Below are 56,436 nucleotides of genomic sequence, written 5' to 3'. Positions count from 1 at the left end.
CTTCGGCGGTTGGACCGTGGCGATGACCGCAATCCGAACATACCCCATCCTCATGGTCATGATGGTGGTGATCATGGTCATGATGATGGTGGCCATGCGCGTGATCGTGGGGGGTTTTTTCGCTGCGGTGTCGTTTCGCAAAGCTGCGAAGGGCCCGAAAAACCAGCCACAGGCCAATCACGGCGATGGCTCCGTAACTGATGGGTGCCATGACCTGCTCGGTGGTGCCCACAAGGCTCTCGCGGGACATTTGAAATACAAGCACCCCAGCATAGACCAGAACGATTGCAGTCACCGCCTGCCCCAAACTGGATAGCACGCTGATCGCGGATAGACGCAGAAACGCCACACGGCGACCCAAGCCGTACCCGCCGATCAGCACTTTGCCATGCCCCGGGCCGATAGCGTGAAAGAACCCATAGGCGAAGCAGACTGTCAGCAGCGTTGCGACGGCTTCGGGCTGTTCGGCCCTTGCTGCGCGCAATGATCGCGCGATCTGGTTCTGAAACTCCCGCTGCTCGCCAGCGGCCCAAGCGGCCAAGTGGTCAAAACCACCGCTACCCCAAAACCACAGCAGCAAAGCAATGGCGATGAATACAGGAACGATCAGGTATTTGGACATGTAACAAAAATTTCGGTCGCAAAGTTTTCCCCGACAAGCGGGATATCATTTTCTTCTAGATCGTAATCGGCATCCAGAGTCAGCAGAAACGCCTGCATCTGCGCAAGTTGCCCGTCGATATCGGGATCGACCCGCTTTATCTCGCAGTCTTGAGAACCCTTTACAGTCACCGGACGTGTCACTTCGTAGGCAGTGTAATAACTCTCATCAAAAGCTTTAGCCGTCAAAGCAGAGGCCGGTATAGTTCCGCCTTCGACCGCGCGCAGATGCGACGACACGATACGCCCATCCTCAGTAGTTGCGCTGGGTTCCAGCGGACCAGACAGCGTCACGGGTTCGCCTTCCGACCAGACGACCAGATCGCCATTATACCCCTCGACCCACTGCGCATCGAAACCCGCCAGAAATTGCTCTTCACTTTCAGTAAGAACACCATCTGCGTCCTGATCCAGCTTCATGTCTTCCAAGACCAGAAGCGAGTAGAACTCATCATATGCCCATGTCACACGGACATGAGTCAGTTGACCATTTTCATCCACGATGAACTCTAGCCCGGTGTCGATAAAGACATGCGGGTGAGCCATAACCGGGATCGGCAGGCAGCAGGTTAGTAAGGTCGCAATCCAACGCATGGGCAAAAGATAGGGTGTACGTCCACCACCGGCAATGCGTTTTCCTCTGAACCTGCAGAAACCGGCCCGTAGATCAGGAGGGAGGAAACAGAACTAGCGTCTGCAGTGCCGTGCCAACTGGTCCTTGCGTGTCATAAAGAACGGACTGCGACATACCGATGCCAGATGGCTGCCAGTGACACACCGAGTCCGATGCCAACCAATCCGACTCTGGCTCTCGGTGAATTTGTACGGTCAGATCAGTATTCATGAAGCCCATCTCGGTTGTCGGTGCATTCCATGAGATACCGTTGCCGCAATCCGCCAACGGGCATAGCGCTTGGATTGGCGACTGGGCTTCATCCTCTAGCAAAGCGGGGGTACGCATCCAGACGGTTTTCGGCCCAGCGCCCTGACTACCCCCTTTAGGGTACAAGATATCCGAATGGTTGGCGAAACCAGGAAGGTCGTGACGTGTTTCCCCGATGGGGAAAGGACCAGCCACAGCATCATCCAGCCGTGGTGGAGGCATTTCGATGTTCGGAACGGGCCCGAGATTTCGACGAACCATGTGCATGGTCGTCGCCGTGGCACACAAGGTATCGTCCAGATCGTGAACCGTAACCCGCGTTGTCGCCAGCGTTTTCGTGTGACGAGTCGTTTCTGCGGCCACACGCAAGCCTGCCAATGGCAGAGGGCGCAGCAGATCTACCGTGAGCCGTGTCAGCATTTTTTCAGGACCAACTTCGGTTTCGGCTGCACGCACGATCAGCCCACTCACCGGCCCTGCGTGGCAGTGATCGGCTGACCAAGGACCGCGCGCTGGATCGTTAGCAACAAACGCTCCGTCGTCACGCAGGTGAAAATACGCCGGTCGGTTCGGAGCAGGCTCCAGAGCCATGTTCACACCTTCTCCTGTGTATGCTTCTTTAGCTCGGCCCGCGCCACCTGACGGCGGTGCACGGCATCAGGACCATCTGCAAGTCGCAGAGTCCTTACATGGGTCCAGGCAGAGGCCAACGGTGTATCCTGGCTCACACCCTGGGCGCCGAACATCTGCGCGGCCTCATCGATCACTTTTAGTGCAACCCGAGGTGCAATCACCTTGATCTGGCTAATCCAAGGGGCAGCTGCGCGTGCATCCCCCTGATCCATGTACCAGGCCGCTTTCAGGCAAAGCAGGCGGGCCATTTCTATCTCCATCCGGCATTCAGCGATGATGTCGTAGTTTGCCCCTAGTTGCGCCAGCTTCTTACCAAACGCCTCACGCTGAAGGGACCGTTTGCACATCTGCTCCAAAGCGATTTCGGCCTGACCAATGGCGCGCATACAATGGTGGATACGCCCGGGCCCAAGACGACCCTGAGCAATCTCGAAACCGCGTCCCTCACCCAACAGAATGTTTTCGGCAGGCACCCGAACGTCCGTGAAACGTATATGCATATGGCCGTGCGGTGCATCGTCGTGCCCGTACACTTCCATCGGGCGCAGAACCTCGATGCCCGGGGCATCGGCCGGAACGACAATCATTGACTGACGTTTGTGTTTAGGCTGCTCGTCTCCCGCAGTACGCACCATCACGATGTAAACCTTGCAGCGCGGATCACCTGCGCCAGAAGACCACCATTTTTCACCGTTCAGAACATAGTGATCCCCGTCCCGCTCACAGGACATGGCGACATTCGTTGCATCAGATGAGGCCACATCCGGCTCGGTCATCAGGTAAGCCGACCGAATCTCACCCTCAAGCAAGGGTTTCAGCCAGTCGTCCTTCATCTGCTCGGTGCCGTAGCGCTCGAACACTTCCATGTTGCCCGTATCTGGAGCCGAACAATTGAACACTTCAGCGCCCAAAGGGGTTTTGCCCATCTCTTCCGCAAAGTAGGCATATTCGACCGTGCTCAATCCCGGTCCCTTTTCGCTATCGGTCAGCCAAAAATTCCACAACCCCGCCGCTTTGGCCTTGGCTTTCAGACCTTCAAGGATTTCAGCCTGCCGCGCCGTGTACTGCCAACGGTCGCCTTTGTTTATTTCGGCCTGGTATTCTTGTTCCAACGGCATGATGTCGTTGCGGATCATCTCCACCACCCGGTCCAGCAAAGCACGGCTTTGATCTCGCAAGCCAAATGACATGTTCATGGGTTTTCCTCCTCGAACCCGGCGACCGGGCTTTACCTTTGAGCCGAGAATGACTTAGCTGCGATGACGATGTCCAGTTAGGTGACGGAACGTCAATACAATCAAAATGAAACACAGGAGGCGCAGATGGCGTTGTTGATCGAAACCGGGCTGAGCGATTGGATCAGTGACGATGACATCGCCCGAGAGGTGCGGCGGCTTTATCCGAACCTAGATGTCCGGACTCCGGCGACACTCGGGGATGCCGGCGACATCAAGATGGTCGCCGTTGTTGGTCTTAGCGATGATCATCCGAAACGCCTGCCCAACCTTCAACTGGTGCAAAAACTGGGGGCCGGAGTGGAAACGATCGTCAGCAATCCGAACCTGCCAGAACATGTTCGTATAGCCCGTCTGAAACCCGACGCGCCTGCACAGGGCATAGCTGAGTGGTTTGTGGCCTATGTTCTGCACCACCAAAGGCACATGGCGTTTCATGAGGCGTCTCAACGCCGCGCGGAATGGGTGCCCAAGGCACCAATCTATTCTCCTGAAACCATCGTTGGTGTTCTTGGGCTTGGGCACATCGGTGCGCGCAGTGCCAAGATGCTGCGCGCGGTTGGCTTTCAGGTAAAGGGTTGGAGCCGTTCACCCAAGCAAATTGACGGTGTTACCTGTATGCACGGTGATGCCGCTCTGCCAGAGCTATTGGGACAGTGCGACCATGTTTGTGCGATCCTGCCATCGACACCGCAGACCATCGGTTTGTTCGACGCAAATATGCTGGCAGCCATGAAACCCGGCAGTCGCCTGCTGAACGCAGGGCGCGGAGATTTGATCGACGAATCCGCTTTGATCGCAGCTTTGGACAAGGGTATTCCCGGCCATGCGGTTCTGGATGTGACATCAACAGAACCGCTGCCGTCCGACAGCCCACTCTGGGCGCATCCCGGCGTTACGATAACGCCCCACGTGTCGGGTTGGCACTTGGGCGAGGCCCTTGCGGACGTAGGCGAGAATTTTCAACGGCTGAGTACAGGCGCACCCTTGTTGCACGAAGTCGACCGGGCGCGCGGGTACTAGAGACGGATTACGGAGTCAGGATCCAATTCCCGCCAGCGTCACGGCATCTGCGGGTCCTGACTTCGCGCGTTCCCTCGGCATCAGCAGGCTGAATGAAATGCTGTAAGTGCACACAATTGTCACGGACGTCGCGAACGCGGATGGTGCCTTTGGAGCCGGTTGCCTCGTTCGCCCACGCACGTTCTGTACCTACCTGCGGCACACCACCTGCCAGCATTGCGTCCGCGGTCGCATTTACCACATTAAAATCCTCGGGGCTTAGTCCCATTTCTGAGATGATTCGAGACAAAGGTTTCGCCTGTACGCTTGCGGCCATTCCCAATACGGCTACTGCCACTAGTGTTGAAGAAATCCAGGCTTTCATGATCGCCTTACCTCGCTGAAATAGATTTGCATTCAAGATTATACTGGCAAAGGACAAGGGCCAAGCCCTGTCAAACGACCTTCAAATTATCCCGAACAAACCTATTGGAACTCTGCCGCTAGGACAGATCTTACAATCCGCTCATAGTGCCCAAATCACTAAACAGAGGCACCCACATGGCAAATTCCACCTATTACGCGCCCACAGGCGGACATCCCGGTCAGGACCAACTTTTAACTGATCGCGCCATGTTTACAGACGCTTATGCAGTGATCCCCAAAGGTACGATGCGCGACATCGTCACCAGCTTTCTGCCGTTTTGGGAAAAAACCCGCCTTTGGGTACTGTCCCGTCCGCTCAGCGGATTTGCCGAAACCTTCTCGCAATACATCATGGAGGTTCAGCCCGGCGGCGGCAGCGACCAACCTGAAACCGATCCACTGGCACAAGGTGTTTTGTTCGTTGTCGAAGGTGCAGTGACGCTGACACTGAGTGGTAAAGTCCATGAGTTAGATACCGGGGGGTATGCCTACATACCGGCGGGCTCTGACTGGACCCTGCACAATCGCTCAGAAGAAACAGCTCGTTTCCACTGGGTCCGCAAAGCGTACGAGGCCATCCCGGGCCTGCCAGCCCCGGATCCAATCATCACGAACGAACGTGATGTTGCCCCTGTTGAGATGCCCGGCACCGAAGGACGCTGGTCCACAACACGTTTCGCCGATCCTAATGACCTGCGTCACGACATGCATGTGAACATCGTCAATTTCGAACCAGGTGGCGTGATCCCTTTTGCTGAGACCCACGTCATGGAGCACGGTCTTTATGTGCTGGAAGGCAAGGCTGTCTACCGTCTAAATCAGGATTGGGTCGAGGTAGAAGCCGGGGATTACATGTGGCTGCGCGCTTTTTGCCCTCAGGCCTGTTACGCGGGCGGACCCGGGCGGTTTCGCTATCTGCTCTACAAAGATGTGAACCGGCACATGCCCCTGACTTTATCCAAACGCTGAGCCCAAAACGGCTTTTTCCTGCTCAGGGGTTCACAGAACCGCATGAATCTGGTGAAATAACATCGGTTTTTTAGCACTGGAGATTGTTCAATGGTACTGCGTGGATCGATGCTGGCACTGGCAGCTGTAGTTGGCCTGACGGCTTTTGAGGCGACACCCGTTGCCGCGAGAGAGGAAACCAAGTCGGTTTTTGTCATGAGCCGTACTTGGGCCGTAACGCAGGTTTCTGACTCTCCGGTCGTGTATCGCGCCACGCGTGACAACAACAATCTCAACCCCTTTGGGCCTCCGCCGCGCCTGCGGACCATTCAGGCTATGGCGGCCATCCAGCAGGCCACTGGGTGCAAGCCGATCAGAGCTAGCATGTACCAGAACATTTCAGGCCAATTCTTCTCGCAGGTCAGCTGCAACTGATCTCAGGTCGAAACGACCATTGAGGTCTGAACAACGCGCTGCCATAGCTTGCGCATGAAACTTGCGATCAACGGATTCGGCCGCATAGGCCGCACGATCCTGCGGCAGCTTCTGGCTTTGCCGCTGGGTGAGGATATTGAGCTGGTGCTGATCAACGACATCGCACCGCTGGACACTTGCGCCTATCTTTTCAAGTACGACAGTACCTTTGGCCCTTACCCCGGTACGGTTGATACCGGGGACGGTACCCTTGTTGTAAACGATCACGCCATCCCTGTGACACACAGCCCAGACCTTTCTCGTGTGGATCTAACAGGTGTTGATGTCCTGATGGATTGCACAGGCGTCGCACGTACGTCAGACGTCGCCGGTCAGGGTCTCACCGCCGGAGCAGGCAAGGTCTTGATCTCAGGCCCCTCACCCGCCACCGAAGTGACCATCGTCCTTGGAGCCAACGAAGCCCAACTGGGAAATGCTCGGATCGTTTCAAACGCATCCTGCACCACGAATGGGCTTGCGCCATTGGTCAAGGTTCTGGATGGCATCGGGGGCATAGCTTCGGCCCATATGACCACCATTCACTGCTACACCAACAGCCAGCCGATGGTCGACGCACCGCGCGGTGATCTCGCTCGATCCCGCGCAGGGGCCTTGTCTATGGTTCCGACAACAACCAGCGCCACACACTTGATTGATGAGGTCATGCCGCACCTTGCAGGGCGCATTTCGGGCGCGGCTGTACGTGTTCCTACAGCCAGCGTCTCAGCGGTTGATCTGATCGTAACGCTGGATCGCGCCATGTCTGCATCAGACTTTGAAGGAGAACTTCGCAACGCCGTCAAAGCGTCGCCTGTGCTGGGTTGGACAGACCAACCTCTTGTTTCTTCCGATTTGAGAACCCGCCCGGAATCTTTGGTTATTGCAGGTCCTGAAATGCGCGTGGTCGGGGATCACCAGTTTCGGGTCTTTGGATGGTACGATAATGAATGGGGTTTCTCTGCCCGTATGATCGACGTTGCCCGTCTAATGGCGCAACCCTAAAGCCACGCACCCGCAGCGGGCGGGCTCGCCCGCGCGCTGCTTGGCCCAACTGGTGCCGAGCATCTTTGATGCGACAAAACCAAGCGGGAGAACCGGTATCAGCCGGATACCACCTCATAGGGGTCGCCGAACCAGAATTCCTCTAGGTTGGCGCCCTCACCGATCCTATCGACAACCGCAAAGAGGCCCGGACCGTGTAACGGCGTCAGCACTCCGTGCCATGTACCTCTGCGGTAATTCACTGCCTGACCCGGCGCAGTCACAAAAGCCTGCGGCTCACCCGGTTGCCCATCTACGTCCGGCGCCACTACCACCAAAAATGACTGGTGGGTCATCGGGATAAAGGCCTGACTGCCGTCCGGGTGCCTTTCGACCATATCCAACCGATAGGGCAAGGCACGTGGGTTTGCATTGAACAAACTGATCCCCGCGCGGCCGTCAGAAAAATCCAGTCCCGCGCGGTCGTGGTATCGCCCACACTGCCCCTGATTGATAATCTTGTCCGCTTCACCAGCGACTTCGATCACATCCCCAAAAGGAGCAAATGCGTCTGCGCTGAGCGGTAAGGCGACTATCTTGCGGGTCATGAGGGCAGTACATCCCCAAGGCGGAATTCGGCGATACGCTCAACCTGTCGGCATGCCTCAGCGAATTCTATGTCGCGGTCCTGCTCGATCCGGCGTTGAAAGGCCTGCTGGATGGACGCCTTGTCGTGATCGCGTACTGCGATGATGAACGGAAACCCGAACTTCTCGGTGTAACGTTGGTTCAGATCGGTGAATGAAGCGCGCTCGTCATCCGTCAAAGCATCCAAACCGGCCGAGGCTTGCTCGGACGTGCTTTCCTGCGTCAGACGCTTTGCTTGTGCCAGCTTACCTGCCAAATCGGGGTGCGCGGTCAGTACGCCAAGACGTTCTTTTTCCGTGGCTGACCGGAAAATACGCGTCAAAGCGTTATGCAATCCGCCGGCTGTATCGTGTGCTGGACCAAGCTCCAGATCATAAGCCCGCTCAGCGATCCATGCGGAATGCTCAAAGATTCCGCCATAAGCAGTGACAAAAGCCTCGCGGTCCATCTGTGAGGGCTTCGGGTGCTGTACGGGTGGATGTTGCGCCGCCCAGTGTTCAGCGATCTGTAACCGGGTCGCGAACCAGACGTCCGAAAACCCGCGCGCGTAGTCCAGGAAGCGCTTGAGCGCCATGACCCGTCCCGGGCGTCCGATCAGGCGGCAATGTAGACCGATCGACAGCATCTTTGGCGCGCCAGCTTCACCTTCGGCATACAGTGCGTCAAAGCTGTCCTTTAGGTAGCTGTAAAACTGATCGCCAGAGTTGAAGCCCTGTGGCGTCGCAAAACGCATGTCGTTGCAGTCCAGCGTATACGGCACAATCAATTGGTCCCGCCCATCGACCTGCATCCAATAGGGCAGATCGTCGGAATAGGTGTCGGCCACATAGGCGAAACCGCCCTCCTCGGCCACCAGCCTGACGGTGTTTTCGGAACAGCGCCCAGTGTACCAGCCCTTTGGTCGCTCACCCACCACTTCGGCATGCAGACGAATGGCTTCGGCGATTTGAGCGCGCTCATCCTCTGCGGCCATGTCCTTGTGTTCGACCCATTTCAAGCCGTGGCTCGCAATTTCCCATCCAGCGGACTTCATCGCCGCTACCTGATCCGGCGAACGGGCCAGAGCAGTAGCCACGCCGTAAACTGTAATCGGAAGGTCCTGCATCAACCGATGCAAACGCCAGAACCCAGCCCGCGATCCATACTCATAGATCGACTCCATGTTCCAATGGCGCTGACCTGGCCATTGCGCAGCCCCAACGATTTCAGACAGGAACGCCTCAGACGCGGCATCCCCGTGAAGTACGCAATTTTCACCGCCTTCTTCGTAGTTCAGCACGATCTGGACGGCTAGCTTGGCACCGCCTGGCCATTTGGCATCCGGCGGATTTGCTCCGTATCCAATCATGTCGCGCGGGTAACGAGGTGGCTGCATGGTGTCTTCCAGTCTGAGTTTTTTGACAGGTTTATCCTAGAAATGTGCTGATGATTATCAAATCAATCCGAACGCTGTTTCCGGTTCTTTCGGCATTTCCACTGTTTTGAACTTTGCGCCAGACTGTGACAAACCAAATTTGGCACATCAAAAGGAGAAACCGGTGGCAGGCTATCTGACAACTCATGTTCTGGACACGGCGCGCGGTTGCCCCGCAGAAGGTCTAAAGATTGCACTCTACCGGGTGTCCGGAAACTCTCACCAAAAGCTGGCCGAGATGGAAACCAACGCCGACGGGCGCACCAACAGCCCGATCCTGCCGCAGGACGAATTCGAAACCGGATCCTACGAGCTGGTCTTTTTTGCCGGAGATTATCTGCGCGCGACCGGTCAGGATGGGGATGAACCTTTGTTTCTGGATCAAGTTCCGATCCGTTTCGGCATGTCCGACCCCGAGGCCCATTACCACGTGCCCCTACTGCTGTCGCCATACGGTTATTCAACATACCGCGGCAGCTGACGCGTCAGGTTTCGGCCTGTCGCACCACTTTGCCCATCCGCTCAATCATGAAATCCATGAACAGGCGCGCCTTTGGGTCTTGATGGCGGCGGTGCGTATACAGGCAGGCCATCTGAACGGATACCGGCGGCGTTTCCTGCGCCACCGGCACCAGACGGCCCGATTTCAAATGCTCAGCCACCTCAAACACCGGTTTCATGGCAATGCCCTGCCCCGAAAGCGCCCAATCTGTCAGCACGTCGCCGTCATCACATTCAAAGCGCCCAGACACGGCGAAACGTTTCGGGCCATCAGAAGTTTCCAACATCCACTGAAACTCGGTCGCGCCAGGAAAACGCAGATTGAGACATTCGTGTTTGTCCGCAATCAGGTCCGCACCCTTTTGCGGCATCCCTTTGCGCTTAACGTAATCCGGTGCCGCGCAGAGTACGCGTTGGCAATCTGCGATTTTTCGAATGCGCAAGGTGCTGTCCTCTGGCTGACCGATGAAAAACGCCAGATCCAACCCTTCGGTCGTCAGGTCCACTGACCGGTCCGTCAGTCGTAATCGCACATCAATTTCAGGATATTCTGACAGAAAATCAGGCACATGCGGGGCAAGCAACCGCCGCCCAACGCCCAATGGAGCCGCGACAAACAGCGAACCACGCGGTGCTTCGGTCAGATGCACAACCTGCGCTTCGGCTTCATCCACCGCGTCCAGAACTGCAACAGCACCCGGATAAAACGCGCGGCCTTGCTCGGTCGGAGTGAGGTTCCTTGTGGTCCGCTGAAACAGGCGGACGCTCAGATGATCTTCCAGCTGCGAAATGCGCGCCGAAGTCACCGCAGGCGAAATCCTCAGGTCGCGCCCAGCAGCGGACATGCTGCCCAAGTCATAAACCCTGACGAAGGTTCGTATGTTGTCGAGGTAGGACATCTTTTCGTTTTTTTTGATACAGTTTGACAATATACGGGAATACCGAAGAAAAGCCCGTTTGCCTAGTGTGGCGGCAACCTATCGGAGAAAGCTCTCATGTTCGAATTCGCCGTGTTCTGGGATTGGATGGCTTTTGCCGTGCGCTGGCTGCACGTCATCACTGCGATCGCCTGGATCGGATCATCATTTTATTTCATTGCGCTGGACCTCGGCCTGAACCGCGACATCCCCGGCCCGGCGGATGGCGAGGAATGGCAAGTGCACGGCGGTGGTTTCTACCACATCCAGAAATATCTGGTTGCGCCGGAACGGATGCCGGATCACCTGACGTGGTTCAAATGGGAAAGCTATGCGACCTGGCTCAGCGGCGCGGGCCTATTGATGATCATCTATTGGGTCGGCGGCGAGCTTTACCTTATCGACGCAGAAAAAGCCGATCTGGCGCTGTGGCAGGGCATTCTGATTTCGGCTGCGTCGCTGACCGTTGGCTGGCTGGTCTATGACTTCCTCTGCAAATCCGGTCTGGGCGAGCGCCCGACCCTGCTGATGGTCCTGTTGTTTGTCCTACTGGTAGCAATGGGCTGGGGCTATAACCAGATTTTCACCGGCCGCGCGATGATGCTGCATCTGGGTGCTTTCACCGCAACGATCATGACAGCAAACGTGTTCTTCATCATCATGCCGAACCAGCGGATCGTAGTGGACGACCTCAAGAACGGCCGCACACCGGACCCGAAGTACGGCAAGATCGCCAAGCTGCGGTCTACCCACAACAACTATCTGACTCTGCCCGTCGTGTTCCTGATGCTGTCGAACCACTACCCGCTGGCTTTCGCCACAGAGTACAACTGGATCATTGCAGCACTCGTTTTCCTGATGGGCGTTACGATCCGGCATTACTTCAACACCCGCCACGCACGCGCAGGAAACCCCACTTGGACGTGGCTCGCGACGGCTCTGCTGTTTATTGCCATCATGTGGCTGTCCACGGCCCCGATGTACAAACCAGTAGAAGAGGCAGAGGCCCTGCCGCTGACGCCTTATGAACAGAAATTCGCGTCAGCAGACGGCTTCGAAGAAGCGCATGACATTGTCATGGGGCGTTGCTCGATGTGCCACGCGCGCGAGCCGGTTTGGGAGGGTATCCTATGGGCACCCAAGGGTGTCTTGCTTGAAACCGAGGGTGACATTGCCCGAAACGCCAAGCAAATCTATCTGCAGGCGGGCGTCAGCCACGCCATGCCGCCAGCCAATGTGACATACATGGAACCCGAAGATCGCGACGCGATCATCCGTTGGTTCCGCAACGCCGGGTCCTGAAACAGGGGCCAGTCGGGCACACAGTCGGTTAATTCGACACCTCTTTCGATAATCCCTTTCCCTGTATCGCATGTGATGCTCTAAAGTGAATGTAATCAGCCGTCGCAATCCAAAAGATGGCGAAATCGATTTCGACTTGGGGCAGTTGGAGCCACTCGATGCAGGGAAGCAGGCCACAGGCCTTTGTTAAATACTGCCTTCTCGGCGTGTTTGTTACCGTTTTGCCAACGTCGCTGGCTGCGTTGGAAACCACCTTGTCAGTACCCGGAGCGCCCGAGGCGCTGGTCGATCGCATTGAAGAAACCTCGTCGGTCACAACTGCCGACGAACGAGGGTTGGACACATCCCTTGAAGTCCTGTCCGCCGCCCTTTCCGATTACCGCACCATCGTTCAAATTCTCTATGACGAGGGGTATTTCAGCCCGGTTGTCAGCATCAAGCTCGACGGTCAGGAAGCCGCTGACATGAGTTCGCTCAGCGTTCCTGCAAAGATCAATCGTGCGGTCATCACCGTCAACACCGGCCCGACTTTTACCTTTGGTACGGCCATTGTTGAACCTGTTGCCCCGCAGACCGTACTGCCCGAGGAATTCGCTCCGGGTAAACTGGCCACAACAGGAGCGATACAGCAGGCCGCTTCAGCCGGAGTTCAGGGTTGGCGCGATGCCGGTCACGCAAAGGCCGGGGTCGCAGGTCAAAAGGTCATCGCCCGCCACCCACAAAGAAAGTTGGACGCCGAAGTCGATCTGGCTCCTGGTCCGCGTCTGACTTTTGGCAAAATGATCATCTCAGGTGATACAGAAGTACGCCACAGATCGATCGAAAAAATCGCAGGCTTCCCTTCCGGCGAGGTGTATTCGCCTGAGAAAATTCAAAAGGTCGGAACAAGGCTGCGTCGCACGGGCACCTTCAACGTGGTGGCCATCGAAGAAAGAGACACACCTAATCCAGACGGAACTCTGGATTTTGACGCATATTTCGAAGACTTGCCGAAACGCCGTCTGACTTTTGGGGTAGAGCTCGCTTCAAATGCGGGCTTGGATGTGACTGCGACCTGGACACATCGAAATGTGTTCCGCCGCGCAGAGAGATTGCGGTTCGAGGCCGCACTGCGCAACATCGGTGGGACCGAGGATCTCGACGGTCGTATTGGCTTGCGTTTGGATCAACCAGATCGGCTTGGCCCGGATGACAACACGTTCTGGAGCGCCTTGCTGGAGAGGCGCAACACTGAAAACTACAACGTGACAGTTGCGTCACTGGCCTACGGTGCAAGACGCACTTTCTCAGACCGGCTTTATGCAGAAGCTTCGGCCGGATTTCAGTGGTCTGATGCCGACGATGCTTACGGCAGTGGTCGCAAGTTCCGCTATTTTATCATCCCCTTCCGATCAGAATGGGATCAGCGTGACAGCAAGGTTAGCGCAACGCGCGGTTTTTATCTGGATTCGCAAGCCATGCCCTTTGCCGGGCTGTCTGGCACACAAAACGGCATTCGGCTGTTTTTCGATGGGCGCGTGTATACCAGTTTGAATACCGGAGGACGGCTTGTGCTCGCAGGGCGTGCCCAGTTGGGGTCTGTGATCGGACCGTCTGCCAGCGGCGTGACGCCTGACTTCCTATTCTTCTCAGGCGGCGCTGGAACCGTACGCGGGCAACCGTATGAAAGCCTCGGCATCCCGGTCAACGGCGGCGTCGCGGGGGGCAAGTCCTTCCTTGGGCTGTCCGGCGAGGTCCGAGGAAAAGTGACCGACACAATTTCACTTGTCGGGTTTTATGATTTCGGTACCGTAGATACGTCATCCTTTATCGGCAGTGACGCGGAGTTCCACTCGGGCGCCGGACTTGGCATCAGGTACGATCTGGGCGGCTTTGGCCCCCTGCGCGTTGATCTAGCCCTACCGGTTCAAGGTGAAACAGGCAGCGGTCTGCAATTCTATATCGGGATCGGACAGGCATTTTGATACGGCGCATTTCATATCCCGTTCTTACCACAGCGGTGATTTTGACCGCCCCACCCGTTTTCGGGCAGGAGGACGGCGATGGAAGTATGCTGGAAAGGTTTCTGCAGGACACTCTGTCAGGCGACGATCAGAACGTTACCGTCACAGGCCTGCAGGGTGCGCTTAGCGCACGCGCCACGATCGAAGAGATTACAATCTCGGATGACGAAGGGGTGTGGCTGACCATCAAAGACGCCGTGCTGGACTGGAATCGCCTTGCCCTGATCCGCGGCAGATTTTCGGTCAATTCCCTGACCGCTCAGGAAATCGACATTGCCCGTGCGCCTGGTACGACCACCAAAGAGGCACCGCCAGCTTCGGTTGAAACGCAACCATTCCAACTGCCTGAATTGCCGGTTTCTATCGAGATTGGCGAGATCAGGATAGACGAGCTGTCACTCGGCGAACCTCTGATCGGGGTCCCCGCCGACCTGTCGGTAAACGGAAACTTATCGCTTGCCGACGGCACACTGGACACCAATCTCGACGTGACCCGCTTGGACCGGTCTGGTGACAAAATCACTTTGGAAGCCGGGTTCCAAAACTCATCGCGCGAGATCAACCTGAACCTGCAGGTCAATGAAGCCGAAGGTGGATTGATTTCGACGGCCTTGAAAATCCCGGATAGCCCTCCGCTCGGCCTTTCGGCGCAGGGTTCGGGGCCGTTGACGGATTTCACGGCAGACATCGTACTCAGCAGCGACAAGCAACCCCGCGTGACCGGGAAGGTGAGTTTACAAGCTGCCGAAAGTGGCGCGGCCGACGGGATCGTCTTTACGGCTGATCTGGGCGGCGACCTGACGCCGTTTATGGCCGAAGATTTGGATCCCTTCTTTGGCCCCCAAACCACCCTTCTTGTGAATGGCCAGACCAAGCCCAAAGGCGCTCTGGATATTTCCGAACTCGAGCTGTCAACGCAGGCTTTGAACGTAAAAGGTGAGTTGCAGCTGGCCGAAGGTGGATCCCTGCAACTGGCCGCACTGCAAGGGCGTATCACACCGCCCGAGGGACAAGCCGTAGTTCTGCCGGTTGCAGGTGGTGAAACCTCAATTGCGGCAGCGCAGATTTCTGCCCTGTTCGATCAAAAGAACGGCAATCTTTGGGATCTGAGCCTTACAGCGAACGATTTCCAGTCCCCGCAAGCCAATTTGGACAGGGCTCGGATCACGGCGCAGGGAACGCTGGAACAAGGTGATACGGTCACTGTACAAGGCGACCTTCAGACTATCGTCGACGGAATCGACCTGAACGATCCGGCTTTGAACACTGCTTTGGGGCAGCGCGTAACTTTGGATGGTCAGTTTGACTATGGCAGCGATCAATCGCTGAACCTTTCCGGGTTCGAGCTCGTGGGAACCGACTATACACTTTCATTAGATGCTTTAATCGCCGGTTTGAACAGCGGCCTGACGGTTGATGGCTCGGCCACGTTAGAGGCATCTGATCTTTCACGCTTTTCTGAGTTGGCCAAGATGGACCTGGGCGGAACAGCCAAGGCCCGGGTGGAGGGCAAAGGCTCTCCGCTGGAAGGCAGTTTTGACGGCAAACTGGTGGTTGAAGGATACGACCTTGTCACCGGGCGCGACGACATCGACCCTGTGATCAAAGGCGAAACAATCATTACCCTAGACGGGAGCCGAGGGTCTGACGGGATCAACATTCGCGAATTCGATCTGAACAGTGAAGCTGCTCAGGCTAAAGCCAATGGTGAAGTCACTACGCCCGACGGTAATTTTACCATTGCTGGGCAAGCCAGCGTCAACGCACCGGACCTGTCGGTGTTTTCAGGTTTGGCCAAGCGCGACCTTGGTGGCGCGGTACAGGCGGAATTGAAGGGAACAGGGACGGTCCAGACGTTGGAGTTCGATGGAACCGCCAGCGTGATTGGACAAGACATCAAAACCGGAATGTCTGACATAGATCCCCTGCTGACAGGCAAAACGTCTATAACATGGGACGGCGCGCGCACGGCCGACCAAATCGACATCCGCAAAGCAACAGTGAACGGAACCGCGCTGACTGCACAGGTGGCAGCAACAGTGACTGACCCGACCGGAGACCTTTCCGTCGATGGCAATGCCAGCTTGAATGCGCCCAACCTTTCGCTGTTTTCGGGCCTCGCCGGTCGGGACTTGAACGGATCAATTTCAGCTAATGTACAAGGCAACGGTGACCTCGCTAGCCGTATGTTCGACGTTCAGGGCGACGTGGATGCCTCGGATATTCAGACCGGCATCGACATGGTCGACAAGCTGATCCAAGGGCGCACAACCTTGACCGTAGATGCCGAAAACGGCGACGAAGGTTTGGATGTGCGGAACTTTAAACTGAAAGGAACCGCTCTTACGGCGAACGCTTCGGGAAAAGTGAACCGCGGCGCGGGCGGATTGAACTACTCCGTCCGTCTGGACGACATGGGCCGGATCATCAATACTCTCTCGGGGCCACTGACCCTGGACGGCAACGTAGCACCGACCTCGTCGGGGGTAGAGGGTACCGCCAACCTGCGTGGTCCGGACAGCTCTTACGCGTCACTAAAGGGCCAAGTCGATACGGATGGCTCAGCCGACTTGGACTTTGACGCCAAACTTAACCGGATCGAACGCTTTGCTCCCGAGTTTCCCGGAACTGTGGCAGCCACGGGGAATGCCAAACGCAGCAATGGTGTTTGGACGATTGACGCCAAGGCCAACGGACCCGCCCAAATCAGCGGTGACGTGGCGGGTACGTTCGACGAGTCCACTGGTGAGGCCGACCTGAAAGCAACCGGTGGGGTCAATATCGGCATCGCGAACCTGTTTATCTCGCCCAATCAGATCGAAGGTACTGCTCGCTATAACCTGACCCTAAAGGGGAAACCTGCCCTCGAGTCCCTTAACGGTTCGATCACCACGTCGGGCACATCGATGGCGCTTCCAGACATTGGTCAAACGATCACCGGGATCAGTGGGTCCGTCGAGCTGGCGCAGAGCCGAGCAACAATCTCGATGAACGGTGGTATGCGCGCAGGCGGTAGCTTTACCGTCGCAGGACCTGTGGACCTGACACCGCCATTCAACGCAAACATCACCACTACACTCAACAGCCTGGTCCTGACTGACAAGTTGTTGTTCGAGACCATTCTGAACGGCCAGATCGCCATGACCGGCGCGCTGGCAGGCAACAGTTCGATTGCGGGTCAGATCACTTTTGACGAAACCAATATCAACCTCGCTGCTGCTGCTGGCGCAGTTGGCGCCGCACCGATCCCTGATATCCAGCATATCGGTGAAAGCCCAGCTGGCTACCTGACGCGTGAACGGGCGCGCTTGGTTGTGGAAGAAGACGCCGGCCAGAGTGACTCTCGTATTGCTCTGGACATTAGCTTGCTTGCACCCAAGGCCGTCTTTGTACGTGGGCGGGGTGTGAACGCCGAGCTGGGCGGACGGTTATTCATCGGCGGCACCACCACTTCGGTTGTTCCATCCGGCCAAATCGAACTGATCCGCGGTAACTTTGACATTCTGGGCCGCAGGCTTGCGCTGACCAAGGGCATCGTCACCCTTCAAGGAGACCTGACGCCGTATATCGAGTTCGAGTCGTCCTCCAGCACATCGGATGGGACGGCAACTATTGAAATTGCCGGGCCGTTGGATGCCCCCGAGGTTAACGTCTTTTCAGATCCGGAACGCCCCGCCGAGGAAGCATTGGCCATGCTTTTGTTCGGCAACCGTTTCTCTGAACTCTCGCCGTTTGTCATCGCGCAAATGGCCGCGTCCCTGGCGCAGCTCAGCGGTGCAGGAGGAGATGCAACCAAAGGCCTCAGGGAGTCGACCGGCGTTGACACACTGGATATCGGCGCCACCGAGGGCGGAGCAGGTCGGCTAGGTGCAGGCGCCTATCTAAGCGACAATCTGTATACCGATTTCACGGTAAATACCGAGGGCGACACTGAGGTGAACTTGAATCTGGACGTCACCGATAGTTTCACCGTTCGCGGCACTGTCGACGGTCGCGGTGAGACTGGTATGGGTGTCTTTTTCGAGCGCGATTACTAAGACGTATTATTTCCGGCGGATGCCAATTGGTTGCCCAACCTGCCTCGCAACACCCAGACCTGCGTGATCTTTAACCATACGGGCCAGTCTTAGCGCCGCCCATTCCGGATAGGCTTCGGACCGACCTGAGGTATGGCGGACGTTCATAAACAGCGCTTCCTGAGTGGCGCATAACTGATCGTCTTTCTCTGACAGCATCTGCGCGAAATAGTGGCCGCGTTTTTGATCTGCGTCCAACATCTGAAAGCGGAAATAGAACCGCTCGTCCGGCTGCACTTCACGCAGAAAGTTCATATGAGACTGCAAGATGTACGGCCCTTGCCCTAACGCTTTGACCTGCATCTCACCCAGCCCCAGATGATCGACCATCAACTTTTCCAGCGCCATATCAAAAGCTACGCCGTAGAAACCCACATTCATATGCCCATTGTAGTCAACCCACTCTGGCAGCACGGAAAAACCCCGGATTTCAACTGGTGCGTCATACGGGCCATCATGACCACTCAGAGGATCAAACATTGGTTTCATCCTCTTCAAAAATCGCAACGGCGCGGACAAAGCCCGCGGATGCGCCTTTGATCTTGAAGGGGAAGCACGAGATTTCGAATCCGCTGGGTGGCAAATCTTCCAGGTTGGTCAACTTTTCTATATGGCAATATCCGATATCAATTGATGCACGGTGCCCTTCCCAAATGATCGATGGGTCTTTCGTGTCAGCATATTCCTGAGCTGTAAGGGGAAACGGGGCATCCCAGCTCCAGGCATCTGTGCCGGTCACACGTACACCGCGCTCGGTCAGATACAAGGTCGCCTCGCGCCCCATACCGCACCCTTTCATTAGATAGTCAGGTTGCCCGTAACGCGTACCTGCGGCGGTGTTTACGATCACAATATCCAGAGGCTGCAGGTCGTGGCCGATACGTTTAAGCTCAGCAGCCACATCAGCTGCGGTTACGACATAACCATCTTCAAAATGTCGAAAGTCCAGCTTAACGCCGGGGTTCATGCACCATTCCAGCGGAACCTCATCAATGGTGATCGCCCGTTCGCCTTTGTTCATCGTCGAGTGGTGGTGATAAGGCGCATCCAGATGGGTTCCGTTGTGCGTCGCGATCTTGAGCCGCTCAATGGCCCAGCCTTCTCCACCAGGAAGGTCTTCCTTTTGCAGCCCGGGGAAAAAATCCATGACCTGTCCGGCGGTCTGGTCGTGCGTGAAATACTCAATCTCAGGCAGCATGATCGGCGGGTCCGAAATAATCCCGGTTTCCAGCGGGACGGACAAATCGACGAAACGGCGCACCATGGGCATCTCCTCCATCAAGGACGGAGACAAGGTTGGCCGCAAGTAAACCGCTGTCAAGGAAAGAAAAAGGCGGCCCTGAGGCCGCCCTTCAAGCTTTGTGAGTGTTTGACTTATTCCGCCGCGATGGCGTCTTCGATCTTTTCGACACGAATGGCCGAGAACTTGAACTCGGGGATTTTACCGTATGGGTCGATGGCCGAGTTGGTCAGGATGTTCGCCGCCGCCTCAACATAGGCAAACGGGATGAACACCATGTCTTCGGCAATCGCACGATCGGCGCGAACCATAATCTCGATCGAGCCACGACGGGTGGTCAGACGGATCATCTCGCCCGGCTCAATGCCCATCAGCTTGAGCGTGCGCGGGTTCATCGAGCAGTTGGCCTCGGGCTCAACCGCATCCAGAACGTTGGACCGCCGGGTCATCGAGCCAGTGTGCCAATGCTCCAGCTGACGGCCGGTAGTGGCGATCATCGGATATTCATCATCCGGTGCTTCATCCGGCGGAATGACACTGGCCGGGGTGAACCGAGCCCGACCGTCCGCACGCGGGAAGCCGTCGCCGAACACAATCGCCTGACCCGGGTCTGTCTCGGACAGCGACGGATAGGTGATGGTCTCGGTCTCCAGACGCTCCCACGTGATGTTGTTGAGCGAGTTCATCGTCAACTTCATCTCGGCAAAGACTTGGGACACATCGGTGTAATCCCAGTTCAGACCGATCCGCTGCGCCAGCTCGACGGTGATCTTCCAATCCTCACGCGCCTCACCCGGAGGTGTCACGGCCGGACGCACACGCTGTACCTGACGGTTGGTGTTCGACACGGTGCCGTTCTTCTCATAGAGCGCCGAGGCAGGTAGAATGATGTCAGCATAGTTCGCCGTTTCGGTCAGGAAGATGTCCTGCACGATCATCAGCTCGAGCTTTGCCAGAGCGTCGCGTGCGTGGCCAACATCGGGGTCGGACATGGCAGGGTTTTCACCCTGAATATACATCCCCTTGATGTTACCTGCGTACGCCTGATCGATGATCTCGGTCACCGTCAAACCCTTCTCGTTCGAGAAGTCGCGTTCGTCATTCCAAACGTTGTTGAATTTGGCGCGAATGTCATCATCCGTCACGGTCTGATAGTCAGGCAGGAACATCGGGATCAGACCCGCGTCGGATGCACCTTGCACGTTGTTCTGACCCCGAAGCGGGTGCAGACCCGCGCCGGGTTTACCAACGTTTCCGGTCATCAGAGCCAGCGAGATCAGGCAGCGCGAGTTATCGGTGCCGTGGATGTGCTGGCTGACGCCCATACCCCAGAAGATCAGACCGGCCTTGGCTTGCGCAAAGGTGCGTGCGACACGGCGTAGCTGATCCGGCTCGATGCCGCAGATCGGCGACATCGCCTCAGGCGTGAACTGTCGCAGGTGCTCTTTCTCAGCTTCCCAGTTCTCGGTCCAGCGGTGGATATACTGACTGTCGTACAGCTCTTCTTCGACGATCACATTCATGATCGCGTTGAGCATCGAGACATCCGCACCCGGACGGAACTGCAGCATTTCATCCGCAAACTTGCGCATGCCAACGCCGCGCGGATCCATTACGATCAGCTTGCCGCCACGCTTAGCGAACTGCTTGAAGTAGGTCGCCGCAACCGGGTGGTTCTCGATCGGGTTCGACCCGATGATGATCGCTACATCCGCGTTTTCAATCTCGTTGAAGGTCGCTGTCACAGCGCCCGATCCGACGTTCTCGATCAGAGCAGCAACGGACGACGCGTGGCACAAACGGGTGCAATGGTCGACGTTGTTGTGACGGAAGCCCTGACGGATGAACTTCTGGAACAGGTACGCTTCTTCGTTGGTGCATTTGGCCGAACCAAAGCCCGCAACGCTGCGCGGGTCTTCTTCGCGCAGGGCCATCAACTTGGTCGCGGCCAGATCCATCGCCTCTTCCCACGTCGCTTCGCGGAAGTGGGTGTCCAGATTTCCTGGATCAACGTTCAGGCCTTTGGCCGGAGCGTCCTCACGACGGATCAGAGGTTTGGTCAGACGGTGCGGATGGTGGATGTAGTCAAAACCAAAGCGACCTTTGACGCACAGACGACCTTCGTTTGCGGGGCCGTTGATGCCCTCGACGTATTTGACCTTGCCGTCCTTAACCTTCAGCGAGACTTTGCAGCCCACACCGCAGAACGGGCAGACGCTTTCGGTTTCGCTGTCGTAGTCCTTGCTGTCACCCTTCTGCTGGTCATCCAGCACGGTCGCAGGCATCAGCGCGCCAGTTGGGCAAGCCTGAACACATTCACCACAGGCCACACAGGTTGAATCGCCCATCGGGTCGTTCTGGTCGAACACCACCTGCGCGGTATGACCACGACCGGCCATGCCGATCACGTCATTCACCTGCACTTCGCGGCAGGCACGGACGCAGAGGTTGCAGTTGATGCAGGCGTCCAGATTGACGCGCATCGCAACGTGGCTGTCATCCAACAGCGGGATCTTCTCGGCCTCTTTCGCCGGGAAGCGGCTGTCGCTGACATCGTTCAGCTTAGCCATATCCCAGAAGTGGCTCGACGTGTCGTGCGCCTCTTCGGGCTGGTCGGCAACCAGCAGCTCCATGACCATGGCGCGCGATTTCTCGGCACGGTCACTGTCGGTCTTGACGACCATACCGTCGGCTGCGGGGCGGATGCACGAAGCGACCAGAGTACGCTCGCCTTCCACCTCAACCATACAGGCGCGGCAGTTGCCGTCTGGGCGGTAACCCGGCTGCGGCTTGTGGCACAGGTGAGGGATGGTGAACCCCTGCCCCTTCGCGGCTTCCCAGATGGTCCAGCCTTCGGGCACGGTGACATCTTCGCCGTTCAGGTTGAAGGTGACGGTCTTGTTTGGGCTTGCATCAAGCATGGCTCTGTCTCCCCTCAGATTTCGTCAGCGAAGTGTTTCATGACAAGGCGGATCGGGTTCGGAGCTGCCTGCCCCAGACCGCAGATCGATGCGTCGCCCATGACCTGGCACAGATCTTCCAGCAGATCTGTGTCCCACTTCTCGGCCTGCATCAACTTGACCGCCTTTTCGCAGCCAGCCCGGCACGGCGTACATTGGCCGCAGCTTTCATCTTCGAAAAAGCGCAGCATGTTCAGCGCAGCATCGCGGGCCGTGTCCTGATCAGACAGAACCACCACAGCGGCAGAGCCGATGAAAGTGCCATGCGGTTGCAGCGTGTCGAAGTCCAACGGGATGTCATCCATCGACGCTGGCAGCAGACCCGAGGACGGGCCGCCCGGCTGATAGGCTTTAAATGTCTGGCCCTCAGCCATGCCACCAGCCGCTTCGATCACGTCCAGAATGGTCGAACCGGCGGGCAGCAGATAGACGCCCGGCTTCGCGACACGACCCGAGATCGAGTAGCTGCGGAGACCCTTGCGACCGTTCTTTTCAGTGCTGTTGAGGCATTCAGGTCCCTCGCGGCAGACCTTCGTAACCCAATACAGCGTCTCAACATTGTGCACCAAGGTCGGACGGTTGAAGACTCCGACCTGCGCCACGAACGGAGGACGGTGGCGCGGCAGGCCCTTCTTGCCTTCGATCGACTCGATCATCGCGGATTCTTCACCGCAGATGTAGGCGCCAGCACCCCGACGCAGATCGATGTAACCTTCTTCGACGATCCCGGCCTGTTCCAGCGCAGCGATTTCACGGCGCAGAATCTCAAGAACTGCAGGGTATTCGTCGCGCATGTAGATAAAGCAGGTCTCGGCCTCGACCGCCCAAGCGGCAATCAACATGCCTTCGAGGAAAACGTGCGGAGTACGCTCAAGGTAGTAGCGGTCTTTAAACGTACCGGGCTCACCCTCGTCCCCGTTCACGGCCAGATAGCGGGTACCTTCGTTCATTCGAACAAAGCCCCATTTCTTGCCAGAGGGGAAACCAGCGCCACCCAGACCACGCAGGCCCGAGGACAGCACGTCTTCCTGCACCTTTTCCCAATCGCCGCCGTCGCGCAGCTCTTTCAGCTTGGCATAACCGCCATTGGCCTCATAGGCCGCGAAGGCTTCATAGTCAGGCAGGTGCGCATGGGTGTCATCGGCAGCAATTGCCGCCTGAACCTTTTCGGGGGTCGCATGGTCGATATGGTTGTGACCGATTTCCAAAACAGGAGCGGTGTCACAGCGGCCCATGCAGGGGGCGCGAACAACACGAACCTCAGCTGGGTCCAAACCATCTTCCAGCGCCTTTTGCAGCTGCTGGGCGCCGGCCATTTCGCAGGACAGAGAATCACAGACACGGATCGTCAACGCCGGAGGAGGCGTCTCGCCCTCTTTCACCACATCGAAATGGGCATAAAAGGTCGCGGTCTCATAGATTTCGGCCTGACCGATACGCATCTCAACCGCCAGCGCAGCGATGTGGTCAGCGCTGATATGGCCGTGCGTATCCTGAATCAAATGCAGAAATTCGATCAACAAATCGCGGCGACGGGGGCGATCCCCCAACAGACGGGTGATCTCCGCCTGTGCCTCATCTGTGAACTGGCGACCCTTTGGTGTGTGTCGCCCTTTGCCTTTACCTGACTTCCAAACGCCCTTATCCGCGTCGGATGGCTTGGTATCCAAGGGTGCCATGCTTTCCTCCGTTCGAGAGTCGTGTGTCTCTCATCAGAGTAGCATATCGTCAAATCGCCAAATCCAATCGCACGATAACGACACCTTATCACCGCAATGAGGTGACCACTGCCCGCAGGGCCTCAACCGTCGGTAATTCCGGGTCTCTGGTCAGGGTCGCCAAACAAATCGGTTTGCTGACAACAGGATCGACCAGAGGCAGCACCTTTGTGCCCTTCAATTCGCCCAGCGCACGGACAAGGACACGCGGGACAACTGTGGCTGCCAGCCCCTCGCGCGCCATGACCATCGAGGCGGTGAATCCGCTGGTTTCTGCAACAACATTCGGGTGCAGGCCTTGATCCGAGAAAATGCGTTCAAGAATGCGACGATTTTGCATTTGCGGCGCAAGGAGACTCAGCGGGAACTCAGCGACCTTAGCCCAAGGGATCGGCCCGGTTTCCTCGGTCATATGTGTCGGCGCCAGCAACACATATGTTTCTTCATAAAGTGACTGAACATGACGCAAATCGGTGCCGATGCTGTCGCCATAGGTCACGCCCGCATCCAGACTACCTTCATCCAGCCGATGCTGAATAGCCGAGGCAGACATGGTCTCAATCCGGGTTACGATGCGTGGATGCGCTTGCCTTAGGCGTTTTGTAAGCCGTCCGGTAAAAGCAATAGCCGTCGGGATCACGCCCAACATCAGCGTACCAGTGATCTCACCCTTGGCCGCCTGAACCTGCTGCTCCAACGCCTTGGCATCGTCGAGAATCCGGCGCGCCCGCTGGACGATCATCTCGCCTTCTTCGGTCAATCCTTGAAACCGGTTCGCCCGGCGCACGATCGAAACCCCCAGCCGATCCTCAAGGTTGCGGATACGCATTGAAAACGCGGGCTGAGAAATTCCACATTCCTCGGCCGCCTTGGCAAAGTGCCGATGCCGCGCCAAAGCGTTGAGCAGTTGCAGATCGCGGATTTCTATCACTTGGGGCCTCGGGGGTTGGGATGAGGTAGGATAACCCGCTCATCCCGCAGGGAAAGACCCAAAGTGATCAGGTGTTGAACAGGAAGTGCATCACATCGCCATCTTTGACGATATAGCCCTTACCCTCAGCGCGCATCTTGCCAGCTTCTTTGGCGCCTTGTTCGCCGTTGGCGGCGATGTAGTCGTCATAAGCGATAGTCTCAGCGCGGATGAAACCTTTTTCGAAATCACCGTGGATGACGCCTGCAGCCTGCGGCGCGGCGGTGCCGGTACGGATGGTCCAGGCACGGGCTTCTTTCGGTCCTACGGTGAAATAGGTTTCCAGTTTGAGCAGGTCGTAACCAGCGCGGATCAAACGGTCGAGGCCAGGTTCTTCCAAACCCATTTCCTCAAGGAACATCTGGGCTTCGTCGTCTTCCAACAGGCTGATCTCTTCTTCGATCTTGGCGCTGATGATGACGTGGGAATTGCCCTGAGCAGCAGCCATCTCGGCGACCTTGGCCGAATACTCATTGCCTTCGGCTGCTTCTTCCTCAGAAACGTTGCAGACATACAAGACCGGTTTGGTGGTCAGAAGCTGCAGCATCTTCCAAGCTTTCGAATCTTCGTCAGAAACCTCGACCAGACGCGCGGGCTTGCCGTTTTCCAGCATTTCCTGCGCTTCGGCCAGCAGGCGGTCTTGCTGCTGAGCTTCTTTGTCGTTGCCCTTGAGTTTGCGCACCAGATTGGCGCGGCGTTTTTCGATGCTTTCCAGATCGGCCAGCATCAACTCGGTCTCGATTGTGTCAGCGTCGGCAACCGGATCGACGCGGCCATCGACGTGGGTTACGTCGCCATCTTCGAAACAACGCAACACGTGGGCAATGGCGTCGGTCTCGCGGATATTGGCTAGGAACTGGTTGCCCAACCCCTCACCTTTCGAGGCACCCTTTACCAGACCGGCAATGTCCACAAAGGTCATCCGCGTTGGAATGATCTGCTTTGAGCTCGCAATCGCGGCCAGTTTGTCCAGACGATCGTCAGGCACCGCAACATCGCCTACGTTGGGCTCAATCGTGCAGAACGGGAAGTTCGCCGCCTGTGCGGCCGCGGTTTTGGTCAGCGCATTGAAGAGGGTCGACTTACCCACGTTCGGCAAACCCACAATTCCCATTTTAAAGCCCATGACGGTCTCCTGATGCCATTCGAGGGGTGCTTCTATGCAGGTCCGTGTCGATGCGCAAGTCAGACAACAAATCAGACAGAAAGCCGGATTAGCCACATCACGAAAAAGTTCACCGCCCAACCGCTTGCTCTTAGGGAAGCCGTGCCCCTAAGATCGGGACATATTTAGTTGCGAACACACGATTAGTGAATGCCCTACAAAAAACACGTAAGTGCTGCCATTGCGCTGTTTTGCGCGGTGCAAGCTGCGCAAGCCCAAACTTTAGTAATCGGTGCCGGCTTTTCAGATTTCTCCGAAAGCAACGCAGAAGATGAAGCCGTTGTAGCAATCGAATACCAGCATCGCCCTTTTCACCAAGCGACGAGAGTTAGCGCCGCTTGGGGCGGCGCTCTGACAGTTGATACGGCTGGTGATATTCACATCGGCGTTGGTCTGATCGGCTATTACAGCTTTGCCAATCGCTGGTTCGTCGAAGGCAGCGTAATGCCGGGATACTTTGCAGAGGGTGACGAGCTAAACGATCTAGGTGGCGAGTTCCAGATTCGCAGCCTTTTGGGCGTCGGCTACACACTAGAAGGTGGCAACAAGCTTTCCCTGGCGGTCACGCACAAATCCAATGCCAGCACGCACGAAGAGAACCCGGGCGTTAACTCCGTTCTTCTGCGCTATCATTACGGGTTCTGACGCAATCTGCCTTGGTGGGATTGATTTCCGGGCAAAGTTTCTGCACATCAGGTTCAACTCTGAATGCAAGGACTGCAGATGACCCGTATTGATGCCAAGTTCGCCGCCCTGAAAGCCGAAGGGAAAAAGGCCTTTGTTGCTTACATCATGGCAGGCGACCCTGATTTCGACACGTCGCTTGAGATCGTAAAAGGCCTGCCCGCTGCTGGTGTCGATGTAATTGAACTGGGTCTGCCCTTCACCGACCCAATGGCCGATGGCCCAACCATTCAAGCGGCTGGCCAACGCGCGCTGGACGGCGGCATGACCCTGCAACGTACCTTGGATTTGGCCCGCGCCTTCCGCGAGACTGATGACACGACGCCCATCGTATTGATGGGATACTACAACCCAATCTATAGCCGGGGTGTCGAGACCTTTCTGGCCGACGCTCAAGCGGCTGGTATCGACGGCCTCATCGTTGTCGACCTGCCCCCGGAAGAGGACGAAGAACTGTGTTTGCCGGCCCAGGCCGCAGGTCTGAACTTCATCCGGCTGGCGACACCGACTACGGATGACAAACGCTTGCCCCGTGTTCTGCAAAACACGTCTGGCTTTGTGTACTACGTCTCAATCACCGGTATTACGGGTGCTGCCGAAGCGCAGGCGACGAATGTTGGCCCCGAAGTGGCGCGGATCAAGTCCGCGACCGATCTGCCTGTTATCGTCGGTTTTGGCATCAACACACCTGAGAAATCCAAGGCCATCGCCACTGTCGCAGATGGCGCTGTGGTTGGCTCGGCCATCGTCAGCCAAATTGCTGCAGGCAAACCCGTTGCCGAGGTTCTGGACTTCGTGAAATCTCTGGCCGACGGCGCGCATTCCGCCTGATCGTCCTGGACGCTAGCCCAATCTGAAAAAACCGCAGCAAGTTGATGGCTTGCTGCGGTTTTTTGTTGTCTGGACGTGGGTGTTAGGCATGTTAGAAAATTGGCACAAACATCTAACCAATGTAACGAAAGCGCCCACACATGGCTGTTATTACAACGATCGAAGACCTCCGACGCATCTACGAACGTCGCGTGCCACGGATGTTTTACGATTACGCGGAAAGTGGCAGCTGGACTGAGCAGACCTTCCGCGACAACAGCTCGGATTTTTCTGATATCCGCCTGCGGCAACGGGTTGCTGTGGACATGGCTGGACGGTCAACCGCTTCGCAAATGATCGGCGAGGATGTTGCGATGCCAGTCGCGCTGGCCCCAGTCGGATTGACGGGTATGCAGCACGCAGACGGAGAAATGAAGGCCGCAAAAGCAGCCGAAGAATTTGGCGTCCCTTTTACTTTGTCGACGATGTCGATCAACTCGATCGAAGATGTGGCCGAACATACAACCAAGCCGTTCTGGTTCCAGCTTTATACAATGAAAGATCAGGACTATGTCAGTCGCCTGATCCAACGCGCCAAGGATGCCAAGTGCTCGGCCTTGGTGATTACGCTCGACCTGCAGATCCTAGGACAACGGCACAAGGATCTGAAAAACGGTCTATCCGCCCCTCCGAAACTGACAGCGAAGACCATTGCAAACCTTGCGACCAAGTGGTCATGGGGCATCGAGATGCTTGGTGCCAAACGACGTGAGTTCGGCAATATCGTGGGCCACGTAGAAGGAATATCTGACGCGTCCTCATTGGGCGCCTGGACCGCCGAGCAGTTCGACCCAAGCCTCGACTGGGGCAAAGTCGAAAAGCTGATTGAGCAATGGGGTGGTAAGGTCATCCTTAAGGGCATCCTGGACGCCGAAGACGCGAAAATGGCTGCTAAACTCGGCGTCGACGCAATCGTCGTATCGAACCACGGTGGGCGCCAACTGGACGGCGCGCTCAGCTCTATCCGCATGCTGCCGCAAATCATGGATGCCGTCGGCGATGATATCGAGGTTCATTTGGACAGTGGTATCCGATCTGGTCAGGACGTTTTGAAAGCCGTGGCGCTGGGGGCCAAGGGCACGTATATCGGACGCGCCTTTGTTTACGGCCTGGGTGCCATGGGGCAGAAAGGTGTGACAACTGCACTGGACGTCATCCAGAAAGAGTTGGACACGACAATGGCATTGTGTGGCGAGCGCAACGTTGAAGATCTGGGGCGGCACAACCTGTTGGTTCCCCAGGACTTCGGAGGCCGCTGGCAAGGGGAACCTGGCCTTTAAAACAAAAGGCCAAAAAGCCCTTTCCAAATCCAATGAATCAAGCTAAGGACGCGGCTTCACGCGGGCATACAGCCTTGGAGGATGCCCGCCCTAACATTGGAGAATTATCATGGCTGGAGAGATTCCTGATCTCGTAGCTCTGGAACGGACGGGGACAGGCAAGGGCGCCGCTCGTCAAGCACGTCGCGACGGCATGGTTCCGGGCATTGTTTTTGGTGGTGACAAAGAGCCGCTGCCGATCCAGATCCCGTTCAACGTCCTGTTCAAGCGCCTGAAAGCAGGCCGCTTCAAGTCGACCCTGTGGAACCTGAAGGTTGAAGGCCACGAAGACGTCCGCGTCATCTGCCGCGACGTTCAGCGTGACGTTGTCAAAGACCTGCCGACCCACCTGGACCTGATGCGCCTGCGTCGGACCACCAAGATCGCGCTGTTCATCCCCGTTGAGTTTATCAACGAAGAAGAAGCGCCCGGCATCAAAAAAGGCGGCGTTCTGACCGTTGTTCGTCCTGAAGTTGAACTGATGTGCACCGCAGGTGACATTCCTGAAAAGATCGTTGTCGACGTGACCGGTCTGAACATCAACGACGTTGTCACCATTTCTTCGGTTGAACTGCCGGCCGGTACTAAGCCGACCATCGACCGTGACTTCGTGATCGCAAACATCTCGGCGCCGACCGGCCTGTCGTCCAGCGACGATGAGGAAGAAGGCGAAGAAGTGGCTGCAGACGAAGTTGAAGTCGTCGGCCAGGAAGAAGAATAAGTCCGAACTTGAATTTCGGATTTTGAAACGGGGCTCGAATTCGGGCCCCGTTTTCTTTTGCCGCTCGGGCTGGAAAACGGGTGGCATTCCATGCCATCAACCATCGCGTATGGCGCTCTGTACAAGGACGAAACTATGAAACTGTTTGTCGGATTGGGGAACCCGGGATCGAAATATGCCCGCAACCGGCACAATATCGGCTTTATGGCCGTGGACCGGATTGCCGAAGATCACGGTTTCGGACCATGGAAGTCCAAGTTTCAGGCTGAAATAGCAGAAGGGCGACTAGGCCGTGACAAGGTTCTGCTGATTAAGCCACAGACTTTCATGAACCGCTCGGGCCAATCCGTTGGTGAGGCGATGCGGTTCTATAAACTGGACTCGACGGACGTGACCGTTTTTCATGACGAACTGGACCTCGCTCCAGGCAAGGTTCGCGTTAAAGCAGGCGGCGGACATGCGGGGCACAACGGGTTGCGCTCAATCCACGAACACATCAGCCCAGCCTATGATCGGGTGCGGTTGGGGATCGGGCATCCGGGACGCAAAGAAATGGTTTCACCCTATGTACTGGGGGATTTTGCTAAAGCCGACGCAGACTGGCTGGACGATGTGCTGCGCGGCGTGTCCGACGGCGCAAATTATCTGGCCGATGGAGAAAGCGGTAAGTTCATGAACGCGGTTGCGCTGCGCACCGCCCCACCGCGTTCCTCCAAAACCCCTGCTGACGGGGCTAAAGCTGCGCCCAAGCCCGCGCCAGAAGTAGACGAACGGTCTGCCATGCAAAAGCTGCTGGACAAGTTCAAATAGGCCATGGCGTGTTGCCGTAACGTCCTAATTGCGGATTGTCTTTGGGCGCGGTCCAATGTGGCACACATATGGGAGGAGACATATGAGGACTCTGTTCAAGTGGGTGCTGCGCATCGTTCTGATGCTGGCACTGGCCGCCGTTGTCGTTGGCTTTTGGAAGCGCGAAGAAATTCAGCGATTGATGGCTGTGAACTCTTTGTTTTCCGAAGAAAAGATCGTCCACAACTTTTCCCATATGGACGAAGCATTTCTGACGGTCAATTTGCCTCGTGGCGACGGACCGACATGGGAACTGCCCTATGGCCCTGGGTTCGATTTACCCGAAGGAACAGACACCTGGATCGAGGACCGTAGCGTGACGTCTTTGCTGGTGATGCAGGACGGCGAAATCCGGTTCGAAGAATACTATCAGGATACAGCCCCCGAGGACCGACGGATATCTTGGTCGGTTGCCAAGAGCTATCTCTCGGCGCTGTTTGGGGTTCTGCTGGACGAAGGGGCGATCGACTCACTGGATGATCCAGTGGAGAAATACGCGCCTGAACTGCAAGGTACCGCCTATGACGGCGCAACGATCCGCAACGTGCTCAACATGGCTAGCGGCGTCACGTTTAATGAGGACTACTTCGATCCCAACTCTGACATCAACCGGATGGGGCGCGTCGTGGCGTTGGGGGGTGAGTTGGACGATTTCGCCGCCTCACTACAGGATACTTTCGCCACTCCGGGCGACACATGGCAATACGTGTCCATCGACACCCATGTCATCGGCATGGTAATCCGCGGCGCAACCGGTCGTAGCGTGACCGAGTTGCTGACCGAAAAGATCATTCAACCACTGGGCCTGGAATACGACGGCTATTACGTGACCGATGGTGCCGGCGTTGCCTTTGTGCTGGGTGGATTGAACTTCACCACCCGCGACTTCGCCCGGTTTGGTCAGATGATATTGCAGAACGGGGAACATAATGGGCAACAGCTTGTTCCTTCGGAATGGATAGCTGAATCCACCTTTCCCAGCGCCCCTACCGCCGCAGGAGATACGGGGTATGGCTATCAGTGGTGGATCCCTGTTGACGCGCATGAAGGCGAGTTTTTTGCACGGGGCGTCTATGGTCAGTACATCTATTTTGACCAACCTCGCGGCGTCTTGCTGGTAACAACCGGAGCAGATCGAAGGTTTCGTGATCCCGGAGTCAACGAAGCAAACATAGAAATGTTCCGCAAAATCGCCCAAAGCCTGTAAGGTGGCCTTATGCAAAAGCAGGACAGCATCAACGTATTGGGGGGCGTCCTAGCGCCCTGTTCCCGCGATCCTTTGACTGGGTTCTTTAGGGATGGCGCGTGTAACACATGCCCTGAGGATCAGGGAAGCCATACGGTTTGTGCGGTGATGACGGCCGAGTTCCTAGCCTTTTCAAAGTATGTCGGCAATGACCTGAGCACACCACGCCCCGAGTTCAACTTTCCCGGCCTGAATCCAGGAGACAGTTGGTGCCTGTGTGCGGGTCGGTTCTTGCAGGCCCATGATGAGGGCTGTGCTCCGAAAGTGCATTTGGAGGCAACGCATCAGCGTGCGCTGGATGTCGTTCCACTGCAAATTCTTCAGCAACACAACGCGTTGGAAAGCTGACGCAGTTTCAAAATCATAAAACCGCGTCTCTGCTGATTTTTGTTGGGCTTGGGTATAACAGTAGCTGAAAGTTCCAAGCCCTAGTGGCGCCCGCTTAGTCTGCGGTACGGCCCTCAGTATCTGACATGTCAAAGTTCAGATACTTGGCAACGGTCTGAACGTCCTTGTCTCCGCGTCCGCACATGTTCATGCAGATGAGGTGATCTTTGGGTAGTTCAGGCGCAATCTTCATGACATGCGCTAGCGCGTGGCTGGGTTCGAGGGCCGGGATGATGCCTTCGGTCGCGCAGCACAGCTGGAACGCCTCCAGCGCCTCTTTGTCGGTGATCGAGACATAGTTCGCGCGGCCGATATCGTGCAGCCAGGAATGCTCGGGACCGATGCCCGGATAATCCAGACCAGCCGAGATCGAGTACCCTTCAAGGATCTGGCCATCATCGTCCTGCAGCAGGTAGGTACGATTGCCATGCAGAACGCCTGGGCGACCACCGGTCAGTGAGGCGCAATGCTCCATCTTTTCGTTCACGCCTTTACCACCGGCCTCAACGCCAATGATGTTGACGTCTTTGTCGTCGAGGAACGGGTAGAACAGGCCCATCGCGTTCGAACCACCGCCGATGGCAGCAATGATCGTGTCGGGAAGACGGCCCTCAGCCTTCATCATCTGTTCTTTGGCTTCTTTGCCGATGATCGACTGGAAATCACGAACCATCGCCGGATACGGGTGCGGACCTGCGACGGTGCCGATGCAGTAGAACGTATCACGCACATTGGTCACCCAATCGCGCAGCGCGTCGTTCATCGCGTCTTTCAAAGTGCCACGGCCCGAAGTCACCGGAATCACTTCGGCACCCAGCAGACGCATACGGAAAACGTTCGGCGCCTGACGCTGCACGTCATGCGCCCCCATGTAGACCACGCATTTCAGACCGAACTTGGCGCAGACAGTGGCGGTGGCCACGCCGTGCTGCCCTGCCCCGGTTTCGGCGATGATCCGGGTCTTGCCCATACGCCGAGCCAGAATGATCTGGCCCAGCACGTTGTTGATCTTGTGCGCGCCGGTGTGGTTCAGCTCATCACGCTTCAGGTAGATTTTGGCACCACCCAGATGTTCGGTCAGGCGCTCAGCGTAATACAGCGGTGAGGGGCGACCAACGTAGTTCGCCCACAGGTCGTCCATCTCGGCCCAGAAAGTGGGGTCATCTTTGGCCTTCTCATATTCCTCTTCCAGCGAGAGGATCAGAGGCATCAGCGTTTCGCTGACAAACCGTCCTCCGAATATGCCAAAGCGGCCCTGCTCGTCAGGACCGGACATGAAGGAATTGAAAAGATCGTTGGCCATGGGTGTCTCCATCGTCGTACTCCGTGTTCATAGGAGGTAGCGGCGGGATTTGCCATGGCAAAACGTATCATTCCGCCGCTTGAACATGTTGTTCCCAAACCTGCAAAGCCTGATCTCTGCTGGGCACCGCAATACAATGGAAATGGTGGAACTTGTTAACGTCTGCCAATCGAGAGGTAGCCTGCATAACCCTGCGATGCGGGCCAGAGTGCGCAAAGGTCAACATCGCTTCGGCATCCTGCCAGACACTGAGTGAAAAATAGAGTCCCTGATGCGGGAAAACACCGGCGTGCAAACACAGTGGATCACCACGTGCCTGCAGCAACGCCTGACGCGCCCGCCAGAATAGCTCTGGTCCATAATACCAGCGCTTCAAAGAAACTCCGCCAATCGCCGCCAACATATTTGCTTCCTCCCCTATCGGAGATACGCAGGCACTGGGCGATCAGATCACCGAGTAGCGTTGATAAAATCTTTGATCAGAGTTGCGTCCTTGATCCCTGGCGCACTTTCCACACCAGAGGAAACATCGACCTGTCGCGCACCGGTCATACGCATGGCCTCGGCAACGTTGTCAGGTGTCAGCCCACCGGCAAGCATCCACGGGCGCCGCCAGTATTTGCGCCCTGCCAGAAGGCGCCAATCAAATGCCAAACCGTTGCCGCCCGGCAGCTCTGCGTTGCGCGGCGGTTTGGCATCGATCAGCAACTGATCCGCCACCTCGGAGTAGAGATCAATTGCGGTCAAATCCTCGGAGTCAGCCACACCAATGGCCTTCATCACAGGCAACCCAAATCGCTCGCGGACTTCTGCGACCCGATCCGGGGTCTCCTTGCCATGCAGCTGCAACATATCCAGCGGCACAGCGCCCACTATACGATCCAGTTCGTCGTCAGAAGCGTTCACAGTTAGCGCGACTTTGGCGATCCCTGCAGGCACCAGATGAGCCAGCTCAGCGGCAGCTTCAAGCTGCACGTGCCGCGGTGATTTGGGAAAAAACACAAACCCCACGTAACGCGCGCCCGCGTCGGCAGCTGCGCGCACGTGATCAGGGGCGGTCAGGCCGCAGATTTTTACACTTGCATCTTGGGGCATTGTCGCGCCTCAGCTAGCCTCATCCAGCAGAGCCAGAACTTCGTCCTGACCTTCGTTCTGCTTCTTCTTGAGCTTTTTGACTTCACGCTCAAGCTTTCGGACTTCGCTTTTCTTGGCAGACGCGTCACGACGATGCTTATGCTCGCGCAGCCACTCCCAAAGGAAACCGATGATCAGGCCAGAGACCACACCACCCAACACGACCACGAACAGAGGAAGCGAGGTGCTGAGGTTAAAGCCCAAAAGCTCTGCCAGAGGTTCCGGCATCAGCGTCAGTTCAACCGTCTCGCGATTGGCCAGCGAAACGGAGATAAGCACGATCCCGAGGATCGCCAGAAAAGCATATCGAAGGTAGCGCATCATGGCTTAGGCTTTACCGTTCAATCGGTCCCTTAGCAACTTACCAGTTTTGAAAAACGGAACGCACTTTTCTTCGACCTGTACAGTCTCGCCCGTGCGGGGGTTACGTCCCACGCGCGCGTCGCGCTGTTTAACAGAAAAGGCGCCGAATCCGCGCAGTTCAACACGGTCACCACGGGCCATGGCATCCGTAACTTCTTCGAACACGGTATTCACAATCCGCTCGACGTCGCGTTGATAGAGATGCGGATTTTCGTCGGCGATTTTTTGAATCAGTTCTGAACGGATCATGTGCGTTACCCTCCCAGGCGACCGGTTAACCATGTCTATTGTTCTGATCAGTATAGGAAAAAAGTCGGTACGGGGGAATGTTGACTCTGTGTTTGAAGCCTTCATTTTGCCTCAAAGTCACGCGATTTTTTGCCTCTTCGCATGAATTCGACGTTTAAAGCATGCGCGACGGTCAAATTAACCCTAAAAAATGGAACATATTGATTCGCAACAAAAACGGCCCCGCGCGATAACGCGGAGCCGTTAATTTGGTTTGAGCTGAGGCTCGAGCTTAGTCGCCCGACTTCAGTGCTGCACCCAGGATATCGCCCAGCGACGCGCCCGAGTCGGAAGAACCGTACTGTTCCACGGCCTCTTTCTCTTCGGCGATTTCGCGTGCCTTGATCGACAGACCTAGACGGCGAGTCTTGCTGTCGACGTTGGTGACGCGAACGTCGACCTTGTCACCGACCGAGAAACGCTCAGGGCGCTGTTCGGCACGGTCACGCGACAGGTCCGAACGACGGATGAACGACTTCATACCTTCGTACTCGACCTCGATGCCGCCATCTTCGATAGCAGTCACTTCAACGGTGATGACCGAGCCACGCTTCACGCCGCCCACGGCTTCGGCGAACTTGTCACCGCCCAAGGCTTTGATCGACAGCGAGATACGCTCTTTCTCAACGTCAACTTCCGAAACGACGGCCGAAACCATGTCGCCTTTGCGGTAGTTCTGGATGGCATCCTCGCCACGCTCGTCCCACGACAGGTCCGACAGGTGAACCATGCCGTCGATGTCGCCTTCGAGGCCAATGAACAGACCGAACTCGGTGATGTTCTTGACTTCGCCTTCGACCTGCGTGCCCTCGGGGTGTGTTTCTGCAAACACTTCCCACGGGTTGCGCTGAGTCTGCTTGAGGCCCAGAGACACGCGACGCTTGGCGCCGTCGATTTCCAGAACCATGACGTCGACTTCCTGGCTGGTCGAAACGATCTTGCCGGGGTGGACGTTTTTCTTGGTCCAGGACATCTCGGACACGTGCACCAGACCTTCGACACCAGCTTCCAGCTCGACGAACGCGCCGTAGTCGGTGATGTTGGTGACGCGACCCTGATGGACCGAGCCCAGCGGGTACTTGGCGGCAACCAGATCCCACGGATCTTCTTGCAGCTGCTTCATGCCCAGGCTGATGCGGTGGGTCTCTTTGTTGATCTTGATGACCTGAACCTTGATGGTTTCGCCGATCGTCAGGATCTCGGACGGGTGGTTTACACGGCGCCATGCCATGTCGGTGACGTGCAGCAGGCCGTCAACGCCGCCCAGGTCAACGAATGCACCGTATTCGGTGATGTTTTTGACAACACCCTCGACGGTCTGACCTTCGGACAGGTTGCCGATAACTTCGGCACGCTGTTCGGCACGCGATTCTTCCAGGATGGCGCGACGCGAAACAACGATGTTGCCACGGCGACGGTCCATTTTCAGGATCTGGAACGGCTGCTTCAGACCCATCAGCGGGCCAGCATCGCGCACGGGGCGAACGTCAACCTGCGAGCCGGGCAGGAACGCAACTGCGCCACCCAGATCGACGGTGAAGCCACCTTTGACGCGACCAAAGATAGCACCTTCGACGCGCTGGTCGTCGGCGTATGCTTTTTCCAGACGGTCCCATGCCTCTTCACGGCGAGCCATCTCGCGCGAGATGACAGCTTCGCCACGGGCGTTTTCTGCGGCACGCAGGTAAACTTCTACCTCGTCACCAACAGCGATTTCAGGGGCTTCGCCAGGATTTGCGAATTCTTTCAGATCAACGCGGCCTTCCATTTTGTAGCCTACGTCGATGATGGCTTGGCCAGCTTCAATCGCCAGAACCTTACCTTTGACAACAGAACCCTCTTCGGGTGTGTCCATTTCGAAGCTTTCATTAAGGAGGGCTTCGAATTCCTCCATGGATGCGTTAGCCATGTGGCGTTGTTTTCCTTTACATAACGTTTTTACTGGCCGAGCGGTTGTCTCCGCCGGTCTTGTTTCATGGTGTCTTCGGGCGTGACCCGGAGCGCATCTGACTACACAAACACAAAGGGCCGAGGTGACCCGGCCCTGCTCAGATACGTCATCCGGACGTTAACCGCCCTTGTTCAGACAGCGCGCGTATAGGCGGATTCCCCGGCATGTGCAAGAGCAAAGCCCATATTTTCAAGGTTCGACAGGTCTTTGCCAATGCCCGGTTCAGCTTTTGGCGCTCCAAACCCCGGCATCTCTCCGCAGCATGGCCTGCTCAATTTCATCAAGGCGCGACAATGCGGCAGACGGGTTTCGGGCGCCACCTGCCCGGTTCCATATTTTTTGTGCGGAAACAGGGCTCCACGGCAGACTGGCCGAAGCTAACCACTGGCGAAGCCCCGGTGGCAAGGAATCGTAAACCTGCATGGGAGCCGTTTGCCGCCGCCGCCGTTTAAGACAACTCTTTAGATTCCGCCTGACCTTGCGGCTTTGTTCCAGCTGTCCTTGCAACGCGCTCGCCTCGTGTTTTTTATGTGATTACATCACATTTTTAGCACTCGCAAGAACCTAGATTTGGTCACCTGAAGGCGGGGCATGACGCCCCGTCCTTCGATTTTCTGGGATATTCCCCAAGATTGCCCGGCAACACCTAGAAGAGCTGCAAGTCCTTCACGCCACTTTGGATTTCGGCAAAGTTCGGCATGTTTTGAATTGCAACGGGTGCCGGGGTGACACCTGGCATCTGCACGGTCGGTTTCGCCACGGCCGCTTTTTTAAAGGCGGGTCGCTCCAACTCTCCCCGGATATCGCGCAGCAGCGTTTTGTGATCCGGCATCGATTTGATTATCTGGGCAAGGTCGGCTTTCGCGCGCTTCATACCCTGGAACCAAAGCGGTTTCTTCAACGGACGCAGGCGATCGCGAATGCCGGGGCCAAAGCCCGTATCATAAACCTGCTTGCCCAAAAGAACCGTCTGATAAACACGACTGTCAAATAGAGTGGCAAATTCGATATCGTGGTCCATTGGCAATCGGTGCTGCCACAACTCAAGGTTCTCAGCCAGCCGATCCGGCAATTTCATCTCGGTGCGCGCGTCGATCCAGTATTGGTCATCCGTGCGATTGCCCAACCGATAGTGCAAACAAATGAACTCCAGCACTTCGTTGTAGAGTTTATCCATCTGCCGATTATATCTGGCCCGCAGGGACGGCTCGATCTCTCGGGTCGGCAAGTGCTCGGCGAACCAACGCACCGCATGGTCGATCATGTGGATCGCGGTGCTTTCCAATGGTTCGATAAACCCACCAGATAGGCCGATCGCTACACAGTTCTTGACCCAAGCGTTTCGTACGCGGCCAACACGCATTGGGATCACCCGCGGCGTCAAACCTTTGCCGCTGTCACCCAGCCACTCAAGGTATTCGTCCGCGGCTTGATCATCTGTGCGATGCGCCGATGAAAACACATAGCCCGTGCCCACCCGGTTGAAGAGCGGTACCCGCCACGTCCAACCTGCACCAAGTGCGGTCGATCGAGTAAGGCTTTCGATCTTTTCTGGATCGGGATGTTCGATCTGCAGCGCCATAGCGCGATCATTCGGCAGGTACTCCGAATAATCCATGAACGGCTCGCCAAGTGCCTGATTGATAATCAACCCGCGAAACCCGGTGCAGTCCACGACCATTTCAATGTCATGACGCCCGCCACGCTCTAACATCAGATGGCTGACATTGCCCTGCTCATCCAGCTCTACTGCTTGCACCTCATCCTGGATATGCTCGACACCGCGCTTGGTGCAGACCTTGGTGAGCATGCCTGCAAACTTCACAGCGTCCAGATGATACGCGTAACCAAAGCGCTGCTCGAATTCAGGTTGACCCAGTCTGCGCGCGCCCTTGCATCTGCTAGCCAGATGATCATGCGGTGAGATGGATTGCGTGAAATCCTGATCTCCGTTGCCAAAACGCAGGAAATACTCTGCGGCCTCAAGCCCCTCCAACATTTGACCGTGGGCAAACGGGTTTACGTAATCGATGCGATTACCCTTGGCGTCCTTGTTCCAGTTGCAAAACTTCACGCCCAGCTTGAAGGACGCGTTGGTTTGGCGAAAAAAGTCCCGCTCTGATATTCCCGCCTGCCGTAGTGTGACCGGCATACGCGGCACGGTGGCCTCGCCGACACCCACGGTAGAGATATTGGGGCTTTCGATAAGGCAGATGCGTGGACGATCCTTGGGTGCCGACGTGCGCGAAAACACCATGTCTAGGATCAGCGCAGTCATCCAACCCGCTGTACCACCACCCACGATGGTGATTTTACTCAAACGATTATTCATATTTGTCCATCCCTGTTAGCTTGAGGGAATTTGTAGCTGCCTGCCCTTTTTTGTTTTTGGGGCTTGTAAAACAGCTTTCCCTTTTAGCTTGGGAAAGGACTATAACAGCTTTCTTTCATCCAGCTAGGGCTTATGACGCGACGGCTTTTCAGCGCATCCGCCGATAGGCCTTAAACTGACGCGAACAGAGCTTGAGACCTTGCAACCCATAGTTCGCAGGGCGTTCGAACCCCCGTGCCGCGCATCGCCCGGCACATCAATGATGCTGAGCCACTCAGTGGTATCTGGGATTGGCGCAAGCACCTGACACGAATTAGATTTCTTCGCCTTTCTTCAGAAGCTCCTCGATCAATTCACGCTGCAGATCGGTGCTGTCGCCGCCCCCATATTCCGCTGCGCCACCGGAATACAGGGTGCCATAAGTCTTGGTGATGTTAACGGTCTGGGCCAGTCCAGAAATAAACTGATCCTTCTCCAATAGAGACAAGGGGTGGATAAACGCGGCCCACAAGGTGCCATTGGCAATCGCGTATCGTGCATCCAGCGTGCTGTCGAAGTTGGCTTGCATCATGCGGCGCATCTCTTCGGTGGTCAGACCTTCGGCACTGCGAATGGGAACCATGGCGCGCATCCGGTCGGCATTAACGTCGGTGACAATCAGAACCGGAACCTCTGACACTGTTAGCTGAAACCCCGGTCCGTGCGGCTGTGCATTGGGGTCGAGCGCAAAGATAATCTTGCCCAGCCGTTCATAGTCCATCGGCGGCTCGACCTCTGGGGTCTGTTGAGCCGCAAGGCTTCCGGCGAGGAACATCAGAATTAGGGCTAGTCGGATCATCGCATTTCTCCTGCAGAGTATTCACCAACCATAGGTGCCCCCCGACAGCCTGACCAAACAAAGCTTAGTGAAGAGCATATCTCGCACGACAATCAATTTGAACGATCTGCAAGGTTTGGCGTTCTTGCTGCGATAGCCCGTTCAAAACCCGCCGCCTAACTATGTTTCAGCGGTTGGCCAACCGGCCGATCCGAACCTGAACAGGAAAGGAAATAGATATGAAGTCTCTGGTTCTGACAGCATTCATCGCCACCTTGCCCCTCGTTGCAGCACCTGCGTTTGCAGCGGATGAGATCAATGTTTCGAATGGCATTTCGGCTGCTGGTGCCCCGCTGGCGGCGCATGGCGTTGATCTGGTCGCCCTGGTCAATGATGGCAACCCGGTTGAGGGCTTTGCAACACACTCCGCCACTTATGATGGAGCATCTTACTACTTTATCAGCGCAGCAAACCGCGAAGCGTTTGAGGCCAATCCAGCCGCCTTTCTGCCTCAGCACGGCGGGTTCTGCTCGTTTGGCGTTTCCGTCGGCAAAAAATTCGACGGTGACCCTGATCAGTATCTGATCTCAGATGGCAAGTTGTATTTGTTCCTGAATGCCGAAACGCGCGCGGCTTTCCTCAAGGACGTGGCAGCAACGGCCAAAACTGCGGACGATCAGTGGGGCACGATCAAAAGCATTGCCGTGGGCGAGCTGTAAGATCAAAGACCCGCGGCGCTAGGGTGTCGCGGGTCTTTTCTGGTCTATGAAGGCAACGGCCTTTGCCAGTGCGTCTTCGATAGTCAGATCGGATGTGTCCAACAGAATTGCGTCGTCGGCAGGTTTCATCGGCGCGGTACTACGCTCAGCATCCCGCGCGTCGCGTTCGCGCACATCCGCCAAAACCTGTCCCCGAGTAACGTCCGACCCTTTGGCACTGAGCTCGAGAAAGCGCCGCTCAGCCCGGACCTCAGCGCTGGCGGTGACAAAGAGCTTCACCTCGGCTTCAGGACAAATCACCGTTCCGATGTCACGACCGTCCAGTACTGACCCTCCGGTACGGCGCGCAAAAGCGCGTTGGAAATCCACCAAGGCAGACCGAACTTCGGGGATCACTGCAACTTTAGACGCGGCCTGAGCGATTTCAGCCGTGCGCAGATCGCCCTGCTCAAGCTCTTCGGCGGTCAACGCTTCTGCTGCGGCTACGGGCTCCATGCCTTCCAGCGTTCGCCGACCGACGGCCCGATACAAAAGGCCTGTGTCCAGATGCGCGAAACCGAAATGCGCTGCAACGCCTTTTGAGATCGTGCCCTTTCCCGCCGCAGCGGGACCGTCGATCGCGACCGTGAAACTCATGTGCGTTCCACCTTTGCACCCAACGACGCCATCAATGGTTCGAAGATTGGAAATGACGTCGCAATTGGTCCGCCGTCATCGACTGAAACCGGGGCCTTCGCCCCCATGCCCATCACCATGAAAGACATAGCGATACGGTGGTCCAAAAAGCTCTCGCAGGTGCCACCACCAGGGACATTGCCGATACCGAGGCCTTCAACCGACCACCATTCTTCGCCCTCATCCACAGTTACGCCATTCGCGCGCAACCCGCGGGCCATAGCGTCGATCCGGTCGCTTTCTTTGACGCGCAGTTCTTTTACACCACCCATCATAGTCGTGCCGGTGGCATTGGCCGCAACCACGGACAAGACTGGGTATTCGTCGATCATCGAAGCCGCACGCTCGGGCGGCACGTTGATACCCTTCATGTTGGGCGAGTACTTGGCACGCAGATCCGCAACGGGTTCACCACCCTCTTCGCGTTCATTTTCATACGTCAGGTCAGCGCCCATTTCGCGCAGCGTGGTAAACAGGCCTGCACGGGTCGGGTTCAATCCGATACCGGGCACCAGAACATCCGAACCGGGAGTAATCAGTGCTGCACAGACCGGAAATGCAGCGCTGGACGGATCGCGCGGCACTGCGATTACCTGCGGTTTCAGCTCAGGACGGCCTGTCAGCGTTATGACCCGCCCCTCTTCTGTGTCTTCGACCGTTATTTCGGCACCAAAACCGGCCAACATCCGTTCGGAATGATCGCGGGTCGCTTCTTTCTCGATCACCACTGTCTTGCCCGGCGCGTTCAGACCAGCCAGCAAAACGGCCGATTTAACCTGTGCCGAAGGAACAGGAACTTCGTAACGGACCGGTACAGGCTCTGCCGCACCTACGATGGCCATAGGCAAGCGACCGCCCGAACGGCCGACCGATTGTGTGCCAAACAACTCCAACGGATCGGTCACGCGCGCCATGGGGCGCTTGTTTAGACTTGCGTCCCCGGTGAAGGTCGCGGTGATTGGGCAAGTTGCCATTGCGCCCATGATCAGCCGCACGCCCGTGCCCGAGTTACCGCAATCGATCACTTGGTCAGGTTCGGCAAATCCACCAACGCCCACACCGTGCACGGTCCACTCACCGTTGCCATGATCCGTTACTTCGGCCCCAAAGGCACGCATGGCCTTGGCGGTGTCCAAAACATCCTCGCCCTCAAGCAGACCCGAGATCTTGGTTTCACCCACCGCCATCGCGCCAAGGATCAGCGACCGGTGCGAGATAGACTTGTCGCCGGGCACCTCTGCCGTGCCGGTCAACGGGCCACAGGGATGCGAGGTCATCGGGATGGGCGTGCCGTGTCCGGACATGGGGGCTCCTTTTGCGCTATCAGTCCTAGGCCGATTAGCGAATTGGGGCCGGTTGGTCCAGCAACAATCAGTCTTTGCGTCGGAAGGTCAGGTAATGCGGTGTCCGTCCCTCGCGCAGAGCCTTTTGTTCATAGCGAGTGGAAATCCAGTCATCCCACGGCTCGCGCCAATCGGAAGGCCCCTCGGCCAACCATTCGAATCCTGCTCGCGGAACCTCTTCCAGCGTTTGGCGGACATAGTCGGGAATGTCGGTAGCTACCCGGAAAATCGACCCAGGCTTCAAGGCACGTGCCAACGGCTCCAAGTGCTCTTGTGTCACAAAACGGCGGCGGTGGTGCCGCGTTTTTGGCCAGGGATCAGGATACAACAGGAACGCGCGCGAGATGCTGGCCTCGGGCAAAACATCAAACAGATCGCGAGCATCACCTGGGTGCACAGCCAGATTTTCGACTCCAGCTTTGCGGATCTTACCCAACAGCATAGCAACACCGTTGATGTACGGCTCGGCGCCGATAATGCCGATATCCGGGTTGCTGGCAGCCTGATGCACCAAGTGCTCACCACCACCGAAACCGACCTCAAGCCAAACATCCTTGCCGCCGAAGAGCTCTTTAAGGTCCAACGGATGGCGTTCAGGATTGCTCTCCCAATCGACGGCCCCGGGCGACAGGGCGTCGAGGTCTTCGTTCAGATACGTCTTTTGGCTCTGCTTCAGGGTCTTGCCCTTGAAGCGACCATAGAAATTTCTGCGGGGGCGTTGTGGTGTCTGGGTGCTCATGGCCGTGCCCATACTGCGCAGGTCGGATCGTTGCAACCCCGGCGCTGAATCGAAAAGCGCGCCTGAAACGGCGCGCTTTGCGTGATTTGGGATCAGACCGCCGCTTTCAGCGCATCGGTCAGGTCAGTGCGCTCCCAGCTAAAGCCGCCATCTGCATCCGGCTGACGGCCAAAGTGACCGTAGGCCGCGGTGCGCTGGTAAATCGGCTTATTCAATTGCAGGTGCTCACGAATTCCACGCGGTGTGAGGTCCATCACTTCACCGACGGCTTTCTCAATCGCCGCATCGGCAATCTGGCCGGTTCCGTGTGTGTCAGCATAAATCGACAACGGCTTGGAAACACCAATCGCATAGCTCAGCTGGATTGTGCAGCGTTCTGCCATGCCCGCGGCAACCACGTTCTTGGCCAGGTAACGCGCGGCATAAGCCGCCGAGCGGTCCACTTTGGTCGGATCCTTGCCAGAGAAAGCGCCACCACCGTGCGGTGCTGCACCGCCATAAGTGTCGACGATGATCTTACGGCCGGTCAGACCTGCGTCCCCGTCCGGGCCGCCGATCACGAACTTACCTGTCGGGTTCACGTGCCACTCGGTCTCAGCAGACAGCCAGCCTTCGGGCAGCGTATCGCGAATGTAGGGCTCGACGATGGCGCGGATGTCATCCGAGCTCAGCGCTTCGTCCAAATGCTGAGTCGACAGCACGATCGAGCTCACGCCGACCGGCTTGCCATCACGATACACAACCGACAGCTGCGATTTCGCGTCCGGGCCCAATGCGGGTTCAGTACCGTTCTTACGCACTTCGGCCAAGCGGCGCAGAATCGCGTGCGAATACTGGATCGGTGCTGGCATCAGTGCCGGGGTCTCAGTCGTCGCGTAACCGAACATGATGCCTTGGTCGCCAGCACCTTCATCTTTGTCACCCGAGGCATCCACGCCCTGAGCAATATGCGCAGATTGCTCGTGCAGCAGGTTCGTCACTTCGACGGTCTCGTGGTGGAACTTGTCCTGTTCGTAACCGATATCCTTGATGCAGGCGCGCGCGATCTCATCAATGCGGCCCATATAATCGTGCAGCTTTTCCTGATCAGACAGACCTACTTCACCACCAATGACGACCCGGTCGGTCGTTGCAAAGGTTTCGCACGCCACGCGCGCTTCGGGTTCTTCATTCAGAAATGCGTCGAGTACAGCATCCGAAATCCGGTCACAGACCTTATCCGGGTGCCCTTCGGAAACCGATTCCGAAGTGAAAGTGTAGTTCTGTCGGGACATGAATGTGCTCCATTAAGATTTCCCCACCACGCCAGGAAGCCGTTGTGACAGGCATCCGAGGGGATACGCCCACAGCTACATAGGGTCAATTGGTAATTATTCGTTTCCCCGCCGGGCGTTGCGCCAAAGCAGCCCGAACAGAATCAGCAAAACAGCGAAAACCGGCAAATCACCCATTCGGGAATACAAGGTCGGTGAAAGCGGAGCGGGAAGCGTTGCGTCAATAAAACCGGCCTGCCCGAGCGCAAGAGCTTCTGTAATACGCCCCAATGGATCAACCATGGCGGAAACACCGGTATTGGCGGACCGCATCATCGGAAGCCCTTGCTCAATCGCTCGCATCTGAGCTTGGGCCAGATGTTGGTAAGGTCCAGATCGGGTGCCGAACCAGGCATCGTTCGTGATTTGCAGCAAAAAATCTGCTCGATCCGGCGCGGACAGAACATCCTGTGTAAACACAGCCTCATAGCAGATCAAAGGAAGGGCTTTTCCAAGTTTGCCGGCATCCATCAGCGCCGCGCCTGGGCCAGAGCTGAAGCCGTGCCCAGTGGTGGCTGCCATGCCATAAATGCCAAACTTGGCCATTAGCTCACCAAATGGCACATACTCTCCAAAGGGCGCGAGGTGATGCTTGTCATACAGGCCCTGCTGCTGACCGTCTTCGTCCAAATAGATCATCGAATTGTAGATGCGCGGTCCATCGCCGCGCTGAATGCCCAAGAATACAGGGGTGCCCTGCGCGGCATCTACGACCAAGTCCAGATACGGCTGCGCGCTGCCAAGCCATGCCGGCACTGACGTTTCGGGCCAAACAATCAAGTCCGGGCGTGGTTGCGCCGCGGTAAGTTCGATCTGTCGGGCAAAGAACATGTCACGATAGGCAGGATCCCATTTCTGGTGCTGCGGTGCATTAGGCTGAATCAACCGTACAACATGCTCTGTTTCGGTAATTTCAGGACGCATTGCGCTATAGCCCAGCGACAGGCAAACAGCGCCAACTGACAAGCCGACCGGCAAAGCGAAACCTCTACGCTGCGTGAGCGCCGCACCCAGAGGCCATGTGGCCAACAGCGTCAATGCCCCCAATCCATAGGGGCCAAACAAAGCCAACAATTGCGCGACTGGCGTATCCACCCATACCTGCGCCAAACCTGCCCACGGAAAGCCCGTCAGAACATAGCCTCGGGCAAACTCGGCAAGTGATACAGCTACGGCTAGGATCACTGCCTGCTTCACTGCGTCAGCATCCGGTCGCCGGACTGCCCAAAACGCCAACGCCCAGAACAATGCCAAGCCGCCTGCCATAAAGATCAGGGCAAACGGTGCCATCCATGCGTGACGGTCCGCATCAACGAGAAACGGTTCGATGATCCAGCTGAGCCCGTGCGCAAAGTATCCTGTCGCAAACGCCCAACCCACCCAGGCCGCACGCCCGCGTGTCTCAGTCGACAGATATAGCGGCGCCAGCAACACCAGTCCCAAAAGCGTTGCCGCCCAAACGCCAAAAGGTGCAAGGCCAAAGGCGGCAAAACTGCCCGAAAGAGCCGCCAGTAAAAGCCTCAACCAAAACGGCCAGCTATGTGCAGGGTTCATACAACGAGATCCGGCAACATGACCCGCAGTCGTTTTATGCGGCGCGGGTCGGCATCGATCACCTCGAACTCAGGACCTTCGGGGTGCAATACGACCTCACCCCGCGCAGGCACGCGCCCGGACAGCATAAAGACCAAACCACCCAGCGTATCGATTTCTTCTTCGTCCACGTCCTCATGACTGGTTAGTGAACGGCCGATCTCGGCCTCGAACTCTTCAAGCGGGACACGGGCTTGGACGATATAACAACCCGGTTTTTCCTGCACCCAAAGCTGGTCTTCATCGGCGTCATGCTCATCCGCAATTTCACCGACGACTTGTTCAATCAGGTCCTCGATTGTCAACAAACCGTCAACACCGCCATATTCGTCAATCACCAGTGCCATATGGCGACGTTCGGTTTGCATCTTGGTCAACAGCACACCAATCGGCATCGAAGGCGGCACGAATAGTAACGTGCGCAGCATGGAGACCAGATCAAATTCCTTGGACGTCCCATTGAACCCATGGGTCAGCGCAAAGTCCTTGAGGTGCACAAACCCTAAAGGTGTATCGAGCGTCCCCTCGTAGACAGGAATCCGCGACAACCCGCTGTCACGAAAAACCTGAGCCAATTCATCTTTGGTTATGGTTGATGGGACCGAGATAATCTCAGCCGTGGGAATTGCGACGTCTTCCACCCTCATCCGCCGCAGGTTGATCATTCCACGGGGCTGGGATTTATCCGCTTCGTGCCCGTTGGCCGTATCTACCTGTTCGTCGCTCGGTGTTGAGAACGCGTCCACAATTCGAGAAAGCAATCCGGCTTTCTCTTTGACATTTTCACCGCTGTTCTTGGGTTGCGCGCCTTGCGCCGCCATAGAACTGCCGTCTGTATCGCCCATATTCCTATTCCAAGTATTCAGCCACAAAGGCCCATTTTACACATTATATGGGTCATCAATACCCAGTTTGCCAAGTATATCGACCTCTACCGCTTCCATCAAATTGGCGTCGGGGTCGCGAATGTGATCGTATCCAAGCAAATGTAACGTTCCGTGAATGATCAGATGCGTCACGTGATCTTCAATGGATTTCCCCGCCTCGTCCGCCTCGCGCGCACAGGTGTCATAGGAAATCGCAATATCACCCAACGCGATCTCGCCGGTGAAATCTGGCTCAGGAGGCGTTGGTGCGTGCCCTTCGACTTCGGCGGCTAAATCTTCGGCGGGCCAACTGAGAACATTTGTTGGCGTGGGCTTTTCCCGAAACTCTGCGTTTAGCTCGGCAATGCGCGCGTCGTTACAAGCCAATAAGCTGATCTCGCAGAGATCCGAATCCAAGCCGCAATGATCCAGAACCGCCTGGATTGCCCGCGTTGCCAATGGGATAAGCCCCTGCCAACGTGGTTCTTCAATTGTCAGTTCAAGGTTCATATCACAACGCCCAAAGCCCTCGGCCTCAGGAAGTTACCCCGTCTCACGGCCAGAGTCGGCCTCATACGCTTCGATGATGGCGGCGACAAGCGGGTGGCGCACCACGTCTTTCGAAGTGAAGTAGTTGAAGCTGATGTTCGGGATTGTCTTCAGCAACCGCTCAGCATCTGCGAGCCCCGACTGAACACCACGAGGCAGATCGACCTGCGACCTGTCGCCCGTAATCACCATGCGACTGCCTTCGCCGAGACGGGTCAGGAACATCTTCATCTGCATGGTCGTCGCGTTCTGCGCCTCATCCAACACAACAAATGCATTGGCCAGTGTTCGACCTCGCATGAAGGCCAGAGGCGCGATTTCGATTCGTTTTTCCTCGATCAGCTTGGCTAGCTGTTTGCCAGGAAGAAAATCATTCAGCGCGTCATAGAGCGGCTGCATGTAAGGATCGACTTTGTCCTTCATGTCGCCGGGTAGATAGCCCAGCTTTTCGCCAGCCTCGACTGCAGGTCGGCTGAGGATAATCCTGTCCACATGTCCACCGATAAACATCGACACACCAACGGCCACAGCCAGATAGGTCTTACCGGTCCCTGCGGGGCCGATTCCAAAGGCCAGTTCGTTGTTGAACAACGATTGCACGTACGCTTTTTGCGCGTCCGTGCGCGGCTCAACCAGCTTTTTGCGGGTCTTGATTTCGACTGTCCCGCCTTTGAACATTTCCAGCTGATCACCGTCGCGACTGCCGGTTCCTGTTTCCGAACCGCCCATCCGCAGTTCGCGATCTACATCCGCGGCCTCGACCTCTCGGCCGCCTTCCAGACGAGTATACAAGGCCTGGAGAACTTCCATGGCCTGCTTTTGGGAATCCTCATCCCCCATCACGACAAGCTGGTTGCCGCGGCGTACAATCTGCACGGACAACTTCTGTTCGATTTCGGTCAGGTTGCGGTCGTACTCGCCGCATAGATCGATCAATAGCCGGTTGTCGGGGAATTCAACAAACGCCTCGCGTTGGGGCGTTTCATCTTGCGGTGGGGTAAGGGCACCGATGGCCAATACGTTCTCCTGTCTTGGCGTTTCACCCTGAGCGTAGACAACAATTCTTGGTGGGCGCAAGCCACAGTTTCATTTTTTCCGCAGCGAATGACAAAACCGCCGAACAAGAGGAAAAATACCGCTCATCGCCCTGTAAAAGAGTGCAATGGCTTTCGCGTTAGAACGTGTAGTTCAGCCCGAATCTCAGACCACGATACCGCGGCGTGGATTTCGTGGAGAAACCGTTGCTGAAAACAATGTCTTCCGAATCGAATTGGACGTATTCGATCTCACCCGTGATCGACCAATCGTCGTTCAATCGGTGCTCAGCGCCGATGCTCGCAGAAAAACCGGACCGGCTGTCACTTTCTTCGAACGCCTGCACTGCAGATCCTGACGCGATGCTGCTGGTCGTTTTGATATCACCCTGCACATAGCCGGCGGTGATGAAATACAAAACAGAACCGCTTTTGTTGCTCAACCCGTTTTTGAAACGAATGGAAAACATATCCGAAATTTCTGACGAGCCGTTGACGGTCGAGGTACCAATCAAGGTCGACGCATCGTCTTCCAATGATCCGAAATCATAACCCAACTCAAACCCGTAGACGTAATCACGCCCACCTTTGGCAGGCAAAACTCCCCGCCAGCCACCGCGGATACCACCGTAGCTACCTTTAAGGTCCAATTCCCCGACTTCGAATACCCCAGCGGGGGTTCTCAGCCCAAATCTATCGGTGCCGCCGGTCGCGTAACCACCAGATATGCCAAGATAAAATGCACTCACATCGCTGCCAATGCGTTTGGGGCTGGATACCGGAGGGTCCGAGACCACTTGCTCAAGGTTCCCCGCAACCGTGGGACTGGAAATCAAAGAACACGCCAGCAGCGTTGAAAAGACCAATCGGCCATTCGACCCAAAAAGAAGCTTCAGGATTTCCACTCGTAACCTCCATCGCCCCAGCCCATACACTGGGTCGGCAAAATTTTGGAATTGCGGGAATACAGAAACCCTGCCTCCAAAAATCTGGCCCTTCTCGGAACATAATTTCAGGTCGTAAATCAAGGGTTAAATTTGAAACCACGCGTCAACTATGGCTTTCTAACAGCACCCTATGATCCGCTCAGACCAATGCCCCCGCCAAGGAATTCGCCCCTGATGCGGTGATCTTAACGTTCCGCAATTCACCAACCTCGACATCGGCATCCGACACGTGGACAGAGTGTAGATACTCCGATTTCCCAACCATCTGCCCCGGAAGTCGGCCCGATTTTTCAAAGAGCACGCTGACAATGCGGCCAACCATTGCATCCTGAATCTCACGCTGATGCCGGGTGATCAAAGTCTGCAAGCGCTGCAAGCGGTCATCCGCCGCGTCTGGATCGACCTGAGGCCGCTCGGCCGCGGGCGTGCCCGGGCGCGTCGAGTACTTAAAGGAATACGCGTAGCCGTATTTAACCTGCTCAACCAAATCCAACGTCGCCTGAAAATCCTCTTCGGTCTCTTCAGGGAAGCCGACAATAAAGTCACCCGACATTACGATATCCGGACGTGCCGCTCGAATACGCTCGATCAGACGAAGGTAGCTTTCGGCAGTATGGCTGCGGTTCATCCGCTTAAGGATTCTATCCGATCCGGACTGCACCGGGAGGTGCAGGTATGGCATCAGCTTTTCACACGTGCCATGCGCTTCGATCAGGTCATCCGCCATGTCGTTGGGGTGCGAAGTGGTAAAGCGTATCCGCTCCAGCCCGTCGACCTTGTTTAGCTCCCAGATAAGGCCGGCCAGAGTCATGTCACCATTCGCGCCTGCGCCGTGGTAAGCGTTAACGTTCTGCCCCAACAGTGTGATCTCGCGCACGCCGCGCTCGACCAAGTCCTGGGCCTCACGAATGATACGGTCCGCCGGACGGCTAACTTCGGCACCGCGTGTATAGGGCACCACGCAGAAGGCGCAGAACTTGTCGCAACCTTCCTGCACAGTCAGAAACGCTGTCGGGCCACGCTTAGCCTTGGGGCGGTTTTTCAGTTTCTCGAATTTGTCTTCTTCGGGGAAGTCCGTGTCCAGCGCCTTGGCGCCAGTGCGCGTCTTCGCCTCCATCTCGGGCAGGCGGTGATAGCTTTGCGGACCCACAACCAGATCGACAAGTGGCTGACGGCGCATAATCTCTTCGCCCTCGGCCTGCGCGACACATCCCGCCACGCCAATTTTTAGGTCGGGCTTTTCGGCTTTCAAACCCTTGAATCGGCCAAGCTCGGAATAGACCTTTTCAGCCGCCTTTTCCCGGATGTGGCAGGTGTTCAGCAGAATCATGTCCGCGTCGTCGGGGCTTTGCGTTTCGACGTAACCCTGCCCTCCCAGCGTCTCGGACATGCGTTCGCTGTCATAGACGTTCATCTGGCAACCATAGGTTTTGATGTACAGCTTTTTGGGTTCTGACATGGGTATGGCCTTTGCGTTCGCGGGATCGGCGTCATCTATACCCTACGAACGCCGCTTGCAATGCCGAGGCGGATACCCGATTTTGGCCGAAGATTCCAGCAAAGTGGAACCGGACAGGCAATGCAATACGACTCACTCGATGTTTTCCTGAACTCAGGCAAATCAGCGCTGGCCAAAGGCCCTGTCGCGTTGGTCTTTGCCGAGGACACTGTCGAGGTTGACAGCACCATCCGGCACCACCTCAAGCTGGGCTTCAAAGCGCTGATCGCGTTTATGCCCGAGGACTATCATCTAGACCCCGCGCTTTCAGAGCGCATACATCGGGTCACCCTGAGCTGCGCTCCAAGAACTGTTGTTTTTGATGCGGTCAACAGGGTCATTCAGGCCGCGCAGGGCCAATGGATGTATTGCTGCTACAACTCAGAGTATTTGTTCTTTCCGTTTTGCGAGACCCGGACGGTCGGCGAACTGCTTGCGTTTCACAGCGAAGAGCGTCGCGATTCAATGCTCTGCCATGTGGTCGATCTATATGCTAACGACCTGACCGCCTTCCCCAATGGCGTTGCGCCGGATCAGGCAATGCTGGACCGCTCGGGGTATTACGCCCACACGCGCCACGACGCCGACGGCCTCCCCGTCGAACGCCAACTAGATATGTCTGGCGGCCTGCGTTGGAGGTTCGAAGATCACATTCCCTACGAGCGTCGTCGCATTGACCGCATCGCCCTTTTCAAGGCGCGCAAAGATCTGAAACTCCTGACTGACCACACGTTCAACGAGCCGGAATACAACACCTTTGCCTGCCCGTGGCACCACAACATGACTGCTGCCATATGCTCATTCCGAGCCGCCAAGGCATTAAAAAGCAATGCCGGTTCCACCTTTGACATTCCGACGTTTAGGTGGCGCGACTCGGTCTCGTTTCAGTGGACGTCCAGCCAACTGCTGGACTTGGGACTGATCGAATCGGGCCAGTGGTTCTGACCCGATCCTCGCTCGTCTCTAACGCTGCAAAAGCATTGGGAACCAATCTTCGCGCAAACGCTGGCCAGGGGTCATGTCATGGCCGGGAAACGGTGGAGACGTTCGCCCCGGGCGTTCCACATATCGCGCATCATCGCCAACCAGGCGCAGCGAAAACGCGCGGCGACGGCTGTCAGATTGGTTACCGCGCGCCCCGTGTAAAGTGCGATAATTGAAAGCCACCGCGTCACCCGGTTCCATTTCAAATTCAACGACTTTCATACCTTCGACGTCTGGATCAGGAACAGGGATGTACTGGCCTTCATCCGGGAAAAACCCTTCCTCAGAAACCCAACGAGTTGGCAAAACCTCTTTTTCCCAGCGATGGGAACCAGCCACGCACCGCAGAGTTGCCTGCTTTACGGGATCTAGCGGCGACCAAAAGCTGATCGTTTGCTGCCCCTCGACGAAGTAATACGGCCCGTCTTGGTGCCACGGGGTGGCCATCGATGTTCCGGGTTCTTTGACCAGCACGTGATCGTGGAACATCTGAACAGTTTGAGATTGCATCAGGTCAGCCGCAACCTCAGCAGCTGGCGAGTTTTCAATCACATCTCGAAACTGATCAATCCGTGACCAATTACAGTAATCGTCAAAAAACAGGCCCGTTTCGCCCTGTTTCTTGTTTTCCGACGCGTAAGGGCCCGGTTCGGCCATGTTTGCGGCAACGCCTTCGCGCAATGTGTCTACATGATCGGCAAACAGCCCTTTGATCAGGACAACGCCGTCCTTTTGATAGGTTTCGATCATCTCTTGAGTAACCAGAGGGTGCGTCATTTCTGTCTCCGTGCCAGTGGTGCGATACCCTGCGCATGACTCTACCATCTGTTCAAATCATATCTTTCAAATGTACACTTAACTTCATGTTATATATTTCCCTACGCCAGTATGAATACGTCTGCGCCATCGGGCGTCACGGCAGCCTGTCCGGCGCGGCACAAAATCTGAATGTCTCGCAACCGGCGCTGTCGAATGCTCTGACTCGGGTAGAGGAACAGTTGGGCTACCCGTTGTTTGCCCGAAAACGTGGTGCCGCAATGGCACTTACACCCCAGGGTCGCAGCTTTATCGAGGAAGCTGAGGCGTTACTGGCCAGCGCGGCAAAACTGGAAAACGCGGCTGAGCCAGGTGCTGGAAAAGCGCGTTTGCGGTTGGGGTGCTTTGTGGATCTCGCCCCGTTTCTTTTGGCAAGGGCTTTGCGGCAGCTACACAATGAAATGCCTGATGTGGTGATATCGTACCGAGTGGACGATTTTCAGGGCATGATCTCGGGCCTGATCGACGGGCGAATTGACCTTGCCGTGACCTATGGCCTGAGTATGGATGCATCGTTCGCTCGGCATACTCTCTTTACCAGTACGCCAAATGCCCTGATGTCACCGGATCATCCCTTGGCCAAACACGATCAGATTTACCTTGAGGACCTTGCCCACCACCCTCTTATCCTGTCGGACGAAGGCCTGTCGGCGCAACATGTGCTGAATTTATTTCGACACATCGGACACAGCCCAACGGTAGCCCATCGGGCCGCTTCGCTTGAGATCCAGCGCAGCTTGGCCGCGCACAACGAAGGTGTCGCGATCAGCTATGCCAATCCACCGGCAGAATTCAGCTACGATGGAATGCCGTTGATCAGCCTGCCCGTTTCAGATTCGTTTGCAGCGGAACCCGTAGTCCTTGCACGCCATGGCACTGGCCCTGCCGACTCGCAAATTGCAAAAGCCGAGCAGGTTCTTGTTCAATTACTGACGTAAGGTTATTTTTTTCGCAGGCGGATAACGACATCAACCGATGCGATTTCAACCCCCTCCGGGGCTTCGGGAAGTCGCTGAATCACCAACTCTTCGGACGGAGCATCGCTTAGGCGGCCTTCATCCTCCCAGAAAAAGTGGGGATGATCATGTGTATTGGTATCAAAGTAGCTTTTGGAGCCGTCCACAGTGATTTCCTGCAGCACCCCGGCATCACAGAAAGCGCGCAGAGTGTTGTATACTGTGGCCAATGACACTGTATCGCCGTTCTTCTTGGCCGCTTCGAACAGGCTTTCCGCCGTAACATGGCGATGCCGTCCGTCACCCACCAATAACTCAGCCAGCGTCACGCGCTGCCGCGTCGGACGCAATCCGGCGTGAACCAACCAATTCGTGGCGATGCTCTGGCTTTCAGGTGTCATCAGTCCGATACCTATCTGTTGCTGACCTATATATAAGTGCTGTGGTCTGGTAATTTCAAATGAAATTCATTCGCAAAGAATGATCTGATCACAACAGGATGTGGGTCACCGCTCTTGCAGGACCTTGCATACGGGTGCTAGACGAGGCCAGATAACATAAACGGACCCCTGGCAGGAGAGGCGGCAGAATGGCCCAATTCCCGAGCAGCTTTGACAAGGACGATCTGCTGAAATGCGCCCGAGGCGAATTATTCGGCCCCGGCAATGCGCAGTTGCCTGCCCCGCCGATGCTGATGATGGATCGGATCACCGATATCTCGGCCGATGGCGGCGCGCATGGAAAAGGCCACGTTCTGGCCGAGTTCGACATCACGCCTGACCTTTGGTTCTTTGACTGCCACTTCCCCGGCAATCCAATCATGCCCGGATGTCTGGGTCTGGACGGCCTGTGGCAGCTGACCGGTTTCAACCTTGGTTGGCGCGGCTGGCAAGGGCGCGGCATGGCCGTAGGCGTTGGTGAGGTCAAGCTGACCGGAATGGTACGGCCTGACCGCAAAATGCTGACTTACAAAATTGATTTCAAAAAGGCGATCCAAACGCGCCGTCTGACCATGGGTGTGGCGGATGGTATCGTCGAAGCGGACGGTGAAATGATTTACGATGTCAAAGACATGAAAGTCGTTCTGTCCGAAGCCTAAGCCTGACAGGCCCGAAATAAGGAGCACGCATATGCGTCGAGTAGTTGTCACCGGTTTGGGGATTGTCTCCTCCATCGGGAACAATGCCGAAGAGGTTCTGGCGTCACTCAAGGCTGGCAAGTCCGGCATCGAGGCCAATGAACAGATGGTTGAGCATGGCTTTCGCAGCCAGATCGCCGGATCGCTGAAGATTGACGTATCCGAGCATGTGGACAAGCGGACCCTGCGATTCATGGGCCCTGGTGCTGCCTATGCTCATATCGCAATGAACCAGGCTATTGCCGATTCTGGTTTGACCGAAGATCAGGTTGTCAACCCGCGCACCGGTCTGGTTGCTGGATCAGGTGGACCATCAACCAGCGCAATGCTGACCGCACACCAAACCGTTCTAAAAACCGGCGCGACCAAGCGTATCGGCCCGTTCGCCGTGCCAAAGTGCATGTGCTCGACAATTTCGGCCAACCTTGCGACCGCGTTTAAGATCAAGGGCATCAACTATTCGATCACTTCGGCTTGCTCGACCTCGCTGCATTGCATCGGGAATGCGGCCGAACAGATCATGCTGGGCAAGCAGGACGTGATGTTTGCTGGTGGTGGCGAAGAACTGGATTGGACCCTGTCCTGCCTGTTCGACGCGATGGGTGCAATGTCGTCGAAATACAACGACACGCCCGACAAAGCATCGCGTGCATTCGACCAAGATCGCGACGGGTTCGTCATCTCGGGCGGCGGTGGAATCGTGGTGCTTGAGGATCTCGACCACGCTCTGGCCCGCGGCGCCAAGATTTATGCTGAAGTGACTGGATATGCGGCCACCTCGGATGGTCATGACATGGTAGCCCCCTCGGGTGAAGGCGGCGAGCGCGCGATGCGTCTGGCCCTGTC

55 protein-coding genes and 1 riboswitch (2 of these 56 running past the window's edge) are annotated in these 56,436 nt (G+C 56.5%); of the genes, 20 read left to right on the top strand and 35 right to left on the bottom strand.

The features are described 5' to 3' along the window. The 4 genes from ACR0EO_RS13275 to ACR0EO_RS13260 form a co-directional block, all read right to left on the bottom strand. Positions 1-622, bottom strand: the 5' portion of a protein-coding gene (locus ACR0EO_RS13275) for a nickel/cobalt transporter (protein WP_480690643.1). It extends 326 nt beyond the left edge of the window; only the first 622 of its 948 coding nucleotides appear in the window; the start codon lies at positions 620-622; its stop codon lies off the left edge, out of view. Next, positions 607-1,254, bottom strand: coding sequence for a DUF1007 family protein (locus ACR0EO_RS13270; protein WP_480690641.1), 648 nt, complete (start codon positions 1,252-1,254; stop codon positions 607-609). Before ACR0EO_RS13270 ends, ACR0EO_RS13275 begins: the two co-directional genes overlap by 16 nt. 73 nt (positions 1,255-1,327) lie before the next feature. Beyond that, positions 1,328-2,134, bottom strand: a complete 807-nt coding sequence (locus tag ACR0EO_RS13265; protein WP_480690640.1) for a thioesterase family protein — start codon at positions 2,132-2,134, stop codon at positions 1,328-1,330. Between the two features lie 2 nt (positions 2,135-2,136). After that, complete coding sequence (locus tag ACR0EO_RS13260) at positions 2,137-3,372, bottom strand: acyl-CoA dehydrogenase family protein (protein WP_480690638.1); 1,236 nt, start codon at positions 3,370-3,372, stop codon at positions 2,137-2,139. 126 nt (positions 3,373-3,498) lie between these two features. Here ACR0EO_RS13260 and ACR0EO_RS13255 point away from each other — a divergent pair, with 126 nt between their 5' ends. Beyond that, positions 3,499-4,434 (top strand): 2-hydroxyacid dehydrogenase, encoded by a 936-nt coding sequence (locus ACR0EO_RS13255; RefSeq protein ID WP_480690636.1) that lies wholly within the window; start codon positions 3,499-3,501, stop codon positions 4,432-4,434. Positions 4,435-4,441: 7 nt separating this feature from the next. Here ACR0EO_RS13255 and ACR0EO_RS13250 read toward each other — a convergent pair whose 3' ends face one another. Then, entirely contained in the window at positions 4,442-4,798 is a 357-nt protein-coding gene (locus ACR0EO_RS13250) for a hypothetical protein (RefSeq protein WP_480690634.1), read from the bottom strand. A gap of 176 nt (positions 4,799-4,974) precedes the next feature. Here ACR0EO_RS13250 and ACR0EO_RS13245 point away from each other — a divergent pair, with 176 nt between their 5' ends. The 3 genes from ACR0EO_RS13245 (at position 4,975) to ACR0EO_RS13235 (ending at position 7,263) form a co-directional block, all read left to right on the top strand. Then, complete coding sequence (locus tag ACR0EO_RS13245) at positions 4,975-5,808, top strand: bifunctional allantoicase/(S)-ureidoglycine aminohydrolase (protein ID WP_480690632.1); 834 nt, start codon at positions 4,975-4,977, stop codon at positions 5,806-5,808. 90 nt (positions 5,809-5,898) lie between these two features. Next, complete coding sequence (locus ACR0EO_RS13240) at positions 5,899-6,222, top strand: hypothetical protein (RefSeq protein ID WP_480690630.1); 324 nt, start codon at positions 5,899-5,901, stop codon at positions 6,220-6,222. Positions 6,223-6,276: 54 nt separating this feature from the next. Then, the gene (locus ACR0EO_RS13235) at positions 6,277-7,263 is read left to right on the top strand and encodes a type I glyceraldehyde-3-phosphate dehydrogenase (RefSeq protein ID WP_480690628.1); all 987 of its coding nucleotides are present in this window, start codon (positions 6,277-6,279) and stop codon (positions 7,261-7,263) included. A 98-nt stretch (positions 7,264-7,361) separates the two neighbouring features. Here the strand turns inward: ACR0EO_RS13235 and ACR0EO_RS13230 are convergent, their stop codons facing one another. Both ACR0EO_RS13230 and puuE read right to left on the bottom strand, forming a co-directional pair. Then, positions 7,362-7,850 (bottom strand): ureidoglycolate lyase, encoded by a 489-nt coding sequence (locus ACR0EO_RS13230; protein WP_480690626.1) that lies wholly within the window; start codon positions 7,848-7,850, stop codon positions 7,362-7,364. Next, positions 7,847-9,265, bottom strand: coding sequence for an allantoinase PuuE (gene puuE, locus ACR0EO_RS13225; RefSeq protein WP_480690624.1), 1,419 nt, complete (start codon positions 9,263-9,265; stop codon positions 7,847-7,849). The genes ACR0EO_RS13230 and puuE overlap by 4 nt, the downstream gene beginning before the upstream one ends. 163 nt (positions 9,266-9,428) lie before the next feature. Between puuE and uraH the strand changes: the two genes are divergently transcribed. Beyond that, positions 9,429-9,785, top strand: coding sequence for a hydroxyisourate hydrolase (gene uraH, locus ACR0EO_RS13220; RefSeq protein ID WP_480690622.1), 357 nt, complete (start codon positions 9,429-9,431; stop codon positions 9,783-9,785). 4 nt (positions 9,786-9,789) lie between these two features. Here the strand turns inward: uraH and ACR0EO_RS13215 are convergent, their stop codons facing one another. Continuing rightward, a complete protein-coding gene (locus ACR0EO_RS13215; RefSeq protein ID WP_480690620.1) occupies positions 9,790-10,704 on the bottom strand; it encodes a LysR family transcriptional regulator in 915 nt (304 codons plus the stop codon). Positions 10,705-10,800: 96 nt separating this feature from the next. Here ACR0EO_RS13215 and ACR0EO_RS13210 point away from each other — a divergent pair, with 96 nt between their 5' ends. The 3 genes from ACR0EO_RS13210 to ACR0EO_RS13200 all read left to right on the top strand — a co-directional run bounded on the left by ACR0EO_RS13210 (position 10,801) and on the right by ACR0EO_RS13200 (position 18,064). Then, on the top strand, positions 10,801-12,024 hold the full coding sequence (locus ACR0EO_RS13210; protein ID WP_480690619.1) for a urate hydroxylase PuuD: 1,224 nt from the start codon (positions 10,801-10,803) through the stop codon (positions 12,022-12,024). A 158-nt stretch (positions 12,025-12,182) separates the two neighbouring features. Then, positions 12,183-13,988 (top strand): autotransporter assembly complex protein TamA, encoded by a 1,806-nt coding sequence (locus ACR0EO_RS13205; RefSeq protein WP_480690617.1) that lies wholly within the window; start codon positions 12,183-12,185, stop codon positions 13,986-13,988. A gap of 86 nt (positions 13,989-14,074) precedes the next feature. Continuing rightward, positions 14,075-18,064, top strand: coding sequence for a translocation/assembly module TamB domain-containing protein (locus ACR0EO_RS13200; protein ID WP_480690615.1), 3,990 nt, complete (start codon positions 14,075-14,077; stop codon positions 18,062-18,064). A gap of 6 nt (positions 18,065-18,070) precedes the next feature. On the opposite strand, the gene ACR0EO_RS13195 is transcribed toward ACR0EO_RS13200, so the two are convergent. From ACR0EO_RS13195 to ychF, 6 genes are all read right to left on the bottom strand, one after another. Beyond that, on the bottom strand, positions 18,071-18,583 hold the full coding sequence (locus ACR0EO_RS13195; RefSeq protein ID WP_480690613.1) for a thioesterase family protein: 513 nt from the start codon (positions 18,581-18,583) through the stop codon (positions 18,071-18,073). After that, complete coding sequence (locus ACR0EO_RS13190) at positions 18,576-19,367, bottom strand: cyclase family protein (RefSeq protein WP_480690612.1); 792 nt, start codon at positions 19,365-19,367, stop codon at positions 18,576-18,578. The genes ACR0EO_RS13195 and ACR0EO_RS13190 overlap by 8 nt, the downstream gene beginning before the upstream one ends. Positions 19,368-19,477: 110 nt before the next feature. Beyond that, positions 19,478-22,264 carry a formate dehydrogenase subunit alpha gene (gene fdhF, locus ACR0EO_RS13185; RefSeq protein ID WP_480690610.1) on the bottom strand — a complete coding sequence of 929 codons (2,787 nt, stop codon included), beginning with the start codon at positions 22,262-22,264 and terminating at the stop codon, positions 19,478-19,480. 14 nt (positions 22,265-22,278) lie between these two features. Next, entirely contained in the window at positions 22,279-23,982 is a 1,704-nt protein-coding gene (locus tag ACR0EO_RS13180) for an NAD(P)H-dependent oxidoreductase subunit E (protein WP_480690608.1), read from the bottom strand. A gap of 88 nt (positions 23,983-24,070) precedes the next feature. Continuing rightward, positions 24,071-24,952 (bottom strand): LysR family transcriptional regulator, encoded by an 882-nt coding sequence (locus tag ACR0EO_RS13175; protein WP_480690606.1) that lies wholly within the window; start codon positions 24,950-24,952, stop codon positions 24,071-24,073. Between the two features lie 67 nt (positions 24,953-25,019). Then, a complete protein-coding gene (ychF, locus tag ACR0EO_RS13170; RefSeq protein ID WP_480690604.1) occupies positions 25,020-26,117 on the bottom strand; it encodes a redox-regulated ATPase YchF in 1,098 nt (365 codons plus the stop codon). Between the two features lie 189 nt (positions 26,118-26,306). Between ychF and ACR0EO_RS13165 the strand changes: the two genes are divergently transcribed. From ACR0EO_RS13165 to ACR0EO_RS13135, 7 genes are all read left to right on the top strand, one after another. Further along, the gene (locus ACR0EO_RS13165; protein WP_480690603.1) at positions 26,307-26,801 is read left to right on the top strand and encodes an acyloxyacyl hydrolase; all 495 of its coding nucleotides are present in this window, start codon (positions 26,307-26,309) and stop codon (positions 26,799-26,801) included. Positions 26,802-26,879: 78 nt separating this feature from the next. After that, the gene (trpA, locus tag ACR0EO_RS13160; RefSeq protein WP_480690601.1) at positions 26,880-27,671 is read left to right on the top strand and encodes a tryptophan synthase subunit alpha; all 792 of its coding nucleotides are present in this window, start codon (positions 26,880-26,882) and stop codon (positions 27,669-27,671) included. A gap of 140 nt (positions 27,672-27,811) precedes the next feature. Then, positions 27,812-28,990 (top strand): alpha-hydroxy acid oxidase, encoded by a 1,179-nt coding sequence (locus tag ACR0EO_RS13155; RefSeq protein WP_480690599.1) that lies wholly within the window; start codon positions 27,812-27,814, stop codon positions 28,988-28,990. A 109-nt stretch (positions 28,991-29,099) separates the two neighbouring features. Further along, positions 29,100-29,750 carry a 50S ribosomal protein L25/general stress protein Ctc gene (locus ACR0EO_RS13150; protein WP_480690597.1) on the top strand — a complete coding sequence of 217 codons (651 nt, stop codon included), beginning with the start codon at positions 29,100-29,102 and terminating at the stop codon, positions 29,748-29,750. Between the two features lie 135 nt (positions 29,751-29,885). Then, a complete protein-coding gene (gene pth / locus ACR0EO_RS13145; protein WP_480691021.1) occupies positions 29,886-30,560 on the top strand; it encodes an aminoacyl-tRNA hydrolase in 675 nt (224 codons plus the stop codon). Between the two features lie 82 nt (positions 30,561-30,642). Further along, positions 30,643-31,806, top strand: coding sequence for a serine hydrolase domain-containing protein (locus ACR0EO_RS13140; protein WP_480690595.1), 1,164 nt, complete (start codon positions 30,643-30,645; stop codon positions 31,804-31,806). A gap of 9 nt (positions 31,807-31,815) precedes the next feature. Beyond that, positions 31,816-32,193 (top strand): DUF2237 family protein, encoded by a 378-nt coding sequence (locus ACR0EO_RS13135; protein WP_480690593.1) that lies wholly within the window; start codon positions 31,816-31,818, stop codon positions 32,191-32,193. Between the two features lie 94 nt (positions 32,194-32,287). Here ACR0EO_RS13135 and trpB read toward each other — a convergent pair whose 3' ends face one another. The 9 genes from trpB to ACR0EO_RS13090 all read right to left on the bottom strand — a co-directional run bounded on the left by trpB (position 32,288) and on the right by ACR0EO_RS13090 (position 40,441). Continuing rightward, positions 32,288-33,535, bottom strand: coding sequence for a tryptophan synthase subunit beta (trpB, locus tag ACR0EO_RS13130; protein ID WP_480690591.1), 1,248 nt, complete (start codon positions 33,533-33,535; stop codon positions 32,288-32,290). A 67-nt stretch (positions 33,536-33,602) separates the two neighbouring features. After that, positions 33,603-33,938 (bottom strand): hypothetical protein, encoded by a 336-nt coding sequence (locus ACR0EO_RS13125; protein WP_480690589.1) that lies wholly within the window; start codon positions 33,936-33,938, stop codon positions 33,603-33,605. A gap of 47 nt (positions 33,939-33,985) precedes the next feature. Further along, positions 33,986-34,630 (bottom strand): phosphoribosylanthranilate isomerase, encoded by a 645-nt coding sequence (locus ACR0EO_RS13120; RefSeq protein ID WP_480690587.1) that lies wholly within the window; start codon positions 34,628-34,630, stop codon positions 33,986-33,988. A 9-nt stretch (positions 34,631-34,639) separates the two neighbouring features. Continuing rightward, positions 34,640-34,990 (bottom strand): lipopolysaccharide assembly protein LapA domain-containing protein, encoded by a 351-nt coding sequence (locus ACR0EO_RS13115; RefSeq protein WP_480691019.1) that lies wholly within the window; start codon positions 34,988-34,990, stop codon positions 34,640-34,642. Between the two features lie 6 nt (positions 34,991-34,996). Next, positions 34,997-35,281: an integration host factor subunit beta gene (gene ihfB, locus ACR0EO_RS13110; protein WP_037310872.1), complete on the bottom strand. Its 285-nt coding sequence runs from the start codon at positions 35,279-35,281 to the stop codon at positions 34,997-34,999. Between the two features lie 271 nt (positions 35,282-35,552). After that, a complete protein-coding gene (rpsA, locus tag ACR0EO_RS13105; protein WP_170326968.1) occupies positions 35,553-37,229 on the bottom strand; it encodes a 30S ribosomal protein S1 in 1,677 nt (558 codons plus the stop codon). Positions 37,230-37,493: 264 nt separating this feature from the next. Then, a complete protein-coding gene (locus tag ACR0EO_RS13100; protein ID WP_480690585.1) occupies positions 37,494-37,778 on the bottom strand; it encodes a DUF6525 family protein in 285 nt (94 codons plus the stop codon). A gap of 139 nt (positions 37,779-37,917) precedes the next feature. Continuing rightward, positions 37,918-39,603, bottom strand: coding sequence for a tryptophan halogenase family protein (locus ACR0EO_RS13095; RefSeq protein WP_480690583.1), 1,686 nt, complete (start codon positions 39,601-39,603; stop codon positions 37,918-37,920). Positions 39,604-39,916: 313 nt separating this feature from the next. After that, positions 39,917-40,441, bottom strand: a complete 525-nt coding sequence (locus ACR0EO_RS13090) for a hypothetical protein (protein WP_480690581.1) — start codon at positions 40,439-40,441, stop codon at positions 39,917-39,919. Between the two features lie 218 nt (positions 40,442-40,659). Between ACR0EO_RS13090 and ACR0EO_RS13085 the strand changes: the two genes are divergently transcribed. Continuing rightward, entirely contained in the window at positions 40,660-41,139 is a 480-nt protein-coding gene (locus tag ACR0EO_RS13085; protein ID WP_480690579.1) for a YHS domain-containing (seleno)protein, read from the top strand. An 18-nt stretch (positions 41,140-41,157) separates the two neighbouring features. Here the strand turns inward: ACR0EO_RS13085 and cmk are convergent, their stop codons facing one another. The 10 genes from cmk to miaB form a co-directional block, all read right to left on the bottom strand. Beyond that, positions 41,158-41,775, bottom strand: a complete 618-nt coding sequence (gene cmk / locus ACR0EO_RS13080; RefSeq protein WP_480690577.1) for a (d)CMP kinase — start codon at positions 41,773-41,775, stop codon at positions 41,158-41,160. After that, positions 41,772-43,118 carry a 3-phosphoshikimate 1-carboxyvinyltransferase gene (gene aroA / locus ACR0EO_RS13075; protein ID WP_480690575.1) on the bottom strand — a complete coding sequence of 449 codons (1,347 nt, stop codon included), beginning with the start codon at positions 43,116-43,118 and terminating at the stop codon, positions 41,772-41,774. The genes cmk and aroA overlap by 4 nt, the downstream gene beginning before the upstream one ends. 67 nt (positions 43,119-43,185) lie before the next feature. Then, on the bottom strand, positions 43,186-43,896 hold the full coding sequence (gene trmB / locus ACR0EO_RS13070) for a tRNA (guanine(46)-N(7))-methyltransferase TrmB (protein ID WP_480690573.1): 711 nt from the start codon (positions 43,894-43,896) through the stop codon (positions 43,186-43,188). Positions 43,897-43,988: 92 nt separating this feature from the next. Then, a complete protein-coding gene (metK, locus tag ACR0EO_RS13065; RefSeq protein ID WP_480690571.1) occupies positions 43,989-45,170 on the bottom strand; it encodes a methionine adenosyltransferase in 1,182 nt (393 codons plus the stop codon). 5 nt (positions 45,171-45,175) lie between these two features. Then, a riboswitch (SAM-SAH riboswitch) is annotated at positions 45,176-45,224 on the bottom strand. A gap of 42 nt (positions 45,225-45,266) precedes the next feature. Then, complete coding sequence (lnt, locus tag ACR0EO_RS13060; RefSeq protein ID WP_480690569.1) at positions 45,267-46,763, bottom strand: apolipoprotein N-acyltransferase; 1,497 nt, start codon at positions 46,761-46,763, stop codon at positions 45,267-45,269. Next, a complete protein-coding gene (locus ACR0EO_RS13055; protein ID WP_480690567.1) occupies positions 46,760-47,647 on the bottom strand; it encodes a hemolysin family protein in 888 nt (295 codons plus the stop codon). Before ACR0EO_RS13055 ends, lnt begins: the two co-directional genes overlap by 4 nt. Before the next feature lie 36 nt (positions 47,648-47,683). After that, positions 47,684-48,178, bottom strand: coding sequence for an rRNA maturation RNase YbeY (gene ybeY, locus ACR0EO_RS13050; protein ID WP_480690565.1), 495 nt, complete (start codon positions 48,176-48,178; stop codon positions 47,684-47,686). A 33-nt stretch (positions 48,179-48,211) separates the two neighbouring features. After that, positions 48,212-49,234 carry a PhoH family protein gene (locus ACR0EO_RS13045; protein ID WP_480690564.1) on the bottom strand — a complete coding sequence of 341 codons (1,023 nt, stop codon included), beginning with the start codon at positions 49,232-49,234 and terminating at the stop codon, positions 48,212-48,214. Between the two features lie 157 nt (positions 49,235-49,391). Next, a complete protein-coding gene (locus tag ACR0EO_RS13040; protein ID WP_480690562.1) occupies positions 49,392-50,156 on the bottom strand; it encodes an outer membrane protein in 765 nt (254 codons plus the stop codon). Positions 50,157-50,337: 181 nt separating this feature from the next. Next, positions 50,338-51,657 (bottom strand): tRNA (N6-isopentenyl adenosine(37)-C2)-methylthiotransferase MiaB, encoded by a 1,320-nt coding sequence (gene miaB, locus ACR0EO_RS13035; protein WP_480690560.1) that lies wholly within the window; start codon positions 51,655-51,657, stop codon positions 50,338-50,340. Between the two features lie 120 nt (positions 51,658-51,777). On the opposite strand from miaB, the gene ACR0EO_RS13030 reads away from it, so the two are divergent. Continuing rightward, a complete protein-coding gene (locus ACR0EO_RS13030) occupies positions 51,778-52,641 on the top strand; it encodes a glycosyltransferase family protein (protein ID WP_480690558.1) in 864 nt (287 codons plus the stop codon). An 18-nt stretch (positions 52,642-52,659) separates the two neighbouring features. On the opposite strand, the gene ACR0EO_RS13025 is transcribed toward ACR0EO_RS13030, so the two are convergent. Then, entirely contained in the window at positions 52,660-53,457 is a 798-nt protein-coding gene (locus ACR0EO_RS13025) for a phytanoyl-CoA dioxygenase family protein (protein ID WP_480690556.1), read from the bottom strand. Between the two features lie 86 nt (positions 53,458-53,543). Here ACR0EO_RS13025 and ACR0EO_RS13020 point away from each other — a divergent pair, with 86 nt between their 5' ends. Next, on the top strand, positions 53,544-54,434 hold the full coding sequence (locus ACR0EO_RS13020) for a LysR family transcriptional regulator (protein WP_480690554.1): 891 nt from the start codon (positions 53,544-53,546) through the stop codon (positions 54,432-54,434). Positions 54,435-54,436: 2 nt separating this feature from the next. Here the strand turns inward: ACR0EO_RS13020 and irrA are convergent, their stop codons facing one another. Beyond that, a complete protein-coding gene (gene irrA / locus ACR0EO_RS13015) occupies positions 54,437-54,853 on the bottom strand; it encodes an iron response transcriptional regulator IrrA (RefSeq protein WP_480690552.1) in 417 nt (138 codons plus the stop codon). 188 nt (positions 54,854-55,041) lie between these two features. Between irrA and fabA the strand changes: the two genes are divergently transcribed. Beyond that, entirely contained in the window at positions 55,042-55,551 is a 510-nt protein-coding gene (gene fabA / locus ACR0EO_RS13010; RefSeq protein WP_170326986.1) for a bifunctional 3-hydroxydecanoyl-ACP dehydratase/trans-2-decenoyl-ACP isomerase, read from the top strand. Positions 55,552-55,582: 31 nt separating this feature from the next. Then, positions 55,583-56,436: the 5' portion of a beta-ketoacyl-ACP synthase I gene (fabB, locus tag ACR0EO_RS13005; RefSeq protein ID WP_480690550.1), read on the top strand. The gene runs 376 nt beyond the window's last position; 854 of the gene's 1,230 nt are visible here — the first part of the coding sequence; it begins with the start codon at positions 55,583-55,585; its stop codon lies beyond the right edge, outside the window.

This window comes from Ruegeria sp. BE9 (assembly GCF_056538765.1).
This window is presented reverse-complemented; position numbering and strand designations above follow the sequence as displayed.

What these genes read in the sequence shown, in the direction of transcription:
- trpB (WP_480690591.1), bottom strand. Translation starts at nt 33,535, where the DNA reads ATGGCCAACGATCTTTTCAATTCCTTCATGTCCGGTCCTGACGAGCAG.
- ACR0EO_RS13180 (WP_480690608.1), bottom strand. Translation starts at nt 23,982, where the DNA reads ATGGCACCCTTGGATACCAAGCCATCCGACGCGGATAAGGGCGTTTGG.
- ACR0EO_RS13270 (WP_480690641.1), bottom strand. Translation starts at nt 1,254, where the DNA reads ATGCGTTGGATTGCGACCTTACTAACCTGCTGCCTGCCGATCCCGGTT.
- ACR0EO_RS13155 (WP_480690599.1), top strand. Translation starts at nt 27,812, where the DNA reads ATGGCTGTTATTACAACGATCGAAGACCTCCGACGCATCTACGAACGT.
- ACR0EO_RS13260 (WP_480690638.1), bottom strand. Translation starts at nt 3,372, where the DNA reads ATGAACATGTCATTTGGCTTGCGAGATCAAAGCCGTGCTTTGCTGGAC.
- puuE (WP_480690624.1), bottom strand. Translation starts at nt 9,265, where the DNA reads ATGCAGCCACCTCGTTACCCGCGCGACATGATTGGATACGGAGCAAAT.
- ACR0EO_RS13020 (WP_480690554.1), top strand. Translation starts at nt 53,544, where the DNA reads ATGTTATATATTTCCCTACGCCAGTATGAATACGTCTGCGCCATCGGG.
- ACR0EO_RS13190 (WP_480690612.1), bottom strand. Translation starts at nt 19,367, where the DNA reads ATGGTGCGCCGTTTCGTCGATTTGTCCGTCCCGCTGGAAACCGGGATT.
- ACR0EO_RS13165 (WP_480690603.1), top strand. Translation starts at nt 26,307, where the DNA reads ATGCCCTACAAAAAACACGTAAGTGCTGCCATTGCGCTGTTTTGCGCG.
- ACR0EO_RS13230 (WP_480690626.1), bottom strand. Translation starts at nt 7,850, where the DNA reads ATGACCCGCAAGATAGTCGCCTTACCGCTCAGCGCAGACGCATTTGCT.
- ACR0EO_RS13255 (WP_480690636.1), top strand. Translation starts at nt 3,499, where the DNA reads ATGGCGTTGTTGATCGAAACCGGGCTGAGCGATTGGATCAGTGACGAT.
- ACR0EO_RS13025 (WP_480690556.1), bottom strand. Translation starts at nt 53,457, where the DNA reads ATGACGCACCCTCTGGTTACTCAAGAGATGATCGAAACCTATCAAAAG.
- ychF (WP_480690604.1), bottom strand. Translation starts at nt 26,117, where the DNA reads ATGGGCTTTAAAATGGGAATTGTGGGTTTGCCGAACGTGGGTAAGTCG.
- ACR0EO_RS13055 (WP_480690567.1), bottom strand. Translation starts at nt 47,647, where the DNA reads ATGGGCGATACAGACGGCAGTTCTATGGCGGCGCAAGGCGCGCAACCC.
- miaB (WP_480690560.1), bottom strand. Translation starts at nt 51,657, where the DNA reads ATGTCAGAACCCAAAAAGCTGTACATCAAAACCTATGGTTGCCAGATG.
- ACR0EO_RS13235 (WP_480690628.1), top strand. Translation starts at nt 6,277, where the DNA reads ATGAAACTTGCGATCAACGGATTCGGCCGCATAGGCCGCACGATCCTG.
- ybeY (WP_480690565.1), bottom strand. Translation starts at nt 48,178, where the DNA reads ATGAACCTTGAACTGACAATTGAAGAACCACGTTGGCAGGGGCTTATC.
- fdhF (WP_480690610.1), bottom strand. Translation starts at nt 22,264, where the DNA reads ATGCTTGATGCAAGCCCAAACAAGACCGTCACCTTCAACCTGAACGGC.
- ACR0EO_RS13090 (WP_480690581.1), bottom strand. Translation starts at nt 40,441, where the DNA reads ATGATCCGACTAGCCCTAATTCTGATGTTCCTCGCCGGAAGCCTTGCG.
- metK (WP_480690571.1), bottom strand. Translation starts at nt 45,170, where the DNA reads ATGTCCCGACAGAACTACACTTTCACTTCGGAATCGGTTTCCGAAGGG.
- ACR0EO_RS13115 (WP_480691019.1), bottom strand. Translation starts at nt 34,990, where the DNA reads ATGCGCTACCTTCGATATGCTTTTCTGGCGATCCTCGGGATCGTGCTT.
- rpsA (WP_170326968.1), bottom strand. Translation starts at nt 37,229, where the DNA reads ATGGCTAACGCATCCATGGAGGAATTCGAAGCCCTCCTTAATGAAAGC.
- ACR0EO_RS13265 (WP_480690640.1), bottom strand. Translation starts at nt 2,134, where the DNA reads ATGGCTCTGGAGCCTGCTCCGAACCGACCGGCGTATTTTCACCTGCGT.
- ACR0EO_RS13030 (WP_480690558.1), top strand. Translation starts at nt 51,778, where the DNA reads ATGCAATACGACTCACTCGATGTTTTCCTGAACTCAGGCAAATCAGCG.
- ACR0EO_RS13210 (WP_480690619.1), top strand. Translation starts at nt 10,801, where the DNA reads ATGTTCGAATTCGCCGTGTTCTGGGATTGGATGGCTTTTGCCGTGCGC.
- irrA (WP_480690552.1), bottom strand. Translation starts at nt 54,853, where the DNA reads ATGACACCTGAAAGCCAGAGCATCGCCACGAATTGGTTGGTTCACGCC.
- trpA (WP_480690601.1), top strand. Translation starts at nt 26,880, where the DNA reads ATGACCCGTATTGATGCCAAGTTCGCCGCCCTGAAAGCCGAAGGGAAA.
- trmB (WP_480690573.1), bottom strand. Translation starts at nt 43,896, where the DNA reads ATGAGCACCCAGACACCACAACGCCCCCGCAGAAATTTCTATGGTCGC.
- ACR0EO_RS13250 (WP_480690634.1), bottom strand. Translation starts at nt 4,798, where the DNA reads ATGAAAGCCTGGATTTCTTCAACACTAGTGGCAGTAGCCGTATTGGGA.
- ACR0EO_RS13200 (WP_480690615.1), top strand. Translation starts at nt 14,075, where the DNA reads ATGCTGGAAAGGTTTCTGCAGGACACTCTGTCAGGCGACGATCAGAAC.
- ACR0EO_RS13135 (WP_480690593.1), top strand. Translation starts at nt 31,816, where the DNA reads ATGCAAAAGCAGGACAGCATCAACGTATTGGGGGGCGTCCTAGCGCCC.
- lnt (WP_480690569.1), bottom strand. Translation starts at nt 46,763, where the DNA reads ATGAACCCTGCACATAGCTGGCCGTTTTGGTTGAGGCTTTTACTGGCG.
- ACR0EO_RS13120 (WP_480690587.1), bottom strand. Translation starts at nt 34,630, where the DNA reads ATGCCCCAAGATGCAAGTGTAAAAATCTGCGGCCTGACCGCCCCTGAT.
- pth (WP_480691021.1), top strand. Translation starts at nt 29,886, where the DNA reads ATGAAACTGTTTGTCGGATTGGGGAACCCGGGATCGAAATATGCCCGC.
- ACR0EO_RS13245 (WP_480690632.1), top strand. Translation starts at nt 4,975, where the DNA reads ATGGCAAATTCCACCTATTACGCGCCCACAGGCGGACATCCCGGTCAG.
- cmk (WP_480690577.1), bottom strand. Translation starts at nt 41,775, where the DNA reads ATGAGTTTCACGGTCGCGATCGACGGTCCCGCTGCGGCGGGAAAGGGC.
- ACR0EO_RS13140 (WP_480690595.1), top strand. Translation starts at nt 30,643, where the DNA reads ATGAGGACTCTGTTCAAGTGGGTGCTGCGCATCGTTCTGATGCTGGCA.
- ihfB (WP_037310872.1), bottom strand. Translation starts at nt 35,281, where the DNA reads ATGATCCGTTCAGAACTGATTCAAAAAATCGCCGACGAAAATCCGCAT.
- aroA (WP_480690575.1), bottom strand. Translation starts at nt 43,118, where the DNA reads ATGTCCGGACACGGCACGCCCATCCCGATGACCTCGCATCCCTGTGGC.
- ACR0EO_RS13095 (WP_480690583.1), bottom strand. Translation starts at nt 39,603, where the DNA reads ATGAATAATCGTTTGAGTAAAATCACCATCGTGGGTGGTGGTACAGCG.
- ACR0EO_RS13150 (WP_480690597.1), top strand. Translation starts at nt 29,100, where the DNA reads ATGGCTGGAGAGATTCCTGATCTCGTAGCTCTGGAACGGACGGGGACA.
- ACR0EO_RS13085 (WP_480690579.1), top strand. Translation starts at nt 40,660, where the DNA reads ATGAAGTCTCTGGTTCTGACAGCATTCATCGCCACCTTGCCCCTCGTT.
- ACR0EO_RS13205 (WP_480690617.1), top strand. Translation starts at nt 12,183, where the DNA reads ATGCAGGGAAGCAGGCCACAGGCCTTTGTTAAATACTGCCTTCTCGGC.
- ACR0EO_RS13195 (WP_480690613.1), bottom strand. Translation starts at nt 18,583, where the DNA reads ATGTTTGATCCTCTGAGTGGTCATGATGGCCCGTATGACGCACCAGTT.
- ACR0EO_RS13240 (WP_480690630.1), top strand. Translation starts at nt 5,899, where the DNA reads ATGGTACTGCGTGGATCGATGCTGGCACTGGCAGCTGTAGTTGGCCTG.
- ACR0EO_RS13125 (WP_480690589.1), bottom strand. Translation starts at nt 33,938, where the DNA reads ATGTTGGCGGCGATTGGCGGAGTTTCTTTGAAGCGCTGGTATTATGGA.
- fabA (WP_170326986.1), top strand. Translation starts at nt 55,042, where the DNA reads ATGGCCCAATTCCCGAGCAGCTTTGACAAGGACGATCTGCTGAAATGC.
- ACR0EO_RS13215 (WP_480690620.1), bottom strand. Translation starts at nt 10,704, where the DNA reads ATGTCCTACCTCGACAACATACGAACCTTCGTCAGGGTTTATGACTTG.